The following is a 40525-nucleotide window of genomic DNA, read 5'->3' on the forward strand; positions in this document are numbered from 1 at the left end:
TTGGGGGGTGGGGGGGGTTGTGGATGTGTCGCGGTGTCTGTTGGGTTTGGCGCCCCGCCCCCCACCCTCGACTCTACGGGCCAGCGACAGGCATCATTCAAGCAACGCCTGCTAGCGTCGGCCTGTACCGCCGCGCGTGGCGCGGTCCCTGCCCGTTGGAGCATCGCGATGATCCGTCCCCTGACCCTGCTGCTGTGCCTGGCCAGCCTGCCCGGGACCGTGCTTGCCCAGTCCGCTGCGGGCGCCACGGCGCCACAGTCGCCCGGCCTGGACCTGTCCGTGCCGCAGGCACCGATGCGCTATCTCAACGACCCGACCGTGCAGCAGGACCCGCCGGGCACCTACTACGGCGACAAGAGCGGCCCGCGCGTGCACGACGACGCCCGCATCGCCGACGTGACCGACGACAAGCTGAAGGTGTCTGGCAGCTTCACCACCGGCATCGGTTATTCGAAGGGCTACGGCAACTCGCACTACAACGCCGCCACGCTCAACCTCAGCAAGAACTACACCACCGATGAGGGCAAGACCCACGGGGTCAACGTCAACATCCATGTCAGCGAAGGCAAGGGCCCGGGCTTCGGCCCCTACGGTGGTGGTTTCTATGGCGGCGGTGGCCCGGGTTACTGGGATTACCCGCCGCCGTACGGCTGGTAAGCAGCTCCCGCTGCGCTCGCCGGGCATGGCCCGGCGCTACCGCCTGCCTTGTAGAGCCGAGTCCACGCTCGGCTGCGCATTGCGTCCGCCGGGCATGGCCCGGCGCTACCGCCTGCCTTGTAGAGCCGAGCCCTCGCTCGGCTGCGCACTGTGTCCGCCGGGCATGGCCCGGCGCTACCGCCTGCCTTGTAGGGCCGAGCCCACGCTCGGCTGCGCACTGCGTCCGCCGGGCATGGCCCGGCGCTACCGCCTGCCTTGTAGGGCCGAGCCCACGCTCGGCTGCGCACTGCGTCCGCCGGGCATGGCCCGGCGCTACCGCCTGCCTTGTAGAGCCGAGCCCTCGCTCGGCTGCGCACTGTGTCCGCCGGGCATGGCCCGGCGCTACCGCCTGCCTTGTAGAGCCGAGCCCACGCTCGGCTGCGCACTGCGTCCGCCGGGCATGGCCCGGCGCTACCGCCTGCCTTGTAGAGCCGAGCCCACGCTCGGCTGCGCATTGCGTCCGCCGGGCTTGGCCCGGCACTACCGCCTGCCTTGTAGGTCCGAGCCCACGCTCGGCTGCGCACTGTGTCCGCCGGGCATGGCCCGGCGCTACCGCCTGCCTTGTAGGGCCGAGCCCACGCTCGGCTGAGCACTGTGTCCGCCGGGCATGGCCCGGCGCTACCGACCTTAATCCAGCCAGCCATCGCGCTCGCTGTGCAGGATCCGCCCGTCATGGCCGCTCAGGCGCACCTCCACGCGCTGGTTGCGGACGTTGCGCGCTTCCAGCGACCAGGTCGCGCCATCGCGTTCCAGCGAATGGATCTCGCGCAGACCGTGCGCCTGCGCCTTGGCCAGCACCTGCTCGGTACCCAGCAGCGCGCGGCCATCGTGCTCGTCGAAGATCTCGCCGGTCTTCGGGTCGACATACACCTCGCTGAAGCGACCATCGGCACGGCTGACATCGGCTTCCCACAAACCATCATCGCGCTCGATCTCGTGGATCTGGGTGTAGCCGGCCTTGCGCAGGGTCTGCTCGACTTGGGCCATGCCCAGCGGGGCCGCCTGCACGGCGGGGGCGAAGGCCAGGGCGGCGACGGTGGCGAGGGTGAGCGACTTCAACATGGGGGTTCTCCTGTTCGATGCCGGACCATCCCGGCACCGCCATGATGCCGAGCGCGGTTAACAGCCCCTTAGCCGGCGCTGTTAGCCAATGGTTAGCCGCAACCGGCACACTCGCGCCATCCTCCCCGCATGGCTGCCCTCCCCCGTGACGCTGCTGTTCGCCCTGCCCCTGCTGCTGGCCCTGGCCAGCCCCGCGACCGCCGCCCGGCCTGCACAGGATCCGGCGCAGGATGTCGCGCGCCGGGCCGTGCAGCAGGGACGCTACGTCGCACTGGAAGGCGTGGTGCGCGACGCGCTCAAGCGCCACCCCGGCCAGCTGCTGGAAGTGGAACTGGACGATGGCGTGTATGAAGTGGAGATCCTGCGCGCCGACGGGGTGGTGGTGGAGCTGGACTATGATGCGCGCAACGGCAGGCTGCTGAAGACGGAGCTGGACGACTGATGCGCATCCTGCTGGCCGAGGACGATGCGGCGCTGGCACAGCGCCTGCAGCCGCTGCTGGAACAGGCCGGTTACGTGGTGCAGACCGTGGCCGATGGCCGCCAGGCCGAAGAGATCGGCCAGATCGAGGATCTGCAGGCCGCCATCGTCGACCTCGGCCTGCCCGGGCTGGACGGCCTGAGCGTGATCGAGCGCTGGCGCAGCAACGGCCGCAGCTTCCCGGTGCTGGTGCTGACCGCGCGCGGGCGCTGGCACGACAAACTGGCCGGGTTCGATGCCGGCGCCGATGACTACCTGACCAAACCCTTCCAGGCCGATGAACTGGTGCTGCGCCTGCGCGCCCTGATCCGTCGCAGCCATGGCCATGCCAGCCCACGCCTGCAGTGCGGCCCTTTGCAGCTGGACGTCAACGCCGGGCGCTTCGAACTGGACGGCCAGGCCCTGGCACTCAGCCCGCAGGAATTCCGCCTGCTCAGCTGTTTCATCCACCACAGCGGCCAGGTGATCGGCCGCGACCGGCTGGGCGAACAGGTGTTCGATGGCGGCTTGGACCCGGATTCGAACGCGCTGGACGTCCTGCTCGGGCGCGTGCGCCGCAAGCTCGGCAGCGACCTGATCCAGACCGTGCGGGGCCAGGGCTGGCGGCTGGCCGCACCGTGAGCGGGCAACCCTCGCTGCGCCGCCGCCTGCTGCTGGCCGGTGGCCTCGGCCTGCTGCTGGTCTCGCTGCTGGCCAGCGCGCTGCTGGGCGAACTGTTCAAACGCAGCGCCCGCGACCGCCTGGACCATGAGCTGCAGCAGGACCTGCTGACCCTGGTGGCACAGATGGAAACCACGCCTGACGGACAGCTGCAGCTGCGTCAGGAGCCCAACGATGCGCGCTTCCAGCGGGTGTTTTCCGGTGCGTACTGGCAGATCGCCAACCGCCACGGCGAGGTGCTGCTGCAGTCGCGTTCGCTGTGGGATGAAACCCTGCCGTCCGCGGCAGCCGGCGAGACTACCCGCAACCTGCCCGGCCCGCTGCAACAGGCGCTGCGTGCGCGCGTGCAGGAAGTGCGCCTGCCACGCGCCACCGAGGCCTATCGGGTGAGCGTGGCCACCGACCGCAGCGCGCTGGATGCCGATGTGGCGGCCTTCCGCCAGCGCACCGCGCTGGCGCTGGGCGTGCTGGCGGCAGTCTGGCTGGCGGTGCTGGCCAGCCAGGTGCAGTTCGGCCTGCGCCCGCTGCGGCGCCTGGCCCATCAGCTGGAACGCGTGCGGCGCGGGCAGGCCCAGCGCATCGACACCGATGGCCTGGGCAGCGAGATCGTGCCGCTGGGCGAGGAGCTCAACGCCCTGCTCGAGCACCAGCAGCGGATGGTCGCGCGTGCGCGCACCAGTGCCGAAGACCTCGCCCATGCTTTGAAGACGCCGCTGAGCGTGCTGGCCGCCGAGGCCGATGGCGACGGGACGGACTGGCGCACGGCCGTGCGCGAACAGGGTGCGCGCATGCAGGCCAGTGTCGACCGCTACCTGGCGGTGGGCCTGGCCGCGGACCATCGCCAGCGCACCGGCGTGGCGCCGGTGGTGCAGGCGCTGTGTGGGCTGATGGCCCGTGTGCACGGCGAGCGCGGCGTGGTGTTCGGTGCGGAGGGCATCGACGAGGCGCTGCAGTTTGCCGGTGCACGTGCGGATCTTGAAGAAATGCTGGGCAACCTGCTGGACAACGCCGGCAAGTGGGCACGACAGCGCGTGTCGATCAGCGCGGCAAATGACGGTGGGCAGCTGCGCATTGATGTGCGCGACGACGGCCCCGGCCTGGCCGCCGATGCGCTGGAGCAGGTTACTGGCCGCGGTGTGCGCCTGGATGAGCGCGAAGGCAGCAGCGGGCTGGGCCTTGCGATCGTGGAAGACATCGCCGCCAGCTACGGCGGGCGGCTGGTGCTGGAGAACGCCGCGCCGGGGTTGCGCGCGACGGTGTGGTTGCCGGCGGCGCACGATATCCGCCGTCAGCGGTGATGCATCCACCAGCAGTCGATGGCATCCAGCGCGATGTGGATCATCAGACCAATGCCCACCAGCCGCGTTTTCTTCGGCACGCACAGCCCCGCATACACGCCAATCGCCGGTGCGGTGTGCAAGGGGTGGAAGCCGATGCTGCAGCGGTTCGGCGCGTAGATCGGGTCGGCCAGCAGATGGTCCAGGTCGATGATCCAGCCCAGCAGCAACAGCAGCCAGGCCGAGGCAAACCGCTTGCGCCAGAACAGCCATGCCAGCAGGGCTGGCACGGCGGCATGCAGGAACAGATGGAAGATCGCGCGCGCGCTCATCGGCGTCGGTCGCGCCGGGTCATCCCCGGCGCACCGCAGACATCATGCCAGCGGTTCGTCGGACAGGTAGGTGTAACCGGTCAGGCCGGCTTCCAGCGCCTGCGACAGTTCCTGCGCACGTTCCGGCGACAGCTCGGCCGCGGCCACACGCTCGGCATAGGCCGCGCGCAGGTCGTCCAGCTTGTAGCCCACGTAATCCAGCATCACGTCGGTGGTGTCACCGCGGCGCTGCTGGGTGATCGCGTAGCCATCGGCATCGGCCACCACTTCCACGGCATCGGTATCGCCGAACAGGTTGTGGATGTCGCCCAGGATTTCCTGGTAGGCGCCGACCATGAAGAAACCGATGCGGTAGCTCTCGCCGTGCTTCATCGCGTGCAGCGGCAGCGAGGTGTCCAGGCTCTCGTTCTCGACATAGGTCTTCACCATGCCGTCCGAGTCGCAGGTCATGTCGGCGATGATGCCGCGGCGGTCAGGGGTCTCGTTCAGGCGCTCGATCGGCACGATCGGGAACACCTGGTCGATCGCCCACGCATCGGGAATCGATTCGAACACGCTGAAGTTGACGAAGTACTTGTCGACCAGGCGCTCGTTCAGTTCATCCAGCGCCGGGCGGTGGCTCTTTTCGTCGTAGCTCAGGCGCGCACGCACGCCGTGGGCGATGGCATAGAACAGATCGTCGATGCGCGCACGCTGCGGCAGGTCGATCTGGCCCAGCGCGTAGCTGGCCAGGCCTTCGGCGTGGAAATGCTGCGCTTCCTGGAACAGTTCCACCGCCGGACGCGTGTCCAGTTCCTCGTGGATCTCGCGCAGGTGGCGGATCGAGGCCGGCTCGTCGTCGTGCTGGTCCGGCACGCGACCTTCCTGCGCCTGCTCCACTTCAGAGACGTTGGCGATCAGCACCGCGTGGTGCGCGGTCATCGCGCGGCCGCACTCGGTGACGATGCGCGGCGGGGTCAGACCGTGTTCTTCGCAGGCGTTGGCCAGCGGCTGCACGATGTTGCTGGCGTACGAATTGAGCCCGTAGTTGATCGAGCAGAAGCTGCGCGAACGGGTGCCTTCGTAATCCACGCCCAGGCCGCCGCCCACGTCCACGTGGGTGATCTTCGCGCCCAGCTGTGACAGCTCGACGAAATAGCGGGTGGCTTCACGCATGCCGTTGGCGATGTCGCGCACGTTGGAGATCTGCGACCCCATGTGGAAGTGCAGCAGGTTCAGGCAGTCGGCGTATTCGGTATCGCGCAGCGACTTCCACAGGTCCAGCAGCTGGCGCGGGGACAGGCCGAACTTGGCCTTGTCGCCACCGCTGTTCTGCCACTTGCCGGCGCCCAGCGAGGCCAGGCGCATGCGCACGCCCAGGCCCGGCTTCACGTCCAGCGCCTTGGATTCCTCCAGCACCAGCTTCAGCTCGGACGGCTTCTCGATGACGATGAAGGTCTGCAGGCCCAGCTTGCGGCCGATCAGGGCCAGGCGGATGTACTCGCGGTCCTTGTAGCCGTTGCAGACGATCAGGCCACCCGGGCGCGACAGTGCCAGCACGGCCATCAGCTCGGGCTTGCTGCCCGCTTCCAGGCCGAAGCCTTCACCGTGGTGGCTGGCCAGGGTACCGGCCACGCCGCGGTGCTGGTTCACCTTGATCGGGTACACGGCGGTGTAGCCGCCCGGGTAATCCCAGTCCTGCTGGGCCTGGGCGAACGCCGCCTGCAGCTTGCCCAGGCGCTGGCCGAGGATGTCCGGGAAGCGCACCAGCAGCGGCAGCTTGGCGCCGCCGGCACGTGCTGCGTCCACCACCTTGGGCAGCGACACCACCGGGCCCTTTGCCCCGGTCGGTCTCACCACCATGTGCCCAGCCTGATCCACATCGAAATAACCATCCGCCCAATGCGGGATCGAGTAGGTCTTGCGGGCTTGGTCGAGGGACCAATCGGTCATTGCAGTCGGCCTTGTTGGCAATAAAAGGGGGGGCATGATAACGCCTATATGCCCACAGGTTCGTTATCATGCGCGCCACGCGCCCGTGGCAGGTCTGAACCTGAACGGGCCGATCCGTCCGGATGTGGCATCTGTGCCACGCGGCCCCGCCCGCCAGCCCGGCTTCAACCCTCCGAACAGGACCGCAATCCAATGACTGACAGCAGCAACTGGTACATCGAACACTTCGAACGCACGGGCTCGGCCATCGGCTTCCGCATCACCGGCAAGCTGGACGAGGTGCAGTCGCCGTTCCAGAAGATCGAAATCTTCCAGACCACCGACTGGGGCAACCTGATGACCATCGACGGGGCCATCATGCTGACCAGCAAGGACAACTTCTTCTACCACGAGATGATCAGCCACCCGGTGCTGTTCACCCACGCCGCGCCCAAGCGCGTGGTCATCATCGGTGGCGGCGACTGCGGCACCCTGCGCGAAGTGCTCAAGCACAAGGGCGTGGAGAGCGTGACCCAGTGCGATATCGACGAACAGGTCACCGTGATGGCGCGCAAGCACTTCCCGGAACTGTGCGATTCCAACGATGACGCCCGCGCAGAACTGCTGTTCGACGACGGCGTGGCCTACATGGCCAACTGCCCGGCCGGCAGCGTGGACGTGGTGATCGTCGATTCGACCGACCCGGTCGGCCCGGGCGAAGGCCTGTTCAACAAGGCCTTCTACGAGAGCTGCTTCAAGGCCCTGAAAGACGACGGCATCCTGGTGCAGCAGTCCGAATCGCCGCTGATGCAGCTGGAGCTGATCAACGAGATGCGCACCGAGATGGGCAAGGCTGGCTTCGGCTCGTTCAAGACCCTGCCGTTCCCGCAGCCGTGCTACCCCACCGGCTGGTGGAGCGTGACCATGGCGCGCAAGGGCGAGAGCGGCTTCGATTTCCGCCAGGCCGACTCGGCTGCCAAGACCTTCAACACCCTGTACTACACCGCCGCGCTGCACACCGGCGTGCTGGTGACCCCGCCGTTCGTCCAGGCGGCGTTGAAGTAAGGCGTACCCAATAAAAACCCGCGCTGGCGACAGCGCGGGTTTTTTGCTTCTGTAGAGCCGAGCCCATGCTCGGCTGCCTGTATCAGGAATCCAGCCGAGCAGGGGCTCGGCTCCACAATTCAGATCGCCCAGATACCCGCGATCACCGCCACCACCAGGCCCCACTTGATGACCTGGTAGGCCACCACGCTGCGCTCGCGCAGGGCCTTGGCCTTCAGGCGCACCTTGTACACGCCACCGAAGGCCTTGTTGACGCCACCGGTCGGGTCACCCGGCAGGTTCGGCGAGGCACCGCCGGCAAGCAGCGTCGACGCCACCGCGCGGTTGAACAGGCCCGGCAGGCCGAAGCGCAACGGGCGGGCGATATCGCAGAACAGGATCACGCGGTCCTGGTCGGTCTCGTTGTGCGCGTGGTGGATGTAGGTCTCGTCGAACATCATCCACTCGCCATCGCGCCAGCTCTTCTTCACCCCGTCCACCACGATGTAGCAGCCATCGTCGTTGGGCGTGCTAAGGCCCAGGTGCAGGCGCAGCGAACCGGCGAACGGGTCGCGGTGCGGGCGCAGTTCGCTGCCCGGCGGCAGCTGCGCGAACATCGCCGCGCGCACGTCGGGAATCGATTCGATGAGCGCCACGGTCTTCGGGCACATGGCCTTGGCCGACGGATGCGACGGGCCGTACCACTTCAGGTAGAAGCGCTTCCAGCCACGGCGGAAGAACGAATTGAAGCCGGCATCGTTGTAGCTGCTGGAGGCGGCGATCTTCTGCGCATCGCGCAGGGCCAGCGCCTCGTCGCGGATCACCTGCCAGTTCTGCCGCAGCGGCTCCAGCTGCGGCAGCTCCTTGCCCGGGTCCAGGAACGGCGTGGTCGGCACCTTCGAGAACAGATACATGATCACGTTGATCGGAGCCATGAAGCTGGAGTGGTCCAGCAGCTGGCGCGACCAGCGCGCGCGGACTTTGCCGCGGTAATGGATGTACAGCACGCAGGCCACGAACAGCGCTGCCAGGACAATCTTGATGATCAAAACACTTTCCTCCAGCAGGCGCCGGACAGGGAAACGAACGATGCGGCCGCGCGGCCTGCACCAAGGGGGGGACGCGGCAGGGGACGGGGACGTGCCGGGTGGGGGGCGGCCGCCGATGTCGCGGGTTAACAGCTTATGGTCCGCAGGCGCTGTGCCGGGGTCAAGCTGCTCGTGCACCCTGTTCAGCATCATGTAGCTGAACAACAGTCCTACACTGGCCCCGATGCCTGCCCGCGACCCTGCTACCTACCCTGCCCTCAGCGCCCGCTATGCGGATTTCTTTCCGGACCAGCCAGCCGCCACCCCGCGCAGCGAAACCTTCCGCTGGGCAGGTGGTTCGCTGCAGCTGGACCGCCACGGCCCGACCGATGCCGACGCGACCGTGATGCTGGTGCACGGCGCCGGCGGCTATGGGCGCATGTTCGCCCCGCTGGCGGCTGGCCTGGCCGACGCCGGGCATGAAGTGCTGGCGCCGGACCTGCCGGGCTATGGTCTGAGCACCGCCCCTTGGCAAACCATCGACTACGGCGCATGGAAGCAAGCCCTGCTGGCCCTGATCGACGCCGAACACCAGCGCCGGCCGCGCCCGGTCGTGCTGCTCGGCGCCAGCATCGGGGGCTACCTGGCTTACCTGGTGGCGGCCGAATCACCGTGGGTGCGGGGGCTGGTGGCGACCACCCTGGCCGACCCGCGCGATCCCGTGGTGCAGGCCGCGCTGGTGCGCCAGCCGTGGATGCGCGCCCTGCTGCCCACGCTGCGGCCCCTCAGCCGCCTCACCCGCGGCCTGCGCGTGCCGGTGCGCTGGTTCACCCACATGCAGCGCATGTCGCGCGACCCGGCCCTGAACGCGCTGGTCTGCGCCGACCCGCTGGGTGGCGGCAACCGCGTGCCGCTGGGGCTGCTGGCCTCGCTGTTCGACACCGCCCCGGCGCTGGAGCCCGAGCAGTTCCAGCGCTGCCCGGTACTGATGCTGCACCCGGCCTGCGACGACTGGACCCCGGTGGCGATCAGCGACCGCTTCTTCCAGCGCCTAGCCGCGCCCAGGCAGCGGGTGCTGCTGGAAGCGTGCGGCCACTTCCCCATCGAGCAGCCCGGCCTGGACCAGCTGCGCGATGCACTACTGCCGTTCGTGCAACGCATTGCAGGGCACTTGGATGGCAAACCATTGATTGCAAAGGCCTGAAGCGCTTAGTGAGACGAAATTGTCCGATCAGGTGCGACGAACTGTTCCAGCCACGGCCCCGACATTTCTCCGACAAAACGTGGATTAGCAAACTCGGCGGTACTAAAATTCGCTTAACGAGAGTTTAGCTACCTCCCCCCAAGTCGTACCGGTTCGCTTGACGCTGCAGCGCCACCCACCGGGTCGTCCGAGACCCCGCCATGACTTCCCCTGTTTCCCCTTCCCCATCCTGCGGCGATGATGCCGTGGCCCCGCTGCTGCTCAAGCGCGGTGAACGCTTCCTCGCCCCCGATGTCTACCGCACCTGCCTGGACGGCCGTCCGGCGGTGGTCAAGGACTATTCCCGCTACCGCGGAACCCCCGTTTCGCTGATCGCGCGCCTCATGGTGCGCCGCGAAGCCCGCATCCTGCAGCGCCTGGGCGGCTGGAAGCACGCCCCGGCCCTGCTCGGCACCCTCGGCGGCCTCGCTCTGGGCATGGAATTCATTCCGGGGCAGACGCTCAGCACCGCGCAGGCGGTGGGCAATGAAGTGTTCGACCAGCTGCAGCACGCGCTCAGCCGCCTGCACGCGGCCGGCATCACCCACAACGACCTGCACGGCACCAACGTGGTGGTGAGTGGTGGCGTGCCGGTGCTGCTGGACTTCACCTCGGCCTGGCGCGCACCGCGCTGGCTGCGCCGCAACCCGCTCAGCCGGCAGATGCGCCGCAGCGACATGAAGAACCTGCTGAAGATCCGCCAGCGCGTGACCGGCCAGGCGCCGAGCGCCGCGCAAGCCGCCCTGGTGGCCGACCCGGGCTGGGTCGCCGCCGTGCGCCAGGGCTGGAAGCGGTTCTACAAGTGGGCGAAGCGGTAGAGTCGACCGTTGGTCGACTGCCCTTCCATCCGCACCCGAAATGCCCGCGCTGCGCGCGATCGTCGACCAACGGTCGACTCCACCCCGTCGTGTCCCGTCGCCCCCCGGCGCGCTTACACAGGTGGGCGAAGCGGTAGAGTCGGCCGTTGGTCGACTGCTCTTCCATCCGCACCCGAAATGCCCGCGCTGCGCGCGATAGTCGACTGACAGTCGACTCTACCCCCGTCGTTTTCCGACGCTCCCCGGCGCGCTTACAGCAGGTGGGCGAAGCGGTAGAGTCGACCGTTGGTCGACTGCTCTTCCCGTCCGCGCCAGAAATGCCCGCGCTGCGCGCGATAGTCGGCTGACAGTCGACTCTACCCAGCTGACGCGCTTACAGCGCGTCCGCGTCCAGCTCGCCGGTACGAATGCGCACCACGCTGCCCAGGTCGTACACGAACACCTTGCCGTCGCCGATCTTGCCGGTGCCCGCCGCCTTCACGATCGCCTCGACCACCAGTTCCACCTGGTCATCAGTCACCGCCACTTCCAGCTTCACCTTCGGCAGGAAGTCGACCACGTACTCGGCGCCACGGTACAGCTCGGTATGGCCCTTCTGCCGGCCAAAGCCCTTCACCTCGGTCACCGTGATACCGGTAACCCCACGCTCGGCCAGCGCTTCGCGCACGTCGTCGAGCTTGAACGGCTTGACCACCGCCATGACCATCTTCATCGTCGATCTCCTGTATCCCGGCGTGGAGGATAGCGCCTGAACGCGCCCGGCGCTAAACCGCCGCCGCCTGTGCGGGCGCGCGGCCCGCAAGTATCCTTATGCGCAGAACGGCCTGCCAGGCCACGGAGTCCCCCATGATCGACCTGAACCACCTCGATGACCTCGCCCGCCGCCTGAGCGACCTGGTCCCGCCGGGCCTGCGCGAATCGCGCGAGGAACTGCAGGCCACCTTCAAGACCGCGCTGCAGGCCGGCCTGGCCAAGCTGGACCTGGTGACGCGCGAGGAATTTGAAGTGCAGCGCGCGGTGCTGTTGAAGACGCGCGAGAAGCTGGATGCGCTGGAAGCGACTGTGCGTGAGCTTGAGGGGCGGGATTCAGCCCAGGGCTGAGCGCTGCCCCCAGTAGATGTGACAGGGATGCGACCCCCGGGCACAGCAGAGGTCGCGCCCATAGCAGTGACTAGCCAGTGCGGGTGATCAGCGGACACCCAAGTTCTGATGCGTCACCTGACAGAAAACCTCGCGTCCAGAACTTCATCTTCTCGGGGTCCAAGGCTACCGTCCCGTCTTCAGCCAAAGCCCCAACCACATTGCCCTCGCTGCCCAGCGCTACGGTGCACTTTCCAATTCGCCCATCCGCACGGATCAGCATATGGTTGGGTTTGGCTGCGTAGCACACGTGACTGACACGGAGACCCGACTCCTTCAATGACTGGAACGCCTGGTTCGACTCGGAAAGCCCTGACACCGAAATCTGGCTTTCAAACTCAGCCTCCACTCCGTTCTCCACAGAAAAGCCTTCAGCTTCAAAGTGCGCCTGCAGGAGCTTCGATATCCGGACGGCCTCGGCGTGTGTAATCATCTGCAGAGACTCGCCCTTCCCGCCAAGATTGGATATGTCGCGCAGAAACACCGTGAAGCGTGCATCTCCCTTGAAGTCACCACACAGCCGGCGCGAAAGCCGCATCAGGCTCTCTTCATTGCCCGGCATGATGTGCAGCCGCATCATCACCGTGAAGTTGAAGCTGGTGGCCTTCATGGCAAGCAGGTTCTCGTAGATCCGATGAAACGTGCCAGCCCCAGAGGCATACCGTCGCGTCAGATTGTGAGCATCCGAATCGCCATCCAGCGATATCTGGAAGAAGTTCACGCCAAGTGCTACCAGTTCACTCAACAACGGCGGAGTCAGCTCAAAACCGTTCGTGGTCATGCTGCAATCCAGCACCTCGAGAGCCCCAGACGAAGAATGCGCGTGGAAGTTCCGAGACAATTCCAGGACAACACCCTGTGCTAGAAGCGGCTCACCGCCAAACCATTCCACACGCAGCTCTTTCAGCCCATGCTGCTCCACACGCCTGCGCACCAGCGCCTTGATTCCGGCAATGGTTGGCGCACGCATCCGACCAATCTCGAAATCCTCGTAGCAGTAGACACACCGGAAATTGCACTTCTCGGTCGGCATGATCGTCAGCTCCAACCGCCTGTTCAATCGTTCCTGAAAGTTCTCCACCTACCTCTCCTTGTAGTTGCTCCCCACCCTGATCACACGCACCCCCTCCGGTAGAGTGGAAACCCGGTGCGTCACAATGATCCTCGTCATCTGCAGTCCCAAAAGGACACTCATGATCTGCTGCTCCGCCTCGTAGTCGAGCTGGCTCAGCGTTTCGTCCAGAACCAGGATTCTTGGCGCCCGATAGAGAGCGCGCGCCAACAGAAGGCGCTTCTGCTGGCCACCGGACAGCAACCGCCCTTCATCCCCCACCTGGGTCGCAAGCGCCATCGGCTGGGACGATGCAAAGTCGTCGAGTCCCGCAGCAGCGAGGCAATGCCAGACGCGCGGGATATCGGCCACCTCCCCAAGCGTGATGTTCTCAAGCACAGCCCCTGACAGCAGCGTGTCCTGCTGGAGGACCGTTCCAATCTGGCGGCGCAGCAATGGCAAGTGACAGGCCCTTACCTCACAACCATCCACTTCAAGCACGCCGTCTGTCGGAGCCACCAAGCCAGCCAGAATGCTCAACAGCGTTGACTTGCCCACACCCGAGGGACCAACGATGGCTACCATCTCACCCGGTCGAATGTTGAGGCTTACATCCTTCAGTACCCAAGGATCATCGATGGAGTACCGGAAGTGGATGCCACGACAGACAACGGACGGCGCGGGACCTCTGTGGCCCGCGCCGGCCCAGTCCGCACACTCCTCTACCGGCTCGGAGAGCACCTCCGAAATTCTCTGCAGATGCACCTGCGCCATCTTTACGTCCATCACTTTCGGTACGAGCGCATTTGCGCGCTGGCAGATCATTTCGGCATAGATGGTCACGGCGACAAGAGCACCGACGGATAGAGCTCCGCCGTCAACCGCCAACACGCCCGCGTAGACCACGAGGACCCTCAAGAGACCGAGAATCAAGTCGCTTCCAGACTGCGAAAAGATAGCCATGCGCTGAAGAGAAAGACTCGCTCTGATAAGTGACGCGTTGCCCCTGCGAAACCGGTCACCCCTGAGCCGCTCCATTCCGTTCAGCTTGACCGTCTGCGCTGCGCGCACGGTCTCGATCACCTCACGGTCCTGCGATGCAAGCCTGTTTGCGAGCACGTTGCACGCGACGCCTACTCGTCCTGACATGGATACCCGAACAGCCATGCACAAAGCCGCTCCAGAAGCGGCCATCACCGCAAGCGGGAGGCTATAGGTACAGCACGCCGCAAGCAGGATGAACAGCGCAAGCGCATCGACCGCGCATTCCACGATCCGTGACGATGCAAGCTCCTGAACTTCGTGCACCGATCCCAGCCGCGAGATGACATCTGCTGGATGCCTGCGCAGGAAGTAGGACGGAGGAAGCTCCAGTACCCGGCCAAACACACTGTTCGAAAGCGCGCCAATGATCGAAGCACCCAGATCTGCAGTGAGCAGAGCGCGGATGGAACTAGCCCATACTCTCGCAATCGCAATGAAAGCGAATACGAGCAACAGGCCTTCCGCACTTAATACTCCAGTGCCCCCTAGACCATCTACCGCGGACTGGATGTACAAAGGCGCTACGACCGTAAGCAGCTCCGCCACTAAAGCTAGAAGCAGTATCGGGAGATACCGGAGCCTGCGTGGACGCATCTGCGACGTCAGTGCCGACCAGGGGCTTGGCTCCACCGGCATGTCTTCACACTGTCTGCCACCGCCAGTAAACCGAAGCAATGCACCGGAGAATCGTCTCTCCAATTCGGCACAGGAGAGAACCAGCTCGCCGACAGCCGGGTCGAGCACAAGAAACTGCTCGGCTCCACATCGCTCGACGACCACGAAGTGGCAGTCATCAACCAGAATAATGCAGGTCGCATCAAGCTTTCTCAGCGCTGACCCGGTTCCGGCAAACACGCGGTGCTGCAAGCCAAGGTCGCGGGCAATCTCCGAAAGACGAGCAACCGTCGTACCTCGAAGTGAAACCGGGTATCGACGCCGCAGCCAGCGAAGGGTTACCCGCCGATCGTATCTGGCAGCGATCATCGCCAAGCACGCCAAACCACACTCTGTGGACTCGGACTGAAGGACGACGTCCCGACTCCGAAGCATCCAGCGATTCCACAGCCCAAGCACCATGCTCTTCTCCTGGACACGCGGTCATCGCTGGCGAAACGCCAGGGCGGGATCAACCTTGGCCGCGCCCAAGGCGGGAATCAGAGCGGCGATCTGGCAACTCAGCAACGTCAGCCCCGCGCCCAGTGCAACCGAAGCGGCGCTTACTGCAGGCATCTCCAGCTGGAGCGCGAGAAGACGGTTCGCCACTACGGCCAACCCTGCACCCACGATCACGCCGAGCCCGGCAACAACGGCGCTCTCCACGGCGAAGAGAGCCACAACGTCACGTCGGGATGCCCCAAGCGCGCGCCGGATGGCAATCGACCGGTGTCTGGCACAGACCCAGTAATGGCTCATTCCGAATACCCCCAGCGCTGACGAAGCGGTCACAACAACAATCACCGCCAGCAACACACTTGACCTGGATGCGTCCTTTGCGAAATGCGCTGTCCTGAGCTCGGCCACGGAGCGAACCGGCTCCTGTACAAAGCCAGGCATGGACGAGGACAGGGCGCGAATCACGGCCCGCTTCGCCTCCAGATCAAATGGTACGCTCCGCCGGACGGCATACAGCCCCCCGACACTCTGGGTGTCGATCTTCACTTCCGAGATCACGGCCTCGTAGTCGCTGGCATCACCGGTCGATGCGCTCCTGAAGTCTTCCGTGATACCCACGACCCGCAGGGTCAGAGGATAGCTGCCCCACACCTCGGTATGGATCATCTTTCCCAGAGCGTCGCCCGCAGGGAAAAGGCGCTTGGCGAGACTTCGGGTGACGACCGCAGGTACGGCCAACGTGCTGTTGGATTCAAGTACGTCCTCTACGGCAGGTGCCTGCAGGCTATCCAGCGCAACGCCCTGGACAACTGATGTACCCAGTACGCTTGCGAGCTGCTCGCTTCCAAAGTAGATATACGGGTGCCCTGACGCATCGCGGTTGGACTTCTCCAGCCGCACCGACCCACGCTCCACCGCGAAAGGCACCGGGCCGAGTGCCGCGGCGCTGATACCTGGTACGTCCCGCAGTGCACGCAGCCCAGCGCCCGAACTGGTTGCGGCATCGTCGAAGCCGATGACGCCTATGTTCTGCACCACGGCGATACGGGCCTCGCTCAGGCCGGACTCGGCATCGATGCGCTCCGAAGCCTCCAGCACGATCGTGGATATGTTTGCAAGCACCGCCATGGAAACTGAGATCTGAAGCACCATGAGGCCAACGACCGTTAGGTGCTTCGACACCGTTCTCAGCGTCGTCACCATCGCGTGAACCACCTTCATGACACGTCCCCCATGCGCAACGATACGAACCGCTGGCTGGCTCTCCACAGCGGAATTGATGCCGACAGAAGTGCAGACATCGCCGCGATCAGGGGGCACAGGGCCACGTACCACCACGCAATGGAAAGGTGCGACGCATACGCGCTGGAGAGATCCTGCACGACCCGGAATCCAAGGAGGGCCATTGGAATGGAGACGAGTCCTCCGGCGGCCCCCAGCACGGCTGAATGAACGGCGAGCTGCCTGACGATGTCTCCTCGGGTTGCGCCAAGCGACCGGCGAATGGCGATCTCCCTGGACTGACCCACAAAGCCAGCCAGGAAGAGTCCGGCGGCATTCACGAGGCAGATGACCAGGACACCGGCTGCGAACCACAGCTGTGTACTGACTTCATCGGGAAGTACGTCATTGATCGCCAGCCACTCCTTGAGCGGTGCCACGCGGGAGAACACGTCAGTGGCTCTGCCTGAATTGACCTGCGCCAGCCCATAGCGGTGCAGCGCACTGCTGAATGTGCCGAGCGCCTGCGTGTCGTTCAGCTGGACCCATAGCTGCAGCCACGCGCACGATGGGCTATCCGGATCCTCAGGGACGCCGTCGCGACAGGACATCGCGCCCATGCCGTAGTCCTTTGGCAGCGCACGCCATGCCGCCAGCGGGATGTAGAGACGTTCGCTCTCCGCGTAAGCACCGCCTCGAAGATCGTGGAATCGTGGAATGGGATTCCAGTCCTCCACCACGCCGACGATGGCGAAGCTCCGCGTGGCCAGCTCGATCTGTCTGCCCACCGCAGATTGCGATCCGAACAGCTCTCTTGAGAGTGATCGCGAGATCACTGCAACGCGCGCTTCATTCTGGTCATCATCGGATCGCCAGAAGGCCCCGGAAAGCAGCTTCAGATCGAGCAGGGATTGCGCACCGGACGTAAAGCCTCGAACGGCAATCATGCCGAGCGGCCGATCCGTTCCCACGGGCCTGTAGGGAAGCCAGGATGACGACGTTGCTACGCTCGGTACGCCGGTGAGGCGGGAAATTTCCTGCACATCGTGCAGCGACAGCACAGACAGCGGCCGGGCAGAGCTGGATCGGGCGGCATCATCCCGCAGATCAAGCTCCACGTGATAGAGAGACTGGCTGATGCTGGGTGCAGGATCGCCCCCGAGGCCGATCCGGATCATCAGCATCGTGGCAAACGCGCTTATGCCTGTCGCTACGGCGAGCACGATCAGCACGCTGAGAAGTTTCGACCTGTGGATGCCGGACAGTGCGAGTTCCAACGCGTATCGCATGCGCTCCTCTCCTTGGTACGCTGAAAGAGATGCGCCGCCACGAGGACGGCGCATCATGTGCAATTCTCAAGAGGACTTGCATGCACAGCCGGAAACGCAGTTCCCGCTGTTTACCTTGCAGACCGCGCCGGCAGCTTGGACGCCCCCGGCGCCCAGCATTTCCAGCGCGCGCGGATCACGCACTTCGCAAAGGCCGTTCTCGTCATAGACGAACGGGTGATTGGTTTCAGCGGTCTGTCTGATCTCTTCCATAACCTCTCCTTGGCGCTGCGATGTGCCCCGACAAGCCCATCGGCTCGGGGGATCTGCCGATGTATGGCAGATTCGATGCCCGCGGCCTCATGCGGGTTGAGTTCGTTTCTTCCACTCCACCCTTCGCAGTGCCAATAGATTCTTGCTATCGACGGCTTTCAAACTTGTCGCAATCGATGGGAGTGACTGGCGCACAGCCGTTTCGAGAACTAGGTGACGAGCTGGCAGCCTTCGCGTTGCGCCTATCCTCGGGCTTACGCTGCGTGCCTCTAACGTCACGAAGCTCCTCGTCTACCCGTTACACACACGTAACCGGATTGGATCAGCAGCGGCGATGCACGCACCAGTATCTGGCGCATCGCGGGTTAGGTACATGCGGTACACCCTGCCTTTCCTCACCTATCGTTGGCACGAGGTAAGCCCATACTCCACTGCGGCGCTGAAGAGTCATTTACGACATACGACGCGCATCCGCTACCTGACGTAACCGGTCCTAACGTGCGCCCGTGCATGTTGATCGATCTCAACCTTCGGGCCTGGAGTAATTCCGTGAAGCAAGCACTACCACTTCAAGGTCATGCCGCCCTCGTCACCGGGGCCAGCTCCGGCATCGGCCTGGGCGTTGCAGAGGCGCTGGCGCAGGCCGGTGCGTCGGTGGCGGTGAACTACCACTCGCACGAGGAGCCGGCACGCGAGCTGGTGGATCGCATCGTTGCCGAGGGCGGGCGTGCGATCGCAGTACAGGCCGACGTCGCGAAGGAAGCCGAGGTCGTCCGCCTGTTTGATGAGGCGACCTCCGCCTTCGGACGCATCGATGTGGTGGTTGCCAATTCGGGTATCCAGAAAGACGCCCCAATCGCGGAGATGTCGCTGGATGACTGGAACGCGGTGATCGACGTCAATCTCACCGGCCAGTTCCTTTGCGCGCGCGAGGCGGTAAAGCGCTTCCGCTCGCAGCCTGAAGCGCATCGCCCCGCCCGCAGCGCCGGTTCAATCATTACCCTCAGTTCCGTCCACGAAGTCATCCCCTGGGCTGGGCATGTGAACTACGCCTCGGCCAAGGGCGGTATCCGCATGCTGACGCGGTCGTTGGCGCAGGAACTCGCTGCAGACCGTATCCGCGTCAATGCAGTGGCGCCCGGTGCCATCCGCACCCCCATCAATCGCGATGCCTGGGACAGCGAGGAAGCGCTGACCAAGCTGCTCAAGCTGATTCCCTATGGGCGCATCGGCGAGCCGGAAGACGTCGCACGCGCCGTGGTCTGGTTGGCCTCGGACATGGCTGACTACATCACCGGCACTACGCTGTTTGTCGACGGCGGTATGACGCTGTATCCGGAGTTCCGCGACAACGGTTGACCTGCGCATCCGGTAAGTCGGCCGGCAGCCTGCTCCGCCGGCCTCGCTGGGTCAGCGGTCCGCAATGTCCGGTATCGCGGCCATCTCACCGATGGCCTGCACCACCGCCGCCGGATCCTCCTTCGCGATGCTGTGGCCGGTAGCCACATAGCGATGCACGCCGCGCGCGAAGGTCGAGAACAGCAGCGCGTGCTGCGCCTTCCAGATCACCTTGCCCGCCGCAGTTTCTTCGAAGACCAACGGCTCGTCGGCCACCTGGGTTGCAGTCAGCAGTGCCACCGGCACGTCCGGCATCGCACGCTCGCTCGCCGCATCTGCCGCATCAAGCTGCTCGACCAGCACGCGGTAGTCTGCGGCCATCGACGGCGGCAGCATCGCCAGCAGCGCGGCATCATCGGCCTGCACCCGCGCCGCATCCGCCTTCCTGTAGGCGAGGCGCTGGCCCATCGTGGCCGGGTCCACCAGCACGATGCCGCGCACGCGCTGCGGATGGCGCCGCGCGAACTCCGTCACCAGCAGCCCGCCGTAGGAATGACCCACCAGAATCACCTGCTGGTCCGGTGCGACGGTCTCGATCAGCGCGCTCAGATCATTCAGGTGGTCATCAATGCGCTTGGTTACGCCATCGCTGCCTGACTTGCCCAAACCCGCCCGTGCATAGGCGACGCTCCGGTAGTCGGCCCCCAGACCGGCGATCACCTGCTTCCACGCTCCCGGGCCCTGGCCGAAGCCAGCCTCGAAAACCACCGTGGTTTTGCCCGACCCCGTTTCCTCGCCCTGCAGCGTGTAGCCCTCGCGCTTGGCCGAAATCTCGCCCGCGTGCGCCATCCCGGCGGTCGCCAGCAGGATGGCGGTTGCCCACATCGTCATTGCCTTGCCCATGAAAATCCCCCTGTCGGGTGCACGCAGACCCGTAGGATGAGGAGGTTGGCGCCGATGCGCCGAACCGCGACTCGCGGCAAGTCGTGCTGGTACTGTAGTTACCTACAACACCATTAACCCCTGCCAGAAGTCATGGCTGTCAGCTGTGGGCGATCCCCTAGCCTCGCGCTCTGAAAACCCTGATGGCGGTCGGTTGCACCCTCATCGCACCATCAAGCACCTCTCCGCAGGAAACCACCTATGAGCCTGGCGCTGGTCTACAGCCGTGCCCGCGCCGGGGTCGATGCCCCGCTGGTGCGGGTGGAAGTGCATCTCTCCGGCGGCCTGCCGGTCACCCAGATCGTCGGCCTGGCCGAAGCCAGCGTGCGCGAGTCGCGCGAGCGCGTGCGTGCCGCCCTGCTCTGCGCGCGCTTCGATTTCCCGCAGCGGCGCATCACCTTGAACCTCGCCCCGGCCGACCTGCCCAAGGAAGGCGGGCGCTACGATCTGGCCATCGCGCTGGGCATCCTCGCCGCCAGCGGCCAGGTCGAACCGCAGTCGCTGCTGGGTTACGAGTTTCTCGGCGAGCTGGGCCTGACCGGCGAACTGCGGCCGGTCAGCGGTGCGCTGCCTGCGGCGATTGCCGCCGCCGAAGCCGGGCGCATCCTGGTGGTACCGCCGGGCAATGCGGCCGAGGCTGCGCTGGCCGAGCATGCCGACGTGCGCGTGGCCCGCACCCTGCTGGAATGCTGCGCCGGGCTGAGCAATCCACGCCTGCTGCCGCCGGCGCAGCGCGTGGACACCACGCCGCTGCCCCTGCCCGACTTGGCCGACGTGCGCGGGCAGGCACACGCGCGGCGCGCATTGGAAGTGGCCGCCGCCGGTGGCCACCATCTGCTGCTGATCGGCAGCCCCGGCTGCGGCAAGACGCTGCTGGCCTCGCGACTGCCCAGCCTGCTGCCGGACACCGAGCAGGACGAAGCGCTGCAGCTGGCCGCGATTGCATCAGTGAGTGGCGAAGGGCTGGACCCTAGGCGCTGGCGGCAACGGCCGTTTCGCGCGCCGCACCACAGCGCCAGCGCCGCAGCACTCGTGGGCGGGGGCAATCCACCCTGCCCCGGCGAGATCTCGCTGGCGCATCACGGCGTGCTGTTCCTGGACGAGCTGCCGGAGTGGAACCGCAGCGCCCTGGAGACGTTGCGTGAGCCGCTGGAGTCCGGGCATATCCGCATCGCGCGTGCGGCGCGCAGCGTGCAGTACCCGGCGCGGTTCCAGCTGGTGGCGGCAATGAATCCGTGCCCGTGCGGATGGGCGGGGGACCGCAGCAATCGCTGCCTGTGTACCGATGAGCGCATCACCCGCTACCGCGCGCGGGTCTCCGGGCCCTTGCTGGACCGCATCGACCTGCACATCAGCGTGGCCAGGATGGATGCGGTGGAGCTGCGGGAAAGCACGCCGCTGGGCGAACCGAGTGCGGTGGTGCGGGCACGGGTCGAAGCAGCGCATGCACGGCAGCGCGCGCGGGGTGGGTTGAATGCGCATCTGCCACCGGCAGCACTGAGAGCGTGTACGCGGTTGAGCGAGGGCGATCAGGATCTGCTGGAGCAGGCGATCGAACGCTTGCAGCTTTCGGCGAGGGCGATGCACCGGATTCTGCGGGTGGCTCGCACGATTGCGGATCTGGAAGCGTGCGAGCGGGTCGGGACCGCACACCTGGCGGAAGCAATTGGATATCGGCAGCTGGATCGCGGCAAGGCAGGGGCCTGAGAGCGCTCTCGCTTACGCCCAGAGCCCAACCAACCAACTCCAGCCGTCTACCGGTCCCTACGAACGTCTCGCGCCCGGCATCTGGAATGTAAATAAGGTTCCCGCGCCTTCACTAGACGCCACATCAAGCATCCCGCCGTGAGACCTGGCAATTTCCGATGCGATGTAGATGCCCAGACCCAGGCCGGGCCTGGGCAGCTCGCCCTGCTCGCGCGAAAACGGGCTGAAAATGTTGCCCAGCCGCTCGGACGGAATGCAGCCTGCATTGTGCACATCCAACGTAAGACGATTGGATGCGGCGTGAACCCTCAGCGTGACAGGCGTAGAGCGTTCTCCGTGCTGGGCAGCGTTGGTCAGCAGGTTGGCCAGCAGCTGCGAAAGCCTGCTGGGGTCGCACACCACGGTGCCCTCGATCTGCATCTGAACACTGATGTCCTGGCGACCAGTCGCGATCGCGACCTCCGCCGCAACGCGTTCAAGGTCGGCCTGCAGCGAATGGCTTTCGCGGAGCGAGATCGGAATGCCGCCGCCCAACCGGCCCCGGGCAAAATCGAGCACATCGCTGATCAGCCCATCCATGCGGGTGACACCCGATGCGATGTGCGCGAGCATCCGCCGCTGACGCTCGGAAGTCGCCTCCATTTCCAGCGAATCGGCGGCCACACTGATCGCCTGCAGTGGGCTGCGGAGGTCATGGCCCAGCACTGCAATGAACTGATCTCGCAGATCTGAAACCCGCTGTGCGTCGGACAGCGCGGTCTCCGCTTCCAGCAGGCGATCCTCCTTGTCGAGGTAGTTCCCAACAAGGTCGGCAAGCAGCTCCATGGAGCGCCGGACATGGGCTTCATCGAAGTTGCCCGGCGTCGAATCAATCGCGCAGAGGGTACCGAAGAAGCTGCCGTCCGGGCGATGGATTGGCACGGACGCGTAACTCTCCAGCCCGTAGATCCGCGGGGTGTGGTGCTTGGAATACAGCGGGTGGGCACTGGCGTGCGCGAATACGACCGAGGTGGGCGACTGCCTGATCTCGTCGCAGATGGTGGTTTCCAGGACCAGTTGCCCGCCTGGAACGAGGCCAAACCCCAGGGTGTCCAAGGTGGCGCAGGCCGTCCAGCTCGTCTCGGTCACTCGGGCAATCGCCGTAAATCTCGAGCCGGTGATATGGGCCACGGTTTCAAGGATGCGCGGCACCGCCTCGATACGACCAATCTCAGCGATGTCGTTCAGCAGATTGGGGTCGGTCAGGGTATGCATGTATGGGCAGTCGGGCGCGGTGGCGCATCATCCCATGAAACCACCGCGGCAGCCGGCGCGCTTACCGCTGCGCAGGGATCTATGCGGGCAGGCATGAGTGTCCGCTTTCGGCCAGAGGCGGACGCTGGTCGTTGGCTACCAAGTGCCGGTCAAGAGACCGGCGTCGTCACCCGCACCTGACGGGACAGTGAAGACAGCTCGCGGCATCGGAGGAAAATGTGTGTTTGGGGCCGAAAGCGGAGAGTAACACCGGACCAACGCCGGCGCAGTGCTGATGTCTACCTCCGGCCAGCAGCGGACAGGCCGTTTGCCAGAAGATGCGCAAAGACAGCCCGGTGCACTGCTGTCGCCCATGTGGACGCTCGAGAGACCAGCTGCTGATGCAACCTTATCCAGCTGATGAACTGACCGTCCGTTCACCCCAGCGCCAAGGGTGAGTATCTGGCGAGTCTTGATATTGTCTCGCTGAATGCGGCAAGCCGTTTCAATCAGCTCAGCGATCCTGTCCACTTGCTTTGGGTGGTGACGGCCTCGGCCTGCTTTACCTTGCTGAGGCCGGACGCGCCTCCGGCAGGCCACAACAAGCTCGCCCAAGTCCTGCAATAGCGTTGCCATAGAGCCCGGGCAGCGCAGAACACGGACTCAGTTATACGGTTCAGGGTCGGCCGCGCCCGCGTTACCCGCGCGTCCAAAGGCCCTGTAAGTTAGCGCTGAAGACTTCGCCAGGCTCGCCGATAACCCAGTGATAAGGGATGGAAGGCAATGGGCCCAGCGAAGCGATGGCGCAATTCAGATCGGGGGTTGCCTTGAAGGTTCCAGTAGATCGCGTTCCCATTATGTTGACGGTCGTTGGAGCAATGACGACCTGCATACTCGTGGTACTCGTCGTCGCCCAGGCAGTGCTTTACGTCCGCGACATGGAGGAATCGGAGAGACTTGCCGACGCTGCGTTGGCGCGCGCGGAGGCCATTTCCGAGGCGAGGCGTATCGCGTCCAGTCAAGCCTCTCGCCTCGAGCGGCCAAGCTGCTCTGCCGAAGACATCGACGCGTTGAAAGAGATCGCTTTCAGCTCCAGCTACATCAGCGATATAGGGCGCATTCGAGGCGGCCGGGTGCTCTGCAGCGCATTATGGGGATTGTCGCGCCCATTCAGCCTGCCGCCTCCACGGTTCGCCAGCGGCTCGATCCGCCTCTGGTACTCATCGGATATCGCGGGCTCGCCTTACCGTGGTACGAATCTGATTGCTCAAGGTGACACGTTCACCGTGTCTTCCCCTACAGCTTTTGAGAGCTTGGACCCTGCACGCACCAGCTCCATCAGCGTGGAGAAGAAGGACCGATCCTTCGCCTTCCGCAACCTGCCTGCGCTACGCGGTGATGAGGGTCGAACCGCAGTGCACGCCCAGCAATGCAGCCGGGTGACAGATATCTGTGCGTTCGTCACCAGCCCCAGGAGTGGCGTGTGGGAACTGCCGTTGGTGCTGCTTGCCGCCATTCTTGCGGTGGGAGCCTGCGTCGGCCTGCTCCTCGCGCTGCTTCTGATCAGGCATCACGTCACAGCGCGGCAGACGATCGAGCGACGCCTGCTGCTCGCACTGAAACAGGGTGAGATCGAGTTGGCGTATCAACCGCTGCGTCGCATCGCCACGGGTGAGCTGGTGGGATTTGAAGCACTCAGTCGCTGGCGACCACCCGGCGAGGACGAAATTCCGCCCAGCTTCTTCGTGCCGATCGCCCACAGGTTTGGGCTGACGGCTGACCTCTTCCGGTACGTCCTTTCCACGGCGATGGATGAGCTGTCTCCCGCACTCCGTCAGCACGATAATCTCTACGTGAGCGTCAATGCCGAGCCGGCAGACATGGCCCAGGACTGCATTGTTCGCTATATCACCAGCATCACCAGAGATTCTGGCGTTCGCCCCCATCAGCTTCGCATCGAGATTACCGAGCGGGAAGAACTCGTTTCCGAGACTGCCAAGGACAACATGCGCGCGCTTTCGCGTCTGGGCTACCAGTTTCTGATCGACGACTTTGGAACAGGTGCCGCGAACTTCTCCCAGTTGGCGCAATCTCCGTTTGGAGGAGTAAAGCTGGATCGCATGTTCGTGGCAGCCATTACTGAGGATTCGCCGCTGCGGCCTGTCCTGCCAGGAATGTGTCGCATCGCGCTGGAACTGGGGCTGGATGTCATTGTAGAAGGCGTGGAGACCGAGGAGCAGACGCGCGTGCTGTCTCAGATTGCTCCGTATGCCGTTGGGCAGGGGTGGAATTTCGGCCGCCCGGGTCCGGCCGCAGACGCGATGGCCACCATTGATGAGGCCTGGCGCTGAAATGCTGCAGGCGCGCTCTTGAACGCCCTCGCTTGCGCCTAGCCGACCTCGTTCCGTGCCTGGTGGCTGTGACTCTGATACAGCACCAGGATGACCAATGCAATGGATAGTACGTATTTGGTCGTCGCCGGTGCGGCGCAAACCAGCAACCGATCGGCAAGGGCCGGATCGGAGAGATGACGCCCCGGCAGTGGCGTTACCTGCTGGTCAGCGAGACGTTGTGAGGTACGCGCGTCTTTCGCCACTGGATCCACACGATCGCGGCGACGAAGAAAACGCTGCACAGGTAACTACCCTCCGGCCCTTGCGCGCCACCGGTGAGGGTGTCCAGACCTTGTGGACGCAGCGCCACCAGCAGCGCCGGCAAATGCGCATCCATCCCGGTGACTGGCAGTTCGAAGCCGGTAGCGAGCAACCAGTTCCACCCCGCGTGCCAGCCCATCACGCCCCAGATATTGCCGGTCCACCGTGCCCAGGCGCAGGCGAACAGCGAGAACAGGAACGTGCTGAGCATGACCATAGGCGGCTGGTGCGGACTGAAATGCAGGAAGCAGAAAACGAGCGACACCAGTAGCACTGCCACGGCGACATTGGTCTTGCGCGCCACCACCGACAGCATCCAGCCACGGAAGATGACTTCCTCCACGCTCGCTTGGAACATGAAACTTGCTAGCAGCAGACCGATGTGCAGCAGACTGACGGGCGAGCGCCAGGCCTGCCCCAAGCCCGCGGCCTGCATGCCGCCTGCCATCCAGATCGTGACTACGACCAGCGCGACTGTGCCGAATCCAACGGCCAGTCCGCGCAGGAAGGTTTTCAGCGGCGCCGGACCAGTCAGCCCAATACTCGCCAGCGAGCTCCCTTCGACCAAGCGTGCCCAGGCGAGCACGGCCGCCAGCGTTGGCGCAAAGCCGATCCACAGCAGCGCATGCAAACCAGCGAGCCCGATTGGATCGCCGCGCGGCGTCGACCAATGCTGGGACTGCATCCACCCGTCCAGCGCGATCACCGGTACCGCGTTGAACAGGATCATCAGAATCGGTGTCAGCCAGACCCAGGGCAGCCAGCCGCGGGCCGGATCGGGCGAATACAGGGCAACGGGAGTCATGCTGGGCTCAAGGTGGACGTGATCGCCGCTGCACGTTGCCATTCGCGCGGGGACGTGGCAACCCGTTTGCGATCAAGCCCCAGAAGCCGCCGATCAATCACCTGGATCGCCGACGAAAGGGCACTGATCTGCTGCGTCACTGTTTCCCGAAGGGCGTTGATCTGCCGAGCTTCTCCCAAACCAAGTTCAACGGCGTGGCCAGGTTACCAGACGAGGGACCACGCAAGATCCTGGACCTCCAGACGCCGATCGAGCGACATCACCAAACTGTTGCATTGAGCAGCTGAAACCGCCGTCGGATGTGGACACTACCAGCGGTCGGCGCCTCCCTCCTCCCCTGAGCGTTTGCTTTCGGCCAGAAGCCGGGCATCAGCGGCCTAGAGCTGGCCAAGACGCTTCGCGAGCGCTATCCCGATCTGCATGTGGTGCTGACCAGTGGCTACAGCGAGCTGCTGGCAGGCGAGACCGATCACAGCTTCGCGCTGCTGCGCAAACCCTACACGCTGGGTGATCTGTCCCGGGCGATCAACCCGCCCAGAGCGTCCTGTGCGGCGATTGACTACGGGGGAGATGAAACGGTGTGGCGCGCGCTGTCGTGAACACAGCAGAGGTGTTAACGATTGCTGGCTGAAAGATTGACACCTCTTTGCCTCGGTCTTGATGGAGTCGATCACGGTGCAGTTTCTATGCTGGGGTCGCCATCGGAACAATGGCGCCCCCACTGGAGACGCACCCATGCAACGTGATCAGAAAGACCTTCCTCACCCGGACCCGGAAGTGCAGGCTGCCGATCCTGTCAGCCCGCTGCGGGCGAAACTGCATAACCACCGCAATCATGATGAAGCACTGAAGGAGACTTTCCCCGCCAGCGACCCCATCTCTCCGTTCGTTGCCGCGCCAACGCCGGAAGAGCAGCAGAAGCGCCTGGATGAGCGGGTGAAGTTGCCGGACCGGCGCAAGGATGAGGAGGCCGCGGGAGGTGACCAGTGATCCGCCCCCGTTTTGCCCGAGTCGCGGCCGCAACGGCACGGTTGTCCGGCAGCCTGGGTGCGTTCGTCGCCGCGCTGGGCGTGATCATCACCTGGGCCGCCAGCGGGCCTGCATTCCACTTCAACGACACCTGGCAGCTGGTAGTAAATACGGGTACCACCATCGTCACCTTCCTGATGGTGTTCCTGATCCAGCATACGCAGAACGCCGATACCGCCGCGTTGCACATCAAACTGGATGAGCTGATCCGGGTCAGCAAGGATGCCAACCAGGAGCTGTTGAATCTGGAGTCGATGGAGCCGGCTCACCTTGAGGAGATCCGCCAGCGTTACGAGGCGCTGGCGAAGACGGCGGCGGATATCAAGTCGAAGAAGGAGCGCTGCATGCCTTGCGAAGGCGACCCGGCTATCCGCCCCTGAAGAGCACGTCGAGTTACGTGGCCGATGTATACGGCTCAACCCACGACGTCAGAATATCCATTGCTGCTTCGGCCGTCTCCGCATCCCCGCTGCGCTGCGCGAAGCCGGTCCAGTCAGCACGGGCCAGCAGCGCCAGCTCATCGGGCTGCATCGGGAGCCAGCGCATCGGCCAGAACGGCAGGCGCCGGCTTCCCACCCTGCCGCGGTGCAGTTCGATCAGCCCTGTGTGGCTGGAGGCCCCCTGTACCCGCGAGTACGCCACACTCAAGCCGTCTTCGGGTCCTTCCATGTACTGTAGGAATCGGAGGCCATCGAACAGCAGTACTCCGGTGACCCCGGCATCGCGATTGAACCGTGCGGCGTCGTCAACCAGTTCGTTCAGCTTTCCACTGCCCAGGTCCAACGTGTCACCCGCAACGGCTGGACCCGCTTCGCTGATGTATGCAACTGCCCTGATAGGCATCGGCTGCTCCGTTTTCTGCGAATCCCCCCGGAATCCTCCAGAGGATAGTCCTGATCCGAGGCCGGCGTGTTCCGGTGGCGTGCATTCGATGGATGGACCACGTTCGAACCGACCAGCGGCAAACCGCGTGCCAGTGGGGAGGTACTACTGAGGCCGCGCGAGATAGGGGTGCAGGTACACGTGAAGACGGTCCATCGCGGTGGACCTTCGGGAAGACGGACGGGTTGATCTGACGAACCCTGTCCAGTCAGCACGGGCTACCGAGCGCAGCTGACTGGGATCGGCCAGGAGCCAGTGCATGGACCAGTAGGGCAGAAGCCTGCTGCCAACGGTCCCGCGCCCCAGTTCCACGATCTCCGAATGGAATGCCGACGAAAGAATACGTCTGTAGGCCAGATCCACCCCGTCCCCCGGCCCCTCGATGTACTGCAGGAAGCTGACGCCATCAAAGAGGAGCACCCCGGTTACCCCGGCCTGCAGGTTGAAGGTGGCCGCGCGCTGAACCAGCGCGTCCAGATCTTCGCGGTTCCAGGGCTGCCTCGCCTGGCTCATGTAGCCGATTGCTCGAAAGGGCACGCTGTTCTCCTCAGGAGTCAGCACCATAGTCCACCCGTGGGAAGCACAGGGTGACGGCGCTCCCGGCCTGCCCCGGCGATTCGCTTAACCGGTCATTCTCAAACGCTACCATCACGCGGGATCACATTGCTTCGGCGAGACCTTGACACTTGCATTGACGGATCTGGATGCATGGTGAAGCTCCCCAGACCAATCGCCGAAAGGAGTGAAAGATGGCCATCAAGACCGCAGAAGAACTGTTCATCCATGAGCTCTCGGACATCTACAGTGCCGAAAAACAGCTGACCAAGGCACTCCCTCGTCTCGCCCGGGCTGCAGCCAACCCGGATCTCGCAGCTGCTTTCGAAACACATCTGGAAGAAACCCAGGGCCAGATCGAACGCATCGATCAAGTCGTGGAAGTCCTGGGCATCCGCCTGAAGCGGATCAAGTGCGCGGCCATGGAAGGACTGGTCGAGGAAGGAAAGGAAGTCATCGATTCCATTGAAAAGGGTCCCGTCCGGGACGCCGCGCTGATTGGCGGCGCGCAGAAAGTGGAGCATTACGAAATTGCCTCCTACGGCACCATCGCGGCACTGGCCAAGCAGCTCGGTTACAAGGACGCCCTGCCGTATCTGCTGGAAACCCTGGACGAAGAAAAAGCCACCGACGAAAAGCTGACCCTGCTGGCGGAACAGGGTGGCAACCAAGACGCGGCAGAGGCTGCCTGACAGGCCCCGTAGTTGGAGCGGGCCTTCGGGCCCGCCTCTCAGGAGCGGAGAGATGTGGCGTCGCAATGGCTTGTCCCTGGTGCTGCTGGCATTGATGGCTGTTTTTCTGGTCGCCCAAGCGCTGACCGGATGGCAGGTCCACAACGAAGCGCTGTCCCAGCACGGGGCCCACACCCTTGGTTTGCTTCCTTACCTGGCCACCGGCCACTTCAGCAGCGCCACCTTTGAAAACTGGGAAAGCGAGTTCCTGCAGATGGGCATGTATGTGCTGCTGACCGTACGCCTGCGGCAACGGGGCTCGGCGGAGTCCCGGCCACTGGACCCCTCACAGGAACAACCTCGGGTCGAAAAGGGCCGAACACCCTCGCCGGTGCGACGCGGCGGTGTGCCCAACGCGCGTTCTTACGCGCTGATCATGGAGGATCCCGACGCTGCCAACGTCAAACCGTTTGTTCACTGGGTCGCCTACAACATCCCTGCCAGCACCCTGGCGTTGCCGGAGGGGTTGCCGGTTGACCCAAGACTGCTGAAACCGGAAGGGATGCTGCAGGGCGCCAACAGCCGTGGCTCCGTGGGCTACTACGGTCCCAAACCGCCGGTTGGGGATTCTCCGCACCACTACCATTTCCAGGTACTGGCGCTGGACACGGTACTTGACCTGAAGCCGGGCGCCACGCGGGACGAGGTGCTCAAGGCCGCGAAGGGCCATATTCTTGGCGTGGGGGAGACGGTCGGTACTTACCGACAATCCGTACCGCCGCTGAAGTAGAGCGAACAGACCGAGGGTGCCTGGCAGAAATGTCAGGCACCCCGCATGCCTCAATGCACCGGGCCCAGATTGCCGGGCATGCCCTTGCGCAGCACCGACAGATAACGCAAATACTTGCCAACGAAGATGCCGGTGAATCCGCCGGACAGCAGCAGATACGCAGCACTGAAGTTGCCGTTGGCACTCAGCGCAGGCGACACCGCAAGGGCCACCTCGAACCCGTACTTCACCAGGAACGTAACCAGCAGCAGCGGCAGCAGGCTGTAATCTGCACTGCGCCACAACCGGCCCGTCGCTTCATCCACGGTCAGCGTCGCCCGGCGCAGCAGCGCCCAGCCCAGCATCGCACCTGCACAGATGCCGGCCAGCCACTCGCTCCACGCCACCAGCGAGCCGCCGTAGCGGTGGCTGATCGACCAGATGCCCCACACCGTGAACAGGGCTGGGACGATCGCCAGCCTGCGCAGCGAGGTCTGTCCCGGCCGCATGGCCGCGACGCCGCGCGTGATGAGGTACGCCAGGATCACCCAGACCCAGATCGGGGTGTGCGAGAGGATGGGCTGCAGCTGGGTCACGGGAGGTCCTTTCAGTGAGTGGCCGCACGGAGGGCGGTGCGTGGCGCTCACTATTGACGGACCGGGCTACCTGAACAAGTGACAGGTGTCAGCGATACCAGATGACGGCTGTTGCGCCCGGGCGCGGGCAACGGACGTCCGCTCAGGCCGGCGGAGCCGCGACGGCCGGTTAGACCGCAATGCCAACATGCTATTTAGCATCGAATGCCTGAAAGAATTGGACGCTGCCCCATGTGCCAAGTGCAGTGGCAAGAATAGCTAGCGGGACAGATAGCCAGTACAGCATGATCGATTGGCTTTCAGCCATCTGAAGAAAATACGGGAGCGCCCTCATAACGAAGGCGGCTATCGCGAATACTGTTGATATTGCCAAGGTGAGGAAGAACTGCTTCCTGTGTTTGCGATAGCCACGCGCCTGCATGTAAAGAATTACAAATGCACATAGCGCTGTCACTAGAAATTCAATCTGAAAAGCAGAGACCAAAGCGTTCACTGAGCAATCCTTAGCGGTCCAACTGCCTGGTAGACGGCCCGTGGTCGGGGCATACAACTTACCCACAGAGCTGCGTATGGTGGCCTTCTCCCTTGATACAGCTTGATCGTACGGCGGCCGGGTCCGGCTGACAAGCCAGCGTACAACCAGACCCAGCAGGCTCAATGGACAAGCTTCGGCTTTTCCAAAGCTTTGATCAGTGCGCCGGGCCAAGATTGCCGGACATGCCCTTGCGCAGCACCGACAGATCCCGGAAGTACTTGCCAACAAACATGCCGGTGAATCCGCCGGACATCAGCACATAAGCAGCGCTGAAGTTGCCGTTGGCACTTATCGCAGGCGCCACCGCAAGCGCCAACTCAAACCCTTACTTCACCAGTAATGTGACCAGCAGCAACAGCAGCAGGCTCTAGTCCGCGCTGCGCCACAACCAGCCCGACGCTTCATCCATTGTGTCAGCGATACCAGATGACGGCTGTTGCGCTCGGGCGCGGGCAACGGACGTCCGCTCAGGCCGGCGGAGCGGCCATGGCCGCAGCGGGCATGGCAGCGGCAGGCGCCATCGTCGGCGTGCCAGCCCCCATCCGCTCGCTGGCGGCGGCCAGGGCCTGGTTGATGCGGTGCGTTGTGCCACGCTGGTCCAGGTCCACGCCGATGAGGTAGGCGAAGCGGCCATCGCATCGCAACTGCGTGGACTCGAGACCTTCCGTGTCCGCCAGGACCCGCTTCAATGCCTTGGCCCAGCCGCGCCCCGGCACGCAGTCCAGTTCCACCACCACCACCGACTCGCCGCAATCCAGCGGCAGAGCCTCCAGACGGACGACGTTTGGCGCTGCATGTAACCGGGCACTCATGGCGGGGAGCTCCTGCAGGATGGCGACGACCGAAGTATCTACGGCGTGCGCCAAGGGCCTGTCAAGGCAGGGACAGCCCGGTGTGTACGGGCAAGCTTCGCACCGCTGAGCTGCCGAGGTCAGCGCTTCAGGGCATTCCCCAGCGCCTCGTCCAAAGACCCGAGCTTCTCTCCATACGGCGCACGCAGCCGCAGGTTCGACGCCCCATCCTTGGGCTGCACCACCACCGCCTTGCAATGGCTGAACTGACGGGGGCCATGCACGCCGTGGGAGCGCCCATGGCCGACGCGCCCACGCCACCAAACGGCAGTTCTTCCACCGATGCATGGGTCATCACAGCGTTGATGACCAGCGCGGAATCGGAAATCAGGACCGCGCGATGAATGATGGTGCGTGCCCAGCCTCGAGAAATAGAACGATGGCTTCCTGTTGCCAGCCCTCCTGTCCCAGCCATTGCGCATGTGTCTAGCAGCCAGAAGCGTCCCGACCCAGCTATGAAATGTCGGCAGCCCCAGCCTTCCCCCCCCCCCATTACCTTGTCGCACTTGCCATATCCATGCGTGCTGATTGGCAATTTGAAGCACTCGTCGCAAAAACGCCAAAGCCCTTGTCTGCCAATGGCCTGCTTGCGCTACACCCTATAAGAAAAGTACGAAAGAGCATTGGGTTGTGGCGTCATTGCCCCTAACCTCTTGGCAATCCCAACCGCATCAGGCAACTCTGGCACTGCCACCGACAACGGGTGGCCGGGCGTCGAAAACCCGAGCTGCAAGGAAGTTGTTTACGCTTGTCAGCCGGCACCACCGCGTGTGGTGCCGGCTGGCAATCCGTCTGCCGGCTATGGCGGACGGTGCGTGGGGGTCTTGTACCCGCCGGTTTCCTTGCAGCCCGGTTTTCGAGCCACGCATCGTCCGCCACCTCTATCGGTGGCGGCTTCTGCCTGCTTGCACGGAGCCTGCCATGAACAAGCCGCATTCCCCTCCCCCGCGTTCCATCCAGGAAGCCCCCTCGCCTGGCCTGGACGCCAACACTCTCATCGCCCTCCTGCACAGCATTGGTGCGGGCGCGGCGTCCGATGGACAGCCTTGGCCCGAGCGCCATCACCTTCGTGGCCGACAGATCGCCATGGCCGATGCGGACTGCGCGTTGGCGGGTCAGCGCGTAGTGCAGGAGATTCTGCTTGCGGCGATTCGCGCGCATCAGAACGGCGACTCTGACCAGTACGTGGGGGATCGCGTGTTGGAGGGGTTGGCGATGGCTTCGCTTGCGCTTACGGCATTTATCCAGGAGCGGGTGCGGCCGGAGGAGTGAGGGTTTTTGGGTTGGCCGCGAAGGGCATCCACGCGTGGCGTGGATCTACTTGAGGTCAGAGCCCGGTGGTGGTGGGGTCAGAGCCCTCCGCGGGGCGGAAGGATCCGACCCCGGTGGCCGGTTGGGGTCAGAGCCCGGTGGCCGGATTGACGGAGATGTGGGATGAAGCAGTGGTATTTCGCCTTGGCAGTGCTGTGCGTGGGGTTGGCCGGAGAGGTGTGGATGCAATGGCCCGCGCGCGCAGGCGATGAGGTGTCGGCTTACCGGAAGTTGCCTGTGGTTGAGTACGGGCTGCTGCGCGGCGAGGCGATGGGTTATGCGTCGAGCCAGGCACTGCAGGGGCTTTCGTTCCATGCGCGGCCTGATGGCGCGGGCTCGTTCGAGATTCGCTGCAAGGGCGTGCCGGTGATGGAGGTGGAGAACGCGCCCGCGCGTGTGTTGCTGCGGATGCCATCGGATGCGCTTACGCGTGCGCCGGAAGTTGCGCGGCTGCTGCAGAGCTTCCAGCAGTGGCTGGTGGAGGAGCCTGGCCATGCGCGATCGGTGGGGGAGCGCGGTGAGCCGTCGTGGCTGGAGGCGCGGTTGCGGCGCGCTGTGGAGGGTGTGCCGCAGAGGGAGCGGTGTGAGTTCGGGGGTGATCGGTGGAGCTGAAGGCGAGGTTTCGGACTTGTCTCATTTCCTGCAGTGCTCACGCGGCTGACCATGCCTTCGGGTTCCGCCAGAAGGACATGGGGTTTGATCAGAATGCTCATCATCGGCGGCCAACAGGCCGCCCGTCACCACATCGCACGCGCCATCGGTCGGCGCCGGTTGATCTGTACCGAATCGGTCTGCAGCGTGGAAAGCGGCCTATCGATACTGGAATGGCGCCGCTACGACCTGGTGGGCACGTTCCTGCTGCAAGGGCTTGCCCGGCGGCTTGAACGCACCTACGTGCTGCGCGATGCGCACGTGCAGCTGGTGCTGTTCGGTGCGGAGTGCGGCGATGAGGTGGCACGCATCCGCCGCCAGCTTCGACAGCACGGGCTGCCGCCGCCGATCGTGGTGCCGGCCGAGTTCGAGGCGTACGATGAATCGCTGTTCTGGCGGGCGCTGGCCGGGCACATGGTGGTGCCGCGCGAAGTTGTGGGGTCGCAGCGCCTTGCTGCGGGAAGCAGTCGAGCAAGCTCGACTCTACCTACGGCCTAGGGGCCCGCGCGGCGACGGTGGCGAGGCGGCGGCTGACGAGGCCGTAGAGGTCCTGCAGTTCGGCAGCACGCTGCGGCGTCATGTTGCTGCCGAAGAGGACGCGTGCAAGTGCGGCTTCGTGTGTGTCTTCGGGAAAGCGTTCGCGGGCGCGGTAGACGTTCTGGAAGACCAGCCAGGCGAGGCGAAGGCCGCCGCCGGGGAGGGGGCGCACGAAGCGCTCGTAGGCCTGCCAGAACTGGTATTCGGCCTGCAGATCGACCGTCGGCGCCGCGTAGGGCACCGGGCGTGGGCGCCCGTGGGCACGCGGGCGGGTGGGCAGGTAGACGGGGTCGGGCTGGGCCATAGTGGACAGCATGCCCCAGCAACATTGTGGGAACCTTGCGTTGGTGCCGGAATATCAGTGCGGGTTGTGCAAAGTGCGGCGGTAGGGCCCGCCTTGGTAGATGCCAACCTTGGTTGGCAGGTTTTTCCTGGCGCCGGAGACATTCCGCCGGGCATGGCCCGGCGCTACCGGATGGCGGGCGCAGGGCGAGGGGTCGGATCCCTTTGCGAAGCAAAGGGCTCTGACCCCGGTTGCGAAGAGCATCCACGCATGGCGTAGATCTACTGGGGCGTGCGCGAGCCGGTTGGCAGGATTCGCGGTAATGGGGTGATGCGTGCGCCGTTTTGGTAGATGCCAACCTTGGTTAGCAGGGTTTATGTACGCCGGGAACATTCCGCCGGGCATGGCCCGGCGCTACCGGATTGCGCGAAGAGCATCCACGCATGGCGTGGATCTACTTAGAAGCTTATCGACGTACTGAACATCACCTGCCGTGGGGCGCTGCGCTGCAGCGTCTGGTAGTCGCCGGAGAACGAGGAGCCAGCAATCGTTGCGGTGCCGATGTTGTTGCGGTTGAACAGGTTGCTTACATCCAGCCGCAGTTCCAGCCCGGGCAGCACACTGCCCTCCCCCAGCGTGTACGCGGCATAGGTGTTCACCTGCCAGAACGTGGGCACGCGGATATCGTTCTCGTACGTAAACGGCTGGCGCAGGTACGAGGTGCTGGTGGCACCAAAACGCCACTCACCAAAATGCGCGGACAGATCGCTCACCAGCGAGACCTGCGGGTAGCCGGGCTGGGCATTGCCCTTGATGGGGTACACGGTATCGCCCACCACGAAATCGCTGCCGTAGTACGAGCGAGCCACGGCCACGCCCTGGTAGAACTGCACGCGCTCACTCAGGTCTGCGGTAATGCCCAGGTCGGCACCGATCACGTGCATCTTCGGCATCAGCCGCACGGTATTGATCTGCGCGAACTGGGTACCGATAGCCGCCGACAGCAACCGGTTGCGGATATCGTTGTAAAACACATCACCCGTCAGCGTCAGCCGCTCGAAGCGATGCGTTGCGCCCACGGTGACGTTCCAGTTCTTTTCCGGCCGCAGCGTGCCGGCCACGCGGTCGAACTCCTCCTGGTCGCTGATCGTCCACGCTGATGCGGTGTAACCGATGTTGCCGCGCTGGGCCACGCGATAGCCGTTCATGGTGTTGGCGATGTCGATGAAGGCATCGGTGGCGTCGCTGGGGCTCCAGAACAGCGAGACGTGCGGCAGGAAGTTGTCCTTGGCACGCAGCGCCCCATATACCGGGCGATCCGGCGCATCGCCCAGGCCGCCGCCTTCGGTGCGGAAATCCACGGCCTTGAAGCCGACGCCCAGTTTCAACGTGTCGCTCAGCGCGATGTCATCGTGCAGATAGAACTGCTGCGAGCGGGTGACCCAGCGCGAGGCGTTGTCGGTGAGGAAGGCCGGGCCGTACCCATCGAACGGGCCAGTGGCCTTCAGTGGCTTGCCCTGCCCCAGCAGTGGCTGCTGGTACCAGTCGGTGCGGGCGGCGGCCTTGCTCTGTTCCTGCCAGGCGCCTGCGCTGAGCGTATGCGCGCCCGCCTCGAACTGCAGGTTGGCCATGCCGCCCAGACGGTTCACCCGCGGGGTCTGCACCTGTTCGGAAAACGGCGCGCCGTTGGGCGACGGCACGGTGGGGTCGGTCAGCGTGGCCTGGGTGTGGCTGTTGGCGTTGTACAGCTGCACGTTGCCGCTGAGTGCGGGCGTAATCTGGAAACGGTGGTTGATGGACGCCACGCGGTCGCGGGTGATCTGGCCGGTGTCGTAGGGAATCAGTTCGGACAGCTCGCCACAGGTATAGGCACCGCAGGACTTGTCTGTGTTCTCCGGCGAGGCCACGTAGTACGCCCATGCGTAATCGGGGTAGAAGCTGTCGGCCTTCCAGCCCAGCTTGCGGATCATGTCGAAGGAGATGTTGTTGTAGCCCCAGACCTTGGCCTTGCTGTCAGAGGCGAACACGGTGAAGTCACCCCAGGCCACATCCTGCTGCGCTTTCAGGTTGCCGCGCAGGAAATCCTGCGTGCCAGCACCCTGGTACTTGTCTGCCGAGACGCGCTGCAGGTCGACCAGCACTTTCGGGCCGTGCTCGCCCACCTGGCCCGTCTGCGCGGACACCGTGGTGACCAGCGTGCGGTTGCTGCCCACGCCCTGCTTGATGCGCAGGCTTGGCGTGTCCTGCAGGTCGCGCAGGCGATATTCCAGGCTGCCGCCGTTGGCGCTGCTGGAAAACACGCTGACCGGCGCGCCACCCGGGCTGACGGTGATCGCGCCGATACCATCGGGCACACCCACGTTCACCACGCTGGTGCCGGTGAGCGAGAGGAAGCCGCTGTCGTTCAACGGCACGCCTTCGAAGGTGATGCCCATTTCATTCATGCGGAAGCCGCGCACGAACAGGCTGGTGGCAGAAATATCCAGGCCCAGGCCATCGGTGGCGGTATAGCTGGCGCCGGGCACGGCCTTGAGCATGGCCAGCCCGTTGTTGCCGGTGACCATGCCGTCGAGATCGCTGGCGTTGATGATGTAGCGGTTGGGGCCGACCACCTGCGTGGGCGCGACGGCGGCGCCGCGCGGCGTGGCGATGACCTGCAGGGCGTTGAGGGTAGTGGGGGCGTCGTTGGCTTCGGCGGCGTAGGCCGGTGCAGCGAGGGCGGCGCTGAGTGCCAGGGCGAGCAGGGTCGTGGGTGGAGTGTTCATGGCCAGATCCAGGTGCAGGGGGAAGAGGACGCAGGCACACGCCCAGCGCGTGGCAGCACCGGCGGCGATGCAGTGGCTGGAATGCGATTGCGTTGAAGGGGGAGCGGCGCGGATCGCGCCGATCAGGGGCAGTGGAAGACGGTCAACTGCCGGGTAATGCGATGGGGTGGTTTCGACGGGCGGCAGTGTTGCACTGCCGTGCCGCGCGCGCCATTGCACCGTGGTACAGCGCGGTTATACCCGGGTATCGTGCGGGCTTGGTAGAGGCCGACCTTGGTCTGCGCTTTGCGGCTGCGTGTGCCAACCAAGGTTGGCATCTACCGGAGCTGAAGGCTCTGCGGCGGTTGTGCCAACAGACGTTGGCACGTGTCAGTGCAGCGGGTTACTGCAACACGAAACGTTCGATGGCCTTGGCCACGCCATTGTCACAATTGGTCGAGGTTTCAAAACGCGCCACGGCCTTCACTGCGTCGATGGCGTTGCCCATCGCTACGCTGGTGCCGGCGAACTGCAGCATGGTCAGGTCGTTTTCCTGATCGCCGATGGCCATGACGTTGGCGCGGTCGATGCCCAGGTGCTCGGCCAGCTTCTGCAGGCTCGGCCCCTTGCCTGCGCGGTGGTCGAACACTTCCAGGAAGAACGGCGCGCTCTTCAGCACGGCGAAGCGTTCGGTCAGTTCGGCCGGCAGGCGGCCGATGGCCGCGTCCAGCACCTCGGGCTCGTCAATCATCATCAGCTTGATGAAAGACATCGACGGGTCCATGTCCTCCACGCGGCGGTACGACAGCGGCACGTGCGAGAGGTGGGAGTCGATGACGGTGTAGCGGCTGATGTCCTGGTTGGGCGTGTACAGGCGCTGGCCATCGAGGGCCTGGAAGTGCACGCCGATATCGCGCGCGACCTGTTCGCAGTAGCGGAAGTCCTCGAAGCTGAGCGGGAACTCGGCCACGTTCTCGCCGGTGCCCAGGCGCCGCACCAGGCCGCCGTTGCAGGCGATGCAGTAGTCGTCGTCACCGTTGATGCCCAGTTCCTGCAGGAACGGCGCCAGGCCGGACACGGGGCGGCCGCTGGTCAGCACGATATGCACGCCCAGCGCGCGCGCCTGCGCGATGGCCGCCTTGGCCCGCTCGGTGAGCTTATGGGCGGGGTCCAGCAGGGTGCCATCCATGTCGATGGCGACCAGTGCGATGGTCGATTGCCTGCGGCCCATGTCCATCAACGTCCAACCGTGCATGTGGGGACCGCCATTTTAGGTCAGTCGTGCACCTGCCCGCCTCATGCGCGGTTCATACCGCCGGGCGCGGCTGCAGGGATACTCAGCAAGCCTGTGCGCCCCCACCGCAGGACGGCCCCCATGACCGCCCTACCCTGGAGATCCAGACGCATGACCTACCGCGCCCCCGAGGCTACCGACACCGCACCGCTGGCCGAGCAGATCGAAGACCTGATCCACGGCCTGCCCGGCGAGCAGATCCGCGTGGGCACGCTGCTGCAGGCGCTGGGCGACGAGGGGCTGATGCTGATCGTGATCCTGCTCTCGGCGATCTTCCTGATTCCGGTGTCGATTCCCGGCCTGAGCACGGTGTTCGGTGCGTCCATCCTGCTCATCAGCCTGAGCCGCGTACGCGACCGCCCGCTGTGGGTGCCGCGCCGCCTGGCCGAGCGCGAGGTGGCGACCGAAAAGTTGAAGGCCAACCTGGGCCGGGCCCTGAAGTGGGTGCACCGCATGGAGCGGCTGTCGCAGCCGATGCGGCTGGCGGTGATGGTGCGCTCGAAGAAGACGATGCGGTTGAACAACCTGGCGCTGGTGTTTGCCACGCTGTTGTTGATGGCGCCGGCGGGGCCGATTCCCTTCAGCAACACCCTGCCTGCGCTGGCGCTGATGTCGTTCGCGATCGGGTTCATCCAGCGCGATGGCGCGGCGGTGGCGGCGGGTTATGCGTTCGTGGTGCTCACGGTGGTGTACTTCGGCGTGCTGTTGGGCGGGGTGGGGTTTGCGGCGGAATCGGTGTTCAGTGGGCTGCGGGGTGGCAGCGCGTCTGTGTAAACGCGTGCTGGCCGTTGGTAGAGTCGAGCTTGCTCGACTGCTTCTCTCAAAAGCAGTCGAGCACGGCTCGACTCTACAGATGCAACGGTCAAGGCAGCCGAGCATGGGCTCGGCTCTACAACAACCAAAGCCAACAGCAGTCGAGCAAGCTCGACTCTACACTTCCGTCACTTTGCCGAGACCCGCCAGACGACATCGCCTACGTCGTTGGCCACCAGCAGCGCGCCGTCGGCGTCCATCGCCATGCCTACCGGTGCGCCCATCAGGGTCTTTTCATCCTTGGAGCAACACCCTGCCTGCGTTTGCGCTGATGTCGTTTGCGGTCGGGTTCATCCAGCGCGATGGCGTGGTGGCCACGGTGGTGTACTTCGGCGTGCTGTTGGGCGGGGTGGGGTTTGCGGCGGAATCGGTGTTCAGTGGGCTGCGGGGTGGCAGCGCGTCTGTGTAAACGCGTGCTGGCCGTTGGTAGAGTCGAGCTTGCTCGACTGCTTCTCGCTTTTTGTAGAGTCGAGCTTGCTCGACTGCTTCTCTCAAAAGCAGTCGAGCACGGCTCGACTCTACAGATGCAGCGGCCAAGGCAGCCGAGCATGGGCTTGTATGTTCCTCCCGGCTCCTACGAGGTATGTAGGAGCCAGGGTGGAGGGACCGACAAGCATGGATCTGCGGATAGCGCCGACAGACGAGCCGAGCGATCCCCATCCCG

43 protein-coding genes and 1 pseudogene are annotated in these 40525 nt (G+C 64.6%); 22 read left to right on the forward strand and 22 right to left on the reverse strand.

The genetic code is table 11. From position 1 onward, the window contains the following. Positions 1-168: 168 nt before the first annotated feature. Positions 169-657: a hypothetical protein gene (locus FJU31_RS16300; protein WP_108770283.1), complete on the forward strand. Its 489-nt coding sequence runs from the start codon at positions 169-171 to the stop codon at positions 655-657. A gap of 25 nt (positions 658-682) precedes the next feature. After that, positions 683-1285: a hypothetical protein gene (locus FJU31_RS16305; protein WP_150455669.1), complete on the forward strand. Its 603-nt coding sequence runs from the start codon at positions 683-685 to the stop codon at positions 1283-1285. 38 nt (positions 1286-1323) lie between these two features. Here the strand turns inward: FJU31_RS16305 and FJU31_RS16310 are convergent, their stop codons facing one another. Beyond that, positions 1324-1758 (reverse strand): PepSY domain-containing protein, encoded by a 435-nt coding sequence (locus tag FJU31_RS16310; RefSeq protein WP_150455670.1) that lies wholly within the window; start codon positions 1756-1758, stop codon positions 1324-1326. Positions 1759-1909: 151 nt separating this feature from the next. On the opposite strand from FJU31_RS16310, the gene FJU31_RS16315 reads away from it, so the two are divergent. From FJU31_RS16315 to FJU31_RS16325, 3 genes are read left to right on the forward strand one after another with little or no spacing between them, the layout of a single operon-like run. After that, positions 1910-2200, forward strand: a complete 291-nt coding sequence (locus tag FJU31_RS16315; protein ID WP_116862565.1) for a PepSY domain-containing protein — start codon at positions 1910-1912, stop codon at positions 2198-2200. Further along, positions 2200-2859 carry a response regulator transcription factor gene (locus FJU31_RS16320; RefSeq protein ID WP_108770285.1) on the forward strand — a complete coding sequence of 220 codons (660 nt, stop codon included), beginning with the start codon at positions 2200-2202 and terminating at the stop codon, positions 2857-2859. Before FJU31_RS16315 ends, FJU31_RS16320 begins: the two co-directional genes overlap by 1 nt. Continuing rightward, positions 2856-4196, forward strand: a complete 1341-nt coding sequence (locus FJU31_RS16325; protein WP_150455671.1) for a sensor histidine kinase — start codon at positions 2856-2858, stop codon at positions 4194-4196. The genes FJU31_RS16320 and FJU31_RS16325 overlap by 4 nt, the downstream gene beginning before the upstream one ends. On the opposite strand, the gene FJU31_RS16330 is transcribed toward FJU31_RS16325, so the two are convergent. Next, positions 4187-4507: a DUF6122 family protein gene (locus tag FJU31_RS16330; RefSeq protein WP_150455672.1), complete on the reverse strand. Its 321-nt coding sequence runs from the start codon at positions 4505-4507 to the stop codon at positions 4187-4189. The genes FJU31_RS16325 and FJU31_RS16330 overlap by 10 nt on opposite strands. Positions 4508-4549: 42 nt before the next feature. Beyond that, positions 4550-6439, reverse strand: a complete 1890-nt coding sequence (gene speA, locus FJU31_RS16335) for an arginine decarboxylase (RefSeq protein WP_150455673.1) — start codon at positions 6437-6439, stop codon at positions 4550-4552. A gap of 192 nt (positions 6440-6631) precedes the next feature. Here speA and speE point away from each other — a divergent pair, with 192 nt between their 5' ends. Continuing rightward, on the forward strand, positions 6632-7483 hold the full coding sequence (gene speE / locus FJU31_RS16340; RefSeq protein ID WP_150455674.1) for a polyamine aminopropyltransferase: 852 nt from the start codon (positions 6632-6634) through the stop codon (positions 7481-7483). A 119-nt stretch (positions 7484-7602) separates the two neighbouring features. Here the strand turns inward: speE and FJU31_RS16345 are convergent, their stop codons facing one another. Continuing rightward, a complete protein-coding gene (locus FJU31_RS16345; protein ID WP_174208738.1) occupies positions 7603-8508 on the reverse strand; it encodes an aspartyl/asparaginyl beta-hydroxylase domain-containing protein in 906 nt (301 codons plus the stop codon). Positions 8509-8734: 226 nt separating this feature from the next. Between FJU31_RS16345 and FJU31_RS16350 the strand changes: the two genes are divergently transcribed. Next, a complete protein-coding gene (locus FJU31_RS16350; RefSeq protein ID WP_150455675.1) occupies positions 8735-9694 on the forward strand; it encodes an alpha/beta hydrolase in 960 nt (319 codons plus the stop codon). 200 nt (positions 9695-9894) lie between these two features. Next, positions 9895-10551 (forward strand): RIO1 family regulatory kinase/ATPase domain-containing protein, encoded by a 657-nt coding sequence (locus tag FJU31_RS16355; RefSeq protein ID WP_150455676.1) that lies wholly within the window; start codon positions 9895-9897, stop codon positions 10549-10551. Positions 10552-10924: 373 nt separating this feature from the next. On the opposite strand, the gene FJU31_RS16360 is transcribed toward FJU31_RS16355, so the two are convergent. Next, positions 10925-11263, reverse strand: a complete 339-nt coding sequence (locus FJU31_RS16360) for a P-II family nitrogen regulator (protein ID WP_116862548.1) — start codon at positions 11261-11263, stop codon at positions 10925-10927. 134 nt (positions 11264-11397) lie between these two features. Here FJU31_RS16360 and ubiK point away from each other — a divergent pair, with 134 nt between their 5' ends. Beyond that, on the forward strand, positions 11398-11652 hold the full coding sequence (gene ubiK, locus FJU31_RS16365) for a ubiquinone biosynthesis accessory factor UbiK (RefSeq protein ID WP_108770291.1): 255 nt from the start codon (positions 11398-11400) through the stop codon (positions 11650-11652). A 70-nt stretch (positions 11653-11722) separates the two neighbouring features. Here ubiK and FJU31_RS16370 read toward each other — a convergent pair whose 3' ends face one another. The 5 genes from FJU31_RS16370 to FJU31_RS16390 form a co-directional block, all read right to left on the reverse strand. Beyond that, positions 11723-12772: a radical SAM protein gene (locus FJU31_RS16370; protein ID WP_150455678.1), complete on the reverse strand. Its 1050-nt coding sequence runs from the start codon at positions 12770-12772 to the stop codon at positions 11723-11725. Then, entirely contained in the window at positions 12773-14863 is a 2091-nt protein-coding gene (locus FJU31_RS16375; RefSeq protein WP_150455679.1) for a peptidase domain-containing ABC transporter, read from the reverse strand. 21 nt (positions 14864-14884) lie between these two features. Next, complete coding sequence (locus tag FJU31_RS16380) at positions 14885-16120, reverse strand: ABC transporter permease (RefSeq protein WP_150455680.1); 1236 nt, start codon at positions 16118-16120, stop codon at positions 14885-14887. After that, the gene (locus tag FJU31_RS16385) at positions 16117-17409 is read right to left on the reverse strand and encodes an ABC transporter permease (RefSeq protein ID WP_188115516.1); all 1293 of its coding nucleotides are present in this window, start codon (positions 17407-17409) and stop codon (positions 16117-16119) included. The genes FJU31_RS16380 and FJU31_RS16385 overlap by 4 nt, the downstream gene beginning before the upstream one ends. A gap of 66 nt (positions 17410-17475) precedes the next feature. Beyond that, positions 17476-17661, reverse strand: a complete 186-nt coding sequence (locus FJU31_RS16390) for a hypothetical protein (RefSeq protein WP_150455682.1) — start codon at positions 17659-17661, stop codon at positions 17476-17478. Positions 17662-18171: 510 nt separating this feature from the next. On the opposite strand from FJU31_RS16390, the gene FJU31_RS16395 reads away from it, so the two are divergent. Further along, positions 18172-19020 carry an SDR family oxidoreductase gene (locus FJU31_RS16395; RefSeq protein WP_150455683.1) on the forward strand — a complete coding sequence of 283 codons (849 nt, stop codon included), beginning with the start codon at positions 18172-18174 and terminating at the stop codon, positions 19018-19020. A gap of 51 nt (positions 19021-19071) precedes the next feature. Here the strand turns inward: FJU31_RS16395 and FJU31_RS16400 are convergent, their stop codons facing one another. Continuing rightward, positions 19072-19902: an alpha/beta fold hydrolase gene (locus tag FJU31_RS16400; RefSeq protein WP_425473725.1), complete on the reverse strand. Its 831-nt coding sequence runs from the start codon at positions 19900-19902 to the stop codon at positions 19072-19074. 240 nt (positions 19903-20142) lie between these two features. On the opposite strand from FJU31_RS16400, the gene FJU31_RS16405 reads away from it, so the two are divergent. Continuing rightward, the gene (locus tag FJU31_RS16405; RefSeq protein ID WP_150455684.1) at positions 20143-21648 is read left to right on the forward strand and encodes a YifB family Mg chelatase-like AAA ATPase; all 1506 of its coding nucleotides are present in this window, start codon (positions 20143-20145) and stop codon (positions 21646-21648) included. Between the two features lie 57 nt (positions 21649-21705). On the opposite strand, the gene FJU31_RS16410 is transcribed toward FJU31_RS16405, so the two are convergent. Further along, a complete protein-coding gene (locus tag FJU31_RS16410) occupies positions 21706-22902 on the reverse strand; it encodes a GAF domain-containing sensor histidine kinase (protein WP_150455685.1) in 1197 nt (398 codons plus the stop codon). Positions 22903-23654: 752 nt separating this feature from the next. Here FJU31_RS16410 and FJU31_RS16415 point away from each other — a divergent pair. After that, a complete protein-coding gene (locus FJU31_RS16415) occupies positions 23655-25232 on the forward strand; it encodes an EAL domain-containing protein (protein ID WP_246161395.1) in 1578 nt (525 codons plus the stop codon). Between the two features lie 196 nt (positions 25233-25428). Here FJU31_RS16415 and FJU31_RS16420 read toward each other — a convergent pair whose 3' ends face one another. Continuing rightward, positions 25429-26340 carry a CPBP family intramembrane glutamic endopeptidase gene (locus tag FJU31_RS16420; protein WP_150455686.1) on the reverse strand — a complete coding sequence of 304 codons (912 nt, stop codon included), beginning with the start codon at positions 26338-26340 and terminating at the stop codon, positions 25429-25431. A gap of 422 nt (positions 26341-26762) precedes the next feature. On the opposite strand from FJU31_RS16420, the gene FJU31_RS19320 reads away from it, so the two are divergent. The 3 genes from FJU31_RS19320 (at position 26763) to FJU31_RS16430 (ending at position 27749) form a co-directional block, all read left to right on the forward strand. Continuing rightward, positions 26763-26939 (forward strand): hypothetical protein, encoded by a 177-nt coding sequence (locus tag FJU31_RS19320; protein ID WP_188115517.1) that lies wholly within the window; start codon positions 26763-26765, stop codon positions 26937-26939. A gap of 136 nt (positions 26940-27075) precedes the next feature. Continuing rightward, positions 27076-27330: a hypothetical protein gene (locus FJU31_RS16425; RefSeq protein ID WP_150455687.1), complete on the forward strand. Its 255-nt coding sequence runs from the start codon at positions 27076-27078 to the stop codon at positions 27328-27330. Further along, entirely contained in the window at positions 27327-27749 is a 423-nt protein-coding gene (locus tag FJU31_RS16430; RefSeq protein WP_150455688.1) for a low affinity iron permease family protein, read from the forward strand. The genes FJU31_RS16425 and FJU31_RS16430 overlap by 4 nt, the downstream gene beginning before the upstream one ends. Positions 27750-27762: 13 nt before the next feature. Here FJU31_RS16430 and FJU31_RS16435 read toward each other — a convergent pair whose 3' ends face one another. Next, on the reverse strand, positions 27763-28212 hold the full coding sequence (locus FJU31_RS16435) for a BLUF domain-containing protein (protein ID WP_150455689.1): 450 nt from the start codon (positions 28210-28212) through the stop codon (positions 27763-27765). A gap of 144 nt (positions 28213-28356) precedes the next feature. Further along, positions 28357-28815 (reverse strand): BLUF domain-containing protein, encoded by a 459-nt coding sequence (locus FJU31_RS16440; RefSeq protein ID WP_246161397.1) that lies wholly within the window; start codon positions 28813-28815, stop codon positions 28357-28359. A gap of 185 nt (positions 28816-29000) precedes the next feature. Here FJU31_RS16440 and FJU31_RS16445 point away from each other — a divergent pair, with 185 nt between their 5' ends. Further along, entirely contained in the window at positions 29001-29498 is a 498-nt protein-coding gene (locus tag FJU31_RS16445) for a YciE/YciF ferroxidase family protein (protein WP_150455690.1), read from the forward strand. 52 nt (positions 29499-29550) lie between these two features. Next, positions 29551-30267, forward strand: a complete 717-nt coding sequence (locus tag FJU31_RS19575) for a YbhB/YbcL family Raf kinase inhibitor-like protein (RefSeq protein WP_150455691.1) — start codon at positions 29551-29553, stop codon at positions 30265-30267. 50 nt (positions 30268-30317) lie between these two features. Here FJU31_RS19575 and FJU31_RS16455 read toward each other — a convergent pair whose 3' ends face one another. From FJU31_RS16455 to FJU31_RS19330, 4 genes are all read right to left on the reverse strand, one after another. Continuing rightward, positions 30318-30842, reverse strand: coding sequence for a DUF6622 family protein (locus FJU31_RS16455; RefSeq protein WP_150455692.1), 525 nt, complete (start codon positions 30840-30842; stop codon positions 30318-30320). A gap of 190 nt (positions 30843-31032) precedes the next feature. Then, a complete protein-coding gene (locus FJU31_RS16460) occupies positions 31033-31335 on the reverse strand; it encodes a hypothetical protein (protein ID WP_150455693.1) in 303 nt (100 codons plus the stop codon). 196 nt (positions 31336-31531) lie between these two features. Then, entirely contained in the window at positions 31532-31693 is a 162-nt protein-coding gene (locus FJU31_RS19325; RefSeq protein ID WP_188115518.1) for a hypothetical protein, read from the reverse strand. Between the two features lie 151 nt (positions 31694-31844). Next, the gene (locus tag FJU31_RS19330) at positions 31845-32189 is read right to left on the reverse strand and encodes a hypothetical protein (RefSeq protein ID WP_188115519.1); all 345 of its coding nucleotides are present in this window, start codon (positions 32187-32189) and stop codon (positions 31845-31847) included. A 960-nt stretch (positions 32190-33149) separates the two neighbouring features. Between FJU31_RS19330 and FJU31_RS16475 the strand changes: the two genes are divergently transcribed. The 3 genes from FJU31_RS16475 to FJU31_RS16485 all read left to right on the forward strand — a co-directional run bounded on the left by FJU31_RS16475 (position 33150) and on the right by FJU31_RS16485 (position 34688). Beyond that, on the forward strand, positions 33150-33500 hold the full coding sequence (locus tag FJU31_RS16475) for a hypothetical protein (protein WP_150455694.1): 351 nt from the start codon (positions 33150-33152) through the stop codon (positions 33498-33500). 162 nt (positions 33501-33662) lie between these two features. Beyond that, a complete protein-coding gene (locus FJU31_RS16480) occupies positions 33663-34151 on the forward strand; it encodes a cold-shock protein (RefSeq protein ID WP_150455695.1) in 489 nt (162 codons plus the stop codon). Positions 34152-34235: 84 nt separating this feature from the next. Continuing rightward, positions 34236-34688, forward strand: a complete 453-nt coding sequence (locus FJU31_RS16485) for a hypothetical protein (protein ID WP_188115520.1) — start codon at positions 34236-34238, stop codon at positions 34686-34688. On the opposite strand, the gene FJU31_RS16490 is transcribed toward FJU31_RS16485, so the two are convergent. The 3 genes from FJU31_RS16490 to yidA form a co-directional block, all read right to left on the reverse strand. After that, entirely contained in the window at positions 34678-35031 is a 354-nt protein-coding gene (locus FJU31_RS16490) for a hypothetical protein (protein ID WP_246161399.1), read from the reverse strand. The two genes, FJU31_RS16485 and FJU31_RS16490, sit on opposite strands and share 11 nt — an antisense overlap. Before the next feature lie 437 nt (positions 35032-35468). Next, positions 35469-37775, reverse strand: a complete 2307-nt coding sequence (locus tag FJU31_RS16495; protein ID WP_150455697.1) for a TonB-dependent receptor — start codon at positions 37773-37775, stop codon at positions 35469-35471. Between the two features lie 382 nt (positions 37776-38157). Beyond that, positions 38158-38991: a sugar-phosphatase gene (gene yidA / locus FJU31_RS16500; protein WP_150455702.1), complete on the reverse strand. Its 834-nt coding sequence runs from the start codon at positions 38989-38991 to the stop codon at positions 38158-38160. A gap of 168 nt (positions 38992-39159) precedes the next feature. Between yidA and FJU31_RS16505 the strand changes: the two genes are divergently transcribed. Beyond that, entirely contained in the window at positions 39160-39822 is a 663-nt protein-coding gene (locus tag FJU31_RS16505) for an exopolysaccharide biosynthesis protein (protein ID WP_150455698.1), read from the forward strand. Positions 39823-40069: 247 nt separating this feature from the next. Beyond that, a pseudogene (locus FJU31_RS16515) lies at positions 40070-40270 on the forward strand (exopolysaccharide biosynthesis protein); the annotation flags it as partial. Positions 40271-40525 lie beyond the last annotated feature (255 nt).

The sequence above is a fragment of the Stenotrophomonas cyclobalanopsidis genome (assembly GCF_008710035.1).
In the GTDB taxonomy this organism is placed as follows: Bacteria; Pseudomonadota; Gammaproteobacteria; order Xanthomonadales; family Xanthomonadaceae; genus Stenotrophomonas; species Stenotrophomonas cyclobalanopsidis.

Excerpts from the sequence above, each read along its gene's own strand:
- FJU31_RS16300 (WP_108770283.1), top strand. The coding sequence starts at position 169 with ATGATCCGTCCCCTGACCCTGCTGCTGTGCCTGGCCAGCCTGCCCGGG.
- FJU31_RS16305 (WP_150455669.1), top strand. The coding sequence starts at position 683 with ATGGCCCGGCGCTACCGCCTGCCTTGTAGAGCCGAGTCCACGCTCGGC.
- FJU31_RS16310 (WP_150455670.1), bottom strand. The coding sequence starts at position 1,758 with ATGTTGAAGTCGCTCACCCTCGCCACCGTCGCCGCCCTGGCCTTCGCC.
- FJU31_RS16320 (WP_108770285.1), top strand. The coding sequence starts at position 2,200 with ATGCGCATCCTGCTGGCCGAGGACGATGCGGCGCTGGCACAGCGCCTG.
- FJU31_RS16330 (WP_150455672.1), bottom strand. The coding sequence starts at position 4,507 with ATGAGCGCGCGCGCGATCTTCCATCTGTTCCTGCATGCCGCCGTGCCA.
- speA (WP_150455673.1), bottom strand. The coding sequence starts at position 6,439 with ATGACCGATTGGTCCCTCGACCAAGCCCGCAAGACCTACTCGATCCCG.
- speE (WP_150455674.1), top strand. The coding sequence starts at position 6,632 with ATGACTGACAGCAGCAACTGGTACATCGAACACTTCGAACGCACGGGC.
- FJU31_RS16350 (WP_150455675.1), top strand. The coding sequence starts at position 8,735 with ATGCCTGCCCGCGACCCTGCTACCTACCCTGCCCTCAGCGCCCGCTAT.
- FJU31_RS16355 (WP_150455676.1), top strand. The coding sequence starts at position 9,895 with ATGACTTCCCCTGTTTCCCCTTCCCCATCCTGCGGCGATGATGCCGTG.
- FJU31_RS16360 (WP_116862548.1), bottom strand. The coding sequence starts at position 11,263 with ATGAAGATGGTCATGGCGGTGGTCAAGCCGTTCAAGCTCGACGACGTG.
- ubiK (WP_108770291.1), top strand. The coding sequence starts at position 11,398 with ATGATCGACCTGAACCACCTCGATGACCTCGCCCGCCGCCTGAGCGAC.
- FJU31_RS16375 (WP_150455679.1), bottom strand. The coding sequence starts at position 14,863 with ATGGTGCTTGGGCTGTGGAATCGCTGGATGCTTCGGAGTCGGGACGTC.
- FJU31_RS16380 (WP_150455680.1), bottom strand. The coding sequence starts at position 16,120 with ATGAAGGTGGTTCACGCGATGGTGACGACGCTGAGAACGGTGTCGAAG.
- FJU31_RS16385 (WP_188115516.1), bottom strand. The coding sequence starts at position 17,409 with ATGCGATACGCGTTGGAACTCGCACTGTCCGGCATCCACAGGTCGAAA.
- FJU31_RS16390 (WP_150455682.1), bottom strand. The coding sequence starts at position 17,661 with ATGGAAGAGATCAGACAGACCGCTGAAACCAATCACCCGTTCGTCTAT.
- FJU31_RS16395 (WP_150455683.1), top strand. The coding sequence starts at position 18,172 with ATGTTGATCGATCTCAACCTTCGGGCCTGGAGTAATTCCGTGAAGCAA.
- FJU31_RS16400 (WP_425473725.1), bottom strand. The coding sequence starts at position 19,902 with ATGGGCAAGGCAATGACGATGTGGGCAACCGCCATCCTGCTGGCGACC.
- FJU31_RS16405 (WP_150455684.1), top strand. The coding sequence starts at position 20,143 with ATGAGCCTGGCGCTGGTCTACAGCCGTGCCCGCGCCGGGGTCGATGCC.
- FJU31_RS16410 (WP_150455685.1), bottom strand. The coding sequence starts at position 22,902 with ATGCATACCCTGACCGACCCCAATCTGCTGAACGACATCGCTGAGATT.
- FJU31_RS16415 (WP_246161395.1), top strand. The coding sequence starts at position 23,655 with ATGGAAGGCAATGGGCCCAGCGAAGCGATGGCGCAATTCAGATCGGGG.
- FJU31_RS16420 (WP_150455686.1), bottom strand. The coding sequence starts at position 26,340 with ATGACTCCCGTTGCCCTGTATTCGCCCGATCCGGCCCGCGGCTGGCTG.
- FJU31_RS16425 (WP_150455687.1), top strand. The coding sequence starts at position 27,076 with ATGCAACGTGATCAGAAAGACCTTCCTCACCCGGACCCGGAAGTGCAG.
- FJU31_RS16435 (WP_150455689.1), bottom strand. The coding sequence starts at position 28,212 with ATGCCTATCAGGGCAGTTGCATACATCAGCGAAGCGGGTCCAGCCGTT.
- FJU31_RS16440 (WP_246161397.1), bottom strand. The coding sequence starts at position 28,815 with ATGGTGCTGACTCCTGAGGAGAACAGCGTGCCCTTTCGAGCAATCGGC.
- FJU31_RS16445 (WP_150455690.1), top strand. The coding sequence starts at position 29,001 with ATGGCCATCAAGACCGCAGAAGAACTGTTCATCCATGAGCTCTCGGAC.
- FJU31_RS19575 (WP_150455691.1), top strand. The coding sequence starts at position 29,551 with ATGTGGCGTCGCAATGGCTTGTCCCTGGTGCTGCTGGCATTGATGGCT.
- FJU31_RS19330 (WP_188115519.1), bottom strand. The coding sequence starts at position 32,189 with ATGAGTGCCCGGTTACATGCAGCGCCAAACGTCGTCCGTCTGGAGGCT.
- FJU31_RS16475 (WP_150455694.1), top strand. The coding sequence starts at position 33,150 with ATGAACAAGCCGCATTCCCCTCCCCCGCGTTCCATCCAGGAAGCCCCC.
- FJU31_RS16480 (WP_150455695.1), top strand. The coding sequence starts at position 33,663 with ATGAAGCAGTGGTATTTCGCCTTGGCAGTGCTGTGCGTGGGGTTGGCC.
- FJU31_RS16490 (WP_246161399.1), bottom strand. The coding sequence starts at position 35,031 with ATGGCCCAGCCCGACCCCGTCTACCTGCCCACCCGCCCGCGTGCCCAC.
- FJU31_RS16495 (WP_150455697.1), bottom strand. The coding sequence starts at position 37,775 with ATGAACACTCCACCCACGACCCTGCTCGCCCTGGCACTCAGCGCCGCC.
- yidA (WP_150455702.1), bottom strand. The coding sequence starts at position 38,991 with ATGGACATGGGCCGCAGGCAATCGACCATCGCACTGGTCGCCATCGAC.
- FJU31_RS16505 (WP_150455698.1), top strand. The coding sequence starts at position 39,160 with ATGACCTACCGCGCCCCCGAGGCTACCGACACCGCACCGCTGGCCGAG.